This is a genomic window from Bacteroides salyersiae WAL 10018 = DSM 18765 = JCM 12988, assembly GCF_000381365.1.
In the GTDB taxonomy this organism is placed as follows: domain Bacteria; phylum Bacteroidota; class Bacteroidia; order Bacteroidales; family Bacteroidaceae; genus Bacteroides; species Bacteroides salyersiae.
Window position 1 is genome coordinate 1,529,517 of record NZ_KB905467.1, and the last position, 55,100, is coordinate 1,584,616.

The window sequence follows — 55,100 nt, forward strand, 5'->3', positions numbered from 1 at the left end:
ATTTCCCTTCACTATCGATCGTCCCCAGCACTGCTTTCCAAGATTTTAATAAAGTAGGCAGATAAGTAGCTTTGTCCAGTAATCCCTCATTAATGCCGTATGCTAATGCATATATAATAAAGTTTGTACAGCTGGTTTCTGGAGCGGCATAAGTTTCCGGATCCAATAAACTGGCATGCCAGAATCCATCCGGTTGCTGAATCTCCACCATGCGTCCACACATCTCTACGAACAGTTCCTCATAAAAATTACGGTAACTGTTTTTTTTAGGCAAGTCTTTCAACATCTCAGTTAGTCCGCCAAGTACCCATCCATTGCCTCTTCCCCAAAATACCTTTTTACCATTGGCTTCACGTTGATAAAAATAACGGCTATCACGGAAAAACATTTTTTCTTCCAAATCATACAAGAAAATAGTAGAAGCTTTATATTCTTTATCCATAAATTGTAGATATTTTTCATTACCCGTTTCCTTGTATAATCTGGTGAAAATAGGAGGAGCCATAAACAGAGCATCACACCAACTCCAACGTTCCAGTGTAGTCTGATTGGCATAATCAATTATCAAAGAACCTTTAGAAGGATGATCGATAATCCAATCAATACGTTCGATAGTCGGTTTTAACATGGATTTATCCTTATATCGATTATAGACATCTATGAACATCTGACAAACGGCTAAATCATCTGCATGATACATCCGTTTGTTGGCTTTCCACAAATAACGATTTCCTACATTTACTAACCATTTATAATACTTCTCGTCCTTATCAACTTTATCAGCCAATTCCGCCCATTTGGCCATACCAATATACAAAGTAGCATTTGTCCAGTCTAATGGATGATGCCTTACCTCTCTTTGGTGTTTAATCTGCCAATCGGCAACCTTTTTCATCAATAATTTAATCTCTACTTTAGTATAAGGTATCTTCTCATTAGTGGCAAAAACCGAAACATTTAAAAAGCCAAGAAACAACGATATGATAATAATTATATACTTCTTCATTTTATAATATCAATTTTATTAGTTCCACAATGGATTTTGTACAAGCAAATTACTTTTTTGTATTTCATCATAAGGTACAGGATACAATAGCATCTCCTTATTCCAAACGCGTTTCTCTACAACAACTCTATTGTAATAAGAGCCTTCACCTACTTCATCATAAAACTCAGTTGGAATCTTACTAGAATTAAATTTAGCCGCACGTGAGTTAAGGTCCATTCCAGTACGAACATATGGCTGATCTTCTCCATTCTCATCCAGACAACTCATCCAACGATGAATGTCAAAATAATAATTTCCTTCAGCAAATAATTCTACCATGCGTTCACGACGAATAGCTATTTTCTGTGCTTCATAGTCCCCGACTATATTTTTTATTCCATTGTCTTTCAATTCTTTATATCCTGGTATACCAGCCCTGTCTCTGATTTTATCTATGTATTCTATAATTTTAGGATCAGAAGGATTTATTTCATTACACACTTCGGCATAATAAAGATAAAAATCAGCCAAACGGAACAATATCCAAGGACGAGCCCAAGTTTTCACATTATTTCCGGTATCCAATAAAGTACGGTTCTTAAACTTGTACAATAAATATCCAGCTTTCGGATGATCTTGTGAACTGTTGTCGGAATCTCCCCCCTTACTGAAATATGAACCGTACTCCGCCTTTCCAGAGATAGGAAGATGCCAACTCCTACCCTCATAAGTGACCGTATTATAAAAGCGGGGTTCCCGATTGTGATACATATTAAAAATATGTTTATCATTATGTAAAGTTGAACTACAAACATTCGTCAAATTTCCAAAACCATCCTCATTATATTCAGGATCCTCTTCAATTGTCAGACCATTTTTAGTAAAAAATGCGTCGACTCCTTCCTGATACAAGCCTATATTACAAAAACCATTGGCCCCACGTGGACAAGTACGACGTTCCATATCGTTACCTACAATCCGGTAACTATTATTACCGTTGGCCCAAAGAATCTCATCATTATAATATTGAAACAACTCATATACAGACAAATTAGGATCAGGCAAGCCATTACTACCAGGTTTGGAATAATATAACTTATGCCCTTTAGCTTCAGCAAAAGTAAATAAAGTCTCTAAATGTGTCTTGGCTGTATTCCATTTCGTCTTATCTTCATCTGGAAATAAATGCTTACCATCTTTATTTGTTAATTGTAACGCTTCTCCATACCCTCCATTAAAAAGAGGAGAAGCTGCATAAACCCACAATTTAGCACGCAATGCCAACACTGTTACTTTGGTCGGGCGTACAATTTCTTTCAAATTATATCTATCATTGTTATGTTCGTAATCCAGACTACCGGATGCACTCTCTGTGAACAATGTTTCTGGTAATGCATTCGAATCAAGAACTTCCTGCAATAATCTATCAATATAGTTTACAATCTCATCGACAGAGGCTCTCGGATAATCAATCGTCTTATTCTCCGGGTCTTCTATTTCCGTTATTAAAGGAACTGGACCATATAATTCAAAAAGAGAAAAATAACTATATGCAATCAAAAATTTAGTTTCCGCTTTCAAACGATCCATATCTTTTTTACTGATATATGATACATCTTGTTCCGAACCCATATAGTCTTTGGCATTATCTAAGAAAATAAATCCCTGTCTTATATATTTATATAAGGTAGCCCAACGATGAAACGAAGCGTTCGACGAATTGAACCCTGTCAACATCTGAGTACCGACAGCTGTTGTATTAGCTACTACTTGCCCAGACATTAAATTCCATATACCGGTGAATCCGGTAGTAGCCTCTTTTCCCATTTCCGAATAATTAGGAATACAATTATAAATATTAGCTTGCCAACGCTTTGTATATCCCGGGTTATTGAAAACTTGTTCCAATGTAAGATTCTCCGATAATTCCTTAGATACATCTAAATAATCACATGAGATAAAACTCCCAAGCATTCCACCCGCAACAAGTGCAATATATACGAACTTCTTAACCTCTTTCATAATATTCTATTTTTAAAATGTAACTTCAAGTCCTATTGTCCATGTCCCGCATATCGGGTATTTTGATCCGGAATTAGATCCACCCAACTCGGGATCCCAGTATTCTATATTATCCCAAACAGCCAAATTAGTACCTTGAACATAAATTCTTAAATTCTGCATACTGATTTTACGTAACATCTGTTTATTGAACTGATAACCGAACTCTACATTTTTCAAACGTAAGAAACTACCATTACGATACCACCATGTGCTTCCATATGCATTATGATCGAACTTAGTAGCATGAACACGCGGGAATAAAACATTTTGATTATAAGGATCGTTATTTTGCCAACGGTCTAAGGCCTCCATACGAGCCGAAGAAGCATCTACACCATTGTGAAATGGCATAAAATTACCAGCCGAACTTAAAAGATTGACAGAAGTTTGTCCTACTCCCTGAAAAAATACTCCAGCAAAAAAGCCCTTCCATTCTAAATTTAATCCAAAGCCATATACCAACCTAGGGTCTTCCGGATATAGACCGTTTTCATAGGTTTTATCCAATGAATCAATCTTCTTGTCTCCATTTAAATCTTTATATTTGATATCACCCGGAGCAACTTGGGTACCCGGATTAGGCATTCCCTCCTTTAAAGTATAAGTCTTACTTCCATCAGCATTTTCTACAATATCGAAATCATCGGGAGTATACAAACCTTCGGCTACATATACAAACGGTTGGCCGATAGACTGACCTGTATAAGCCTGGTACTGATAAACTTGTGGTACTTCATCATATTCCTCTACCCTATTCTTTGCATAAGTAAGATTACCTCTCACTGATGCAAATACCTGTCCAATCTGTTTCTTTAATATCAAACTAGCATCAAAACCTGTATTAGTGGTTACTCCGAAATTCTGCCAAGGACTATTTCGGAATCCAGCAGCCGAAGGTATTGTTTTTCTGCGCAATAAAATATTATTACGGCGATTGTGAAACCAATCTACAATCAAATCTATACTCCCTCTGAAAAGGCCTAAATCAACTCCAACATTCACTTTACGCTCACGTTCCCATGTCAAATTCGGCGTTGCAAAATCTTGTTCGATAATTCCGGCACCTACAGCTCCAGTTACATCTCCATTTACGCCCGGTGTCAATCCCATATTATATCCGGGACCTCCCGTAGAAAGTGCTTCTCTATAAGGAAAACGAGAACTTGAACCAATTTCATCGTTACCGGTAATACCGAATGAAGCTCTCAGTTTCAATTTACTTAAAATGTTTTCTAAAGGTTCCATAAATTTTTCATGGCTGATATACCAGGCAGCACCGACAGCTGGGAAAATTCCCCATCGATGTCCGGATGCAAAATTTTCACTACCCGTTGCACCAAAACTACCTTCCAACATATAACGATTATCATAGCCATAAGCAGCTCTGGCTACTACACTTTGTTTTCTATAAGGTAATAGTTGTATACCCGTTACATTCTGGTTCTGACTTTCTTTCTGCATATATAATAAAATACCAGACACATCGTGTTTTTCCTGAAATAATCTTTTATAGTTCAAAGATGTTTCAATATAAATTTTCTTTTCACCACCAGAACTTGAATACGTTGGATTACCTAATGCAGTACCTTGCTTTACTTCTGTTTTTATTAGATTACCAGTTTCATCTCGCCCTGTAGCATAAAAAGAGTTAGGAGATTTCTCGCGTTTTATCACAGAATAGGCCGATGCATCAAAACTGACACTTCCTTTCCATGAGAGCCCTTTTGTTATTACATCTAATTTCTGCTCTAAAGAAACTTTAGACTGGGCATTCATGCTCCAACTCTTGGTATATCCATAATGATTCAACATATTATATGGATTGGAACGGGTAGTTGGATCATATGTATAATGTTCCGAAATACTTCCATCAGAATAATACATAGGAATATAATGAGTGGGAAATTGAGTAATCATATCAAAGATAGCATCTGAACTATTTCCTGGATTATTCTTAGTTTTATATTGTCCGCTAAGGTCTACTGATATTTTAGTTGTCGATGTGATATCCATATCTACATTCGTACGTAGATTATACCGATCAAGACCAATATTAGCATCATACTTTTCTATTGGATTGGATTGAAATATACCATTTTCCTTATAATAAGCTCCTGATACAAAAAACTTTGTTTTTTCTGTTCCACCTCTAAAATTCAATGTATAGCGCATATTATGCGTCTGGTCTGATAATAAGTCCATCCAATTTACGTTAGGGTATAAATCCGGATCTACTCCCGTACGATATTTCTCCAATATTTCATCCGAATAAGTTCTGTTAAATGTATTCCAATCAGGATTACCAGCTTCATTCCACTGCCCTTCGTTATACAAAGACAAATAATCATAAGCTGGCAATAATTCCGGCATTCTTGTAGGAGTTACAATACTATATTGTGCTCTAAAACTAATATTTGTTTTTTGTGCTTTTCCCCGTTTAGAAGTTATCAATACTACGCCATTAGCACCTTCTGAACCATACACTGCTGTAGCAGCAGCGTCTTTCAATACAGAAAAAGTTTCTATTTCATCCACATCAATATCATCCATCGAACGTGGAACTCCATCTACCAATACCAAAGGAGAAGTACCTCCGGCATATGAACTCTGTCCTCGAATCCAGAATTCTGCACTGTCATTACCCGGTTCTCCGCTTCGTTGAATAGCAATAATACCAGCTATTTGTCCGGCAATGTTATTTGTAAGGTTACGTTGTGGCATCGAGAGTTCAGCTGGCCCAATAGAGTTAATCGAAGCAACTACACTCTCCTTTTTCTGTTGCCCATATCCGATAACAACTACGTCATCCAGATTTACACTAGACTCTCTCATACGCAGATTACCATTTACTCCAGTTTTTACAAGTTTTTCCTCTGTTTCGAACCCAACAAAACGATACTCCAGTATCTGACCATTTTCTACTTCTATTGAATAATAACCGTTTATATCAGACAAAACACCTGTAGATGTACCTTTTAAAACGACAGAAACACCTACTATCGGATTTCCATCTACATCTGTCAACAACCCTTTTAACGTCCATTTTTTACTTTTTTGTTGGGCGGACGCCGGTTTATCATCTGTTCTTGAAATTACAATTTGCCTTCCTGTAATAGAATAAGTAATATCCGTATCTTTAAAAACTTGGCTTAAGACTTTATCTATTGTCTGATTTTTTAAAAAAACGTTTATTTTTCTATCAACATCAATATTTTGATCCAAAAAGAAAATAATAAATTCACTCTGTTTCTCAATGTCAGCAAATACATCTTTCAAAGTTTTACCTTTGGCCTCAATCGTAATAAGTGTCTGATCGGGAAAAGCATAAGCGGAGGCTGTGCTCCAAATAACTGTCAAAAAGAGTATTGAAATCTTCAATATTCGTAAAAAACGCCCCTGTTCGACCTTGAAAAGGTCAAACGATTCTATATTTTTCATACATTTGAATGATTTTAAGTTAATATCTCGGAGTATAAATTAATTTAAAATGAAGCCGGATAATTCACTATATTATCTGGCTTTTTTCTTTTATGTCACGAATCGTCTTTCATTGTATTTATTCATTCTAAGGGTTTAACACTTATGTATACTTTCTCATTTGTTTCATATATCTCAATATTTGCTGCATTTTTTAAAATTTCCAATACTTCCGAAAGTTCATTCTTCAAGTCTAACTTGCCTGTGCAGGTAAGAGTGGATACCCCTTCTCCACATACAATTTCTTTACCATAATATCTGGATAAATTTTTGAAAATATTATCGAGGCGTTCATGATAATATTGATAAAAACCATCTTTCCACAATATATATCTGCTTGCATCCACATTTTTCACTTGTATCCGATTATTCTCATATGCAAACAACTGATTAGGCTTAAGTAATACCCTTTCTTTCTCGTTTGTCCTAACCTCCACTTTGCCACTGACAAGTACTACACGCTTCAATGCATCATCGTTATAGGCAGTAACATTAAATTTTGTTCCCAATACCCTAACTTGCATATTGTCCGTCCTTACAATGAAAGGTCTATTCTTATCAGGAGCAACTTCCAGATAAACCTCTCCTTCTACATAAATCTCTCGTTGATTTTTTACAAAAGTAGTAGGATACACTAATCTTGTACCAGCATTCACCCAAACCTTAGTTCCATCTGCAAAAGTAATCGACGAATTTTTTCCAAGAGGCACAAACAATTGATTATAGCTGATCTCAACGTTTTTTGCCATTACCTCTGTCGACTTTTCTGTCTTAACACGTATCTGCCCATCTTTATCATAAAGGATGTGCGATTTCTTTGTTCCGATAACGAGCTCTTTTTCGTTAGATAATATTAATTGTACGTCAGTAACAGTTTTATCTGGTTCGGGTAAAGATATAATTGCAGACATCATTTTATCTGCATTTAATTCATACCTGATTGCCATCCACCCTCCAACAATTATAACAGCAAAGCAAGCTGCAATCGACCATCTTTGAATGATAGAAAAAATCTTTTTTTTATTGTAATGTTGATTTTCCTGTTTTATTCGATCCCAAAGTGTATCTATCTCTTCTTCTGAAAGCTTTTTGACCGATTCTTCTCTAAAAGCGGCTATCGTTTTTCGAGCTAATTCTATCTCACGACTTAACTGTGGGAAACGCTTTATTTGGTTATTCCAAAATTTGATGTTTTCTGGTGTCGGATACCGTTCCGACATCACAAAATAATCATCATCCAACAATTGATTAATTTTATATGTACTATAGTCTTTATCCATTTTCACTTATTTCTATAATAGGGACAAGTAAAAATAAATAAAATACTCACTATTTTGAGAAAAAATAAAAAAAATAATTTGTTTATCTAAATAGTACTACTCGCAGTAAAAAAATACACAAATATAACTATTTCTCTTATAAAGATGGGTGCTTGGCAAAGTAACTTAAAATGAATAAATAGAATGACACAGAGTCATAATTATCCCTTATCTTTCTTAATGCCCGTTGAATCAAATTGTGCGCAGATTGATAATTCAAATTCATAATTTCGCATATTTGATCAAAATCGAGTTCTTCTACAAAACGATAATACATAATTTCCCTTTGTCTGGGAGTTAGAATAGAAAGTATATTCTCCACTTCTTCTTTCTGTAATTTTGCTGCTTCATCAGATAAAAATCTGTCTTCAACAGTTTCACTTAAGATAAAAGGAATAGACTCTAAATCAGTATACCTACACTGCTTATCCAATGCATTCAAAATACAATTTTTCAATGAAATCAACAAATAAACCCTAACATTATCGGGTAATGAGAGTGTTTTTCGATTCTTATATATCCTCGTAAAAACTTCCTGAATACAATCTTTTATCAATTCATGATCCATTGTAAAATGAGAGCCATAATTATATAACAATTGTACATACGTTCTATAAAGCCATGAGTAAGCTTGCTCATCCCCTTGCAAAAATTCTCTCCACTTTACTTCACTACTTTTATTACTTATCTGCATGTTGTATATTATATAATTCAAACACGCGAAACTACAAAAAAATAAAAAATTAAGAAAATAATTTTTTATTTTTTTGTAGTTATACGACAAATCATATCTTGACCGACTGCAAAGCAGCCATCACCAATCGAATATCCGCATAGGAAACCTCGTCTCCCAAAGCTGCTTTTATAAACGTAATGCCACGGGCATCGGCATTCTCCTGCAAATAGCGGGTTATTTTATCCACTTTCTCCCGGGATACCAATTGATCGACTTTAACGGCTCCCGAACGTACATAATGCTCCAGATGTCCCGCAATAGTTCCGGTTACCAACTCGCGCTTCCTGGCAATCTCTTCGATATCCATCCCTTGGCGAAACATGGAATAACTTATCTCTTTTGTATCTATCCGAGGAGTTTTAGCCGCCAATTCTGCAACCACATCTGTACCCGAGCTTTTGGTCTTTTTGGCTCTTTTGACAGGTACTTCCGGCATTTCCGGCTGATGTATTTTATTTTCGGTCACATACCGATTTACCATGTCCAACAGAATATCACCATACTTCTCCGCTCCTTTTTTTCCAAAATAAGGAATACGTACCAAAGAAGCTATATCCCGAGGTAAAAAATTGACGATACCCAATATCGCTTTCTGTTGAATAACCGTATACACAGGAAGCCCGGCCTTAGCCGCTTCTGCATTTCGCCATGCTATTAGCTGTTTATAGAGATCCGGATGAAGAATATCCGTAGGTACTTCTATCTTTTCTCCCCGATCTGCTTTCGTGGCAGACGAGGATGTACGTGATTTGGAAGCGCCGGTATCTCCCTTTTCGCTTCCCTCGATTGTAAGTACCGCTTTCCGCTTCAAATAGGAAGGCACGGTAAAGCCCTCTTTTTCTGTAAGCAGAAGAGTCCCTTTCTTTATATATAATGCCGATTGAAGCGCTGCCAAAGCTTCGCTGAATTTTTTCTTCAATTCTTTATTATCCGTTTGGATTTTAGTGCCAGCCACCAACGGAGAAAGTATTTCCTCCAACTGCCCGGCAAAATAATGCGCACCGGATATCAGACGCTGTTGCAAGCGATCATCGTGCATATAATCACCGGAAGCATTTACCAACTCCGTATATTGCAATTGAAAAGTATCTCCCACTTTCACAATTTTCGTTTTATATAATTCATCCGCTTCCTTATATCGCTCCAGCAATTTGGGATAAAGCCGGTACAAATGCTCATCCAAGAGACGGAGTACAAGTGCAAAATGACGCTCCAGAGAGTGAAAATCAAATTGTTCGCAAAGTAATTCATAGAAATAACGGTGCTGCAACTTATTCAGTTTTTCCTTATCGGGTGACAGCGCTTCCACCTCACGGGTAAATTCATCAATCGTATCATCACTGATAATCGCCTCTTTCCGAAGCGGAGAACCTAAGACAAGCCCTTCAAGGCTTTTGCAACGGCTTAACGCAACATACACCTGCCCGTGCGCAAATGAAGCATTGGCATCGATAATAGCCCGTTCAAAAGTAAGTCCCTGGCTTTTATGAATCGTAATAGCCCATGCCAAACGGATGGGATACTGCCGGAAACGCCCTTCCACTTCTTCCGTAATCTCCTTCGTTTCAGGATTCAACGTATATTTACTATTGGTCCATTCTTCCGTTTCCAAGAGAAAAGATTCATCATCTCCGTTTCCACGCACCATGATACCGTCTTTGGACACACTTGTTACCAAACCGATCTTTCCATTATAAAACCGATGTTCGCCGGAAGAATCATTTTTGATAAACATAATCTGTGCTCCCTTCTTCACAGTCAATACCTCATCGGCTGGATAAGCGGATTCGGGAAACGTACCTTCGGTTTTTGCCCGAAAACTATAAGCCTGTCCCGGTAAAGCCACCAGTTGGCGGTCGTTATATTGCTGGGCTTGATAATTATGGGTGGTCAGACGGATGTATCCCTCTTCTTCCTTCGGACGAAAACCGGGAAGATAACGCTTGTTCAGTTCCGTAAGTACCGAATCGTCAGCGGTATTTTCACGTATCCTGTTCAATAAATTCACAAAGGCAGTATCACTCTGGCGATAGATATGCTTTAATTCGATGGTCACATATTCCGTTTCACGCAAAGCCCGGCTACCGAAGAAGAAAGCCGTGTCATAATACGGTTTCAACAACTGCCAGTCATCCTCTTTCACAACAGGAGCCAACTGCTGAAGATCGCCGATCATCAAAAGTTGTACACCACCAAACGGTTTATACCGGTCGCGATACTGACGTAACACGGCATCGATGGCATCCAGCAAATCAGCACGTACCATACTTATTTCATCAATCACCAAAAGGTCCAAACTACGGATGATATTGATCTTCTCTTTCCCGAATTTATGGAAAGTCTGGGCAGACATAAATTTAGTATCAGGCACATAAGGTGCAAAAGGCAGTTGAAAAAAAGAATGCATCGTTACTCCGCCTGCATTGATAGCGGCAATCCCCGTAGGTGCCACCACTACCATACGTTTCGGTGATTTGGCTTTCAGTTCTCTGAGAAAAGTAGTTTTACCTGTGCCGGCTTTTCCTGTCAGAAACAGATGCGTACCCGTATTTTCGATAAATTGCCAGGCGAGCTGTAAATCCGGATTGTTTTCCATACGATCTATAATTGCTTTGTTTTTCTGCCAAAGATACGGAAAACGATGATTATTTCGCCAAAAGGTGGTTTTAACTTTGTATCTTTTTATCAGTTTCACAACGGATCATTTAATAACCACTTAGGCATAAAGCAATATTCTGAAAGAATTTATATCGCGAGAATAAAAAAAAGAGATTAAAACGGAGTGGACACATCATTATAAAACATCACATACAGAAGAAATCTCCACATCAGTTTTAGAAGAATATCTGATAAAAGTCGATAAAATAAAAAAAGAGTCATCTGCTTTTTATAGCGGACAACCCCTTTTCAAATATTTACTTAAGGCAAGATTATTTCATCGATCCCCCGATAATATCCAGCAACTCATTCGTTATCGCCTGCTGGCGTCCCTTATTATACTGCTTGGTCAAATCCTGAATCAGTTCATTCGCATTATCCGTTGCCACTTGCATAGCCAATGTACGGGCAGCATGCTCGGATGCATTAGAATCCATAGCGGCTGTAAAAACCTCCTGGCACAATACTTTCGGAATCAAATCAGCGATAAACTGCTCGACTGACGGTTCGACAATATAATCGTTCATTACCTGATTTCCTTCCATTTCTTCAGCCTGTTCCTCTTCTATCCGGGTAAGATCGATCGGCAAATATTTTTCACGAACCAGTTCCTGTACGCCCATCGATTTGAAATGGTGATAAATCAGTTCTACACGATCGATGTCCTTGGACACGAAAAGTTCCATTAAATGTTCTGCAAGAGCAGATGCCTCCTGATAAGTGGGCTTATCAGCTAACTGCTGATAACTGCCTTTCGGGAAAAAGCCCATCTTCTTCACTGCCTCCTCCACCTTACGCCCGATAGGATAAATCAAGATATTATCCTGACCCAACTTGCGGTATTCACCGATGGTATGCAGAAACATTTTGATAACATTGGCATTGAAAGCACCACACAAAGAACTGTTGGAAGAGAACAAGACAATAGCCACACGCTTTACCTCACGCTCCTCCACATAGGGAGATTCGATCGAAAGATCACCACTGAGAAAATTATGCAGAATCTTGTTCAGTTGCCTTTGATATGGCAACATATGTTCAATGGCTCCTTGCGCCTTATGTAATTTGGCAGAAGCCACCATCTTCATTGCTGAAGTGATCTTTCGGGTACTCTGTACCGAATTTATTCTGGTTTTTACTTCTTTAAGTGAAGCCATATTGTTTTAGTAGTTAGTAGTTAGAATTTAGTAGTAAGCATGGAGATAGTGAAAATTGGTAGTTAGAAGTCAGTAGCTGGTAGTTAGAAGCTGGTAGTTAGAAGTTAGTAGCTGAAAGTTAACAGTCAGATACAATGAATAGAAAACACCGGGAATAAAACCGGATTCAACACTCTAAATCATTCCTACTTAACTACTTGACTACTTAACTACTACCTACTTAACCACATACCCACTCTACCACCTTATTAATTCATAAATTGTTTCGCCACCATTTCCGCCGTCTCACGAATACCCTTTTCAACTTCTTCATTGATCACACCGTTTTTCAGTACATCGAGAACATCTGCCTGATGGTTAATGGCAAGACTCTCCTGGAAACTGCGTTCAAAATCTTCCACCTTATCCAAAGGTACATTACGCAGCAAACCATGAACACCACAATAAAGGATAGCAATCTGTTTCTCTACCGGCATCGGGCTGTACTGCGGCTGCACAAGCAAACGGGTATTCTTCTGCCCCTTATCAATGATGTGGGCAGTCACAGGATCCATATCGCCACTAAATTTCGTAAACGCTTCCAATTCACGGTATTGTGCCTGGTCTATTTTCAATGTACCGGCTACCTTTTTCATCGCTTTGACCTGAGCATTACCTCCTACACGGGATACAGAAATACCCACATTAATAGCCGGACGGTTACCCTGATTAAAGAGATCGGTATCGAGGAATATCTGCCCGTCGGTAATCGAAATTACATTCGTAGGGATATAAGCGGATACGTCGCCGGCTTGTGTCTCGATGATAGGTAATGCAGTCAGAGAACCACCTCCCTTCACCATTCCCTTAAGGCTGTCGGGGAGGTCATTCATCTCACGCGCCACTTCTTCCTGATTGATAATCTTTGCCGCACGTTCCAACAAGCGGGAATGCAGATAGAATATATCACCCGGATAAGCCTCGCGCCCGGACGGACGACGCAGAATCAAGGACACTTCGCGGTAGGCAACGGCCTGTTTGGAAAGGTCGTCATAAACCACCAATGCATCACGGCCGGTATCACGGAAATATTCACCGATAGCGGCACCCGAGAACGGTGAGAAGTATTGCAAGGCAGCAGGATCACCGGCTGTAGCAGCTACCACAATTGTGTACTCCATCGCACCATATTCGCGCAAAGTATTCACGATAGAAGCAACCGTAGAGCCCTTCTGGCCAATGGCAACGTAGATGCAATACACAGGCTTGCCTGCCAGATAATTTTCACGTTGATTGATAATGGTATCGATGGCAATGGCCGTCTTACCGGTCTGCCGGTCACCGATGATCAACTCACGCTGTCCACGGCCGATAGGAATCATGGCATCCACCGCTTTCAATCCCGTCTGCAACGGCTGGTTCACCGGCTGGCGGAAAATTACCCCCGGTGCTTTACGCTCCAACGGCATTTCGTATAACTTCCCGCCAATCGTGCCCTTTCCATCCAGAGGTTCCCCCAACGGATCGATCACACGTCCTAACATGCCTTCACCCACACGGATAGAAGCGATACGCCGGGTACGCTTTACGGTATACCCCTCTTTGATCTTATCTGTAGGTCCCAGCAGCACGGCTCCCACATTATCTTCTTCGAGGTTCATTACAATAGCTTTAATGCCATTGTCGAATTCCAGCAATTCGTTTGCTTCGGCATTCCGCAACCCATAAATACGTGCCACGCCATCACTGACCTGCAACACCGTACCTATCTCATCGAGCTGCACACGCGTATCGATGCCTTCAAGCTGACGACGCAGGATATCGGATACTTCGCTTACTTTTATATTTTCAGACATAATTATATTTACGATTTGACTATTTACGATTAAAATTAGAAAATTAGTGACTGGATAACTCTTGATATTTACGATTAGACGATTGACGGATTACGATTGAAATTACTCTGATTCGCGATTTGATTCGGTTTGATAATGCCGAGTACCTCCAATCGTAAATCGTCTAATCGCAAATCCCTACACTATTCTTCTGTTCTTATCAATAAACTGTTGTTTCACACGCTTCAACTGGGTAGCTATGCTGGCATCCAAGCGATAATCATTGATATCGAAAACAAAACCACCTTCAATAGACGGGTCTACCACAGTTTCCAACTCCATTTGCGCATGAAGAATCGCACCGGCAGAATTACGTATCCGTTCTTCCGTTTCCTTATCGACAGGTACCGCCGTGATAAGTTTGCCTACACCGATGTGTTTCAGCTTCCTGTACAAATCCAGAAAAGACAGGCAAATAAATTGCAGGAACTGTTCGCGATTGTTCTTCAGCACCAATGTGATAAAGCGGGAAAAAGTACGGCTTACTCCTTGATCACCGGTAGCAGCCGCACAAATCAACGAATACTTCTCACGGATATTCAGCACAGGATTTGACAGGGCTTCTTTCAAGTTCGGAAAAGCAGAAAGATTTCTCGACAGCATCTTCATCTCTTTGTAAAGCGTATCCTCTGCACGATTTTCTTTTGCATATTCAATCAGTGCTTTCGCATAGCGCATTGAAACAACTCCTATATCCATACTTCATTCCAGTTAATTCTTATTCAATACTTCGTCCAGCATCCGGTCTATCATCTCCATCTGCTCACGTTTGTCATCCAGATTCTTACGGATCACTTTCTCGGCAATATCCACCGAAAGTATGGCAACTTGCCGGCGGATATCACGGATTGCCTCGTCCTTTTCTATCTGGATCTGCTTCTTCACCTCGTCCAGTTCTTTCTGGGCGGCAGCTTCTGCCTGCTTACGGGCTTCGTGAATAATCTTATCACGCTCCTGCATAGCCTCTTTCAAGATACGTCCCTGCTCCTTGTTAGCGGCAACCACGAGCGCTTCGCCCTGTTCCTTCAATTTAGACAACTGGGCATTGGCTTCCCTGGCCACCTCCAGAGACTGGTCGATGTAGGTTTTACGGCCTTCCACCATCTTAACGATGATGGGAAAACCATATTTCGCCAATACAACGAACACAATCCCAAACGAGAGGAACATCCAGAATAACAGGCCACTATCGGGTAATAACAATGACATAAGGCTATTTACAATTAAATGATTTACAATTTACGATTGAGAAATCGATACACATCATTTGTTCCGGCATCTTATAAGAAGAATACCAACAAACAAACAACGACTGCCAACAGAGCCACACCTTCAATCAAAGCGGCAGCAATAATCATATTCATACGGATATCGCCCGAAGCTTCCGGCTGGCGTGCAATAGCTTCCATAGCCGAACCACCGATTTTACCAATACCCAAACCTGCGCCGATTACGGCAAGACCGGCACCAATAGCTGCTCCCAACTTTCCGATAGCAGCACCAGCGGCTGCTTGTAATAAGACTGATAGTAACATAATTTTCAGTTTTAAAATGGTTTATATTATTAATTTAAAATTCAAGAATAACATGACTTCACCCGACCGTTATTTATTCAGCTATTTATTTAGCCACTTCTTCGGCCTTGCTCCCCTCTTGTGCCAAACCGATAAATACGGCAGACAACATGGTGAAAACATAAGCCTGTATGAATGCCACCAACAGCTCAAGTGCATTCATAAAGATATTGAACAAAACCGAAGCAACGGTCAGTGTCCCGTTCAATGCGGGCCCCATACTTGCCGAAATAAAGATCAGACAAGTGAGCACCAACATAGCCATATGCCCCGAAAGCATATTCGCAAACAGACGGATCATCAACGCGAAAGGCTTGGTAAACACTCCGAAAAATTCGATAAACGGCATCATCGGTATGGGCACTTTAAGCCACCAGGGTACATCGGGCCAGAATATATCTTTCCAATAATGCTTGGTACCGAAAATATTGACAGCCAGAAATGTACAAATGGCCAATACCATTGTGATGGCAATGTTTCCGGTCACATTCGCTCCACCGGGAAAGAAAGGTATCAGTCCCATGAGGTTATTGATGAAGATAAAGAAAAAGGCAGTCAGCAGATAAGGAGCAAACTTCTTATAATTAGGTCCCACGCAACTCTTTATCACATCGTCGTGTATCATCATAATGAACATTTCCATGAAACCGACAAAACCACCGGGTGCCAATGCTCCCTGTTCGCGCTTGCGATACCAATGCGCCACGCTCAAAACAATGACCAGCAACAATACACTGTTCATCAACAACGACAAAGTGACCTTTGTAATCGAAATGTCCCACGGACGAACCTGTTCACCGGCCTCATTGTATTCCACGATCTTCCCTTCATACTTGCTTCCGGAAGGAGCAATGGAAAAGCCCTCATACGTTCCTCCGTTCTCTTCAAGCCGTGAGGAAAGAAAAGTGTGCCAGCCGCTATTCGAACTGTACACGATTACCGGCAACGGAATTGTGATATGTGTGTTGCCCCAGGTAGTGATATGCCATTCATATGAATCTCCGATATGCCCGAAAACGATACTTTTCACATCAACCGTGTTCTCTTTTTGTTCGCCGGGTGTGATCTCCTCCTGCGCCAGTGCAGGAAGCGAAACAAGCAGCCCCAACGCGAAGAGCAATCCTGTGAATATGTTACGCAACTGTTTCATTTTTTGTTTTATTTTTCTTTTGTCGTTTCTTATTCAGCTCATAGCCTGCAAAGAAGCTTGTCTCAAATACCAGATAAATCAGATAGTTCACGATAAAGGTAAGCAGAAATGCCACCGCCTCTTCCCGGACTACCATGCAATATATCACCAGAACGATTACAGAAAGAAACATCTTAAGCACCTTCATGGCCAGATGAAGCAGCAACATCTTTTCGGGAGCAAACCGCCGGCAAGCATCGAACATATAGATATTGAATACTCCGAAAATATAGAAGAATACCGGAATCAGCGGATAACCTCCAAAATAATGTTCGGGCACCAAAGAGAAATAAGTGACTCCACCCACTCCACTCAACAAAAGAGTGATAAGAGTAAGATAGAGCAGATACTTACGCTTTGTTAGATTTATGCTCATTTTATGTTGCTGTGTTTTTCTGTTTCTAAATTCAATATTATCGTCAGGAGACACAAACGGATACCTTACCGTCACTCATCTCCACAAAACCACCCTGAATATCGAGCGTACATTCTTCATTATCATCGGTCACATAGCTCAACTTCCCTTCTTTCAAAGAAGAGACGATCGGAGCATGTTGCGGCAAAATAGTAAACGATCCCATCGCTCCGGGCAGAGTCACACTATTTACTTCTCCATCGAATATCTCTTTTTCAGGAGAGACAATACTCAAATGCAATTCTTTCATTCTCAATAATGTGCTAATGTGCCGATATGCCAATGTGCCAATTGGCTGCGCACAATTAATTATTCAATTTTATGAATGGCCGTCTTACCAATTGGCACATTGGCATATCGGCACATTCATGCATTATTTCTTCGCCTGTTCGAGCAATTGTTTCCCCTTCTCAATGGCTTCTTCAATCGTACCCACATTCAGGAAAGCCTGTTCGGGCAGATCATCCACCTCACCATCCAGAATCATACGGAAACCTTTGATCGTATCTTCTATGGAAACCATCACACCGGGTACGCCGGTAAACTGTTCGGCTACGGAGAAAGGTTGCGAAAGGAACCGTTGTACACGACGTGCACGATTCACAAGCGTTCTGTCTTCATCCGAAAGTTCTTCCATACCCAAAATCGAAATGATATCCTGCAACTCTTTGTTACGCTGAAGAATCTGTTTTACCCGCTGTGCCACTTCATAATGCTCCTGCCCCACGATATGCGGATCGAGAATACGTGAAGTGGAAGACAACGGATCTACCGCCGGATAGATGCCTAACTCCGTTATTTTACGGTCGAGTACCGTGGTGGCATCAAGGTGAGTAAAAGTAGTTGCCGGTGCCGGGTCGGTCAAGTCATCGGCAGGCACATATACAGCCTGTACAGACGTAATAGAACCGTATCGGGTTGAAGTGATCCGCTCCTGCATAGCTCCCATCTCTGTTGCTAACGTAGGCTGATAACCCACTGCCGAAGGCATACGTCCCAACAATGCCGAAACTTCAGAACCGGCCTGCGTGAAACGGAAAATATTGTCGATAAAGAACAGAATATCCCGTGGTCCGTCACCTTCCGAATGCATATCACGGAAAGATTCCGCTACCGTCAATCCGGACAAAGCCACAGAAGCACGTGCTCCCGGCGGTTCATTCATCTGACCGAACACTAATGATACCTGCGATTTCTTCACCTCCTCATAGTCAATTTTCGACAAATCCCAATGTCCTTTCTCCATGCTCTCTTTGAAAGCTTCTCCATAGCGGATAACCCCGGATTCTATCATCTCACGGAGCAAGTCATTACCCTCACGGGTACGCTCTCCCACTCCGGCAAATACAGAAAAACCATTATGTTTCTTGGCTATATTGTTAATCAGCTCTTGGATAAGCACCGTTTTGCCTACACCGGCGCCACCGAATAAACCGATTTTACCACCTTTTGAATAAGGCTCAAGAAGGTCGATTACTTTGATACCTGTATACAGCACTTCCTGTACAGTGGTCAAATCTTCAAATTTAGGGGGATCACGGTGAATGGAATAAGCTCCCTCACGGCTAAGCTCTTTCATACCGTCAATAGAATCGCCGACAACATTCATAAGTCGTCCTTTAATCTGTTCACCTACCGGCATGGTGATCGGCCCGCCCGTCGGATATACTTTCATACCACGCTGCAAACCGTCGGTACTATCCATTGCAACAGTTCTTACCGTATTTTCACCAATGTGTTGTTGCACTTCTACAATCAGAATTTTGCCGTTCGGCCTTCTTATCTCCAACGCATCGTGTATGCTGGGCAACACCAGTTCGGCCTCCGTACCTTCAAAGTACACATCGACCACAGGCCCGATTACCTGAGAGATATGTCCGATAATCTGTGACATAAGCAATCTTTTTATATATTATTTTCTAAACTTCATAGCATAGCAAGTCGCGTTTTTATCAACTTTACTATTAAAATAACGTCTGAGATTTTGTTTTGTTCACACACCCGTCAATACAAGTAGTTAAACAAACAACTGTGCAAATGTAGAAACAATTGTGATTCATTATTCTCATTTGCTTTTTTTTTGTTTTAGATAACATTCGTTAGGCCTAAAAATACTACTAACAGACCGATAATCACAACAAAAAAAGAGTATTTCTAACCAAAATATTATCTTAAGATTCATTTTATCAGAAAAACGTTTTTACCCAATCGAGTTTTCTGCATTTATCGCAAGAGTCAACTCATTAGATTGCAAAAGAGATAGTAAAGAGGACAACGAGTTTCGTGTCCGAGCACAACAAATTCGCCATAATGATCCGGAAAATGTAAGAAATCATAGCTTCCGGATGACCTGAAAAGATGATTATTAATTTTTGCAAACGATAAAATGTAATTATTATGACCATACGGCCCTGTTTTTCTTTATCGGATGTATGACTGCACGCCTTCACATACTTTTTGTGAAGTTATCAAAATCATAACTATCTCCCATCACCCCATATGAGACAACCGGACACAAGATCACCGGGAAGCATGCATATCATCATATAAAATACTGATATACTGCATTACATAAATCTAATATTTAAGATATAGAAATACGTATTTAAGGGTATGTTAATAACGTATTCTTAGATGCAAAAGATTCATTTTATAAAGGAAAGAAATACATTCTTTATCGGCAAGAATATAATAGTCCCAATGAACTGTTAAGAATGTTAATGAAAAGTGCCCCGTCACATCTATCGTAACGGGGCACTTCATCTATGGATATTATTTTCACAAAGTATTTTTATCAGAATACTTCCACTTTTTCTGCTATACGCTTTGCCTTATCACGTAATGTATCCAGATCGGAGCCCAGAGGAGCATAGCAAAGAACAACTCCCATACGACGATTCACACGGGTAAACGGTTTACCAAAAATACGCAGGTAAGTATCTTCTTCTTTAGTCACCTCTTCCATACCACGATATTGCGGACGTTCCTGACTGGCAATCGGAGACAGAATCACTGCGCTCGCTCCTATCCTCTCCTGCTTAATGCCCGGAATAGGTAAGCCCAATACGGCACGCAGATGAAGTTCGAACTCATTCAGATTTTGTGTTCCGGCCAATGTCACCATACCGGTATCGTGCGGACGCGGAGAAAGTTCGGAGAAATATACCCCGTTGTCATGGCTCAAGAAGAATTCCACTCCCCACAAGCCAGCCCCGGTCAAAGCTCTTGTCACCTTCTCTGCCATCTCCTCAGCTTCTTTCAGATGAGCAGGATCGATATGCGCCGGCTGAAAACTTTCGCGATAATCTCCCCCCTTCTGTACATGTCCGATAGGCGGGCAAAACAACGTCGGACCGTTTTTCTGGGTGACAGTAAGCAAGGTTATTTCGCTATCGAACTTGATGAACTCTTCAATAATAAGTTCACGGATATCACCACGACTGCCGCTGCAACCATACTCCCATGCATGTTCCAATTCATCGGCACTCTTCACCAACGACTGGCCTTTACCGGAAGAAGACATCAAAGGTTTAACCACGCACGGGAAACCGATCTTATCGGCAGCTTCTTTCAATTCGTCCAAAGAAGTGGCATAAAAATATTTGGCGGTTTTCAGCCCCAATTCCTTAGCAGCAAGATCGCGTATGGCTTTACGGTTCATTGTAAAGTTCACCGCACGAGCACTGGGCACTACTTGAATGCCTTCTTTCTCGAAGTCATACAAACGTTCGGTACGGATAGCTTCGATCTCCGGCACGATAATGTCCGGCTGATGTTTTCTGACCGCACGCTCCAATGCCTCACCATCGAGCATATTAAATACTTCACATTCATCGGCCACCTGCATAGCCGGAGCCCCGGCATACGAATCGCAGGCAATGATATACTGTCCTTTACGCTGAGCGGAAATAACAAACTCTTTTCCTAATTCACCGGAACCGAGTAAAAGTATTTTTTTCATGATTGAATATTTTTTAAATAATATGCAAAAGTAATGTTTTTCGATGAAACTTATTCAAATGACGAAGAGTAAAGATATAAAAAATGTCCCTGACCATCTTCAAACAGACAACCAGGGACTACATAATGAAAAATAAAGTAAAAAAAAATATTAAAGTACAATATTTATTGATGCTGCTCACGCAACAAATCATTCACGGTCTTCACCGGATTGAAAGTAGAAAGCGGCACTTCAACGAATACTGTATTCCAATCGCTCATCGCACCGTTCCACAAGCCGGGAAGCTCCAGTGCTTTAAGGTCTTTGCCGTTCTTTGATTTATAAGAGATAAATCCGGTGGCTTTGTCTACATAATTCACCAAATCGAATTTATGTCCTTTATAATCACGCACAGCACATACAAGATCGACCGGATTAAAATGTGTTCCTTTTTCAAACATCTCTTTTGCAGCAGCATTATTCATATCAATCTGCGAGCTTTCCAATATCTGGAGAGAAATAGTACCGTCACTATTGTATGCAAGGAACGGGCCGCCACCGGGTTCGCCCACATTCTTCACCATACCGCATACACGCATCGGACGATTCAGTTTCTTCTTCAAGTACATTGCCAACTCGGAATCTTCAAGATTCTTCGTTTCCGGATTCTTACAGAATAAGCTCTTTTGTACAAACTGAAGGATTTCCATTACCTGATCATGAGAGTAATCACCGCTATCGAGCAATTCCAAATATTCGAAAGCCTGTTTCTGCAAAGCAACCAGCACACCGGCTATCAGCTTCTTATACAATACCGTATCCGCCTTCAATCTGTCCGGCACCACATTATCTATATTTTTTATAAAGATGATGTCGGCATCCAAATCGTTCAGATTCTCAATCAATGCTCCATGACCACCCGGACGGAAAAGCAATTTACCATTATCGCGGAAAGGCTGATTGTCCATATCGGCAGCAATCGTATCGGTACTGGGCTTCTGCTCTGAAAAAGTAATGTTATACTCAACACCGTAACGTTTTGCAAACTCTCCGGCTTTCTCGGCCACCAATACTTTGAAAAGTTCGCGGTGTTCCGTAGAGACTGTGAAATGTACATTTACCTTACCGCTCTTTCCGGCGGCATACATAGCACCTTCTGCCAAATGCTCTTCAAGCGGAGTGCGCGAACCTTCTTCATATTTATGGAATTTGAGCAACCCTTTGGGTAAAGCCCCATAGTTCAATCCGGCTTCTTCCAACAAAGCCGCAACCACAGCTTTGTAATTTCCTTCGCCCATCAATCCGGGAATATCTTTTCCTGCCATACGCCGGCAAGCCACATTCAAATCATCATAAAATGCAAATTTATCGATACCTTCAAAAAATGCCTGTTCAAACTTCGTCGTAGGCCGTTCATAGTCAGCTCCTAAAAACTCAAACAGGTTCTTGAACATACGACTGGCAGCTCCCGAAGCAGGAACAAACTTTACAATCGTCTTATCCGTATTCTTATATGCATCCCATGCTGCAAGATATGCTTCCTGTTCATCTGTGGCAGGAGCCAGAATTCCCTTCTCTACAGACGCTGCCGCATCCAACTTTAAATATGGGAAACCTTTTTCGAAGCAAGCCAGTTGCTCGGCTATCTGTGCTTCTGAAATACCTTTTTTGGCAAGCAACTCTTTGTCTTGTGGTGTTATCATACGTATCTAATTTTATTAATTGATGCCCAAAAATACAAAATGTTATTTAGTTATGCTCTTTTACTAAACAAAAAAAACTACTTTTACAGCAAAATAATAATTAGCCAATGTGCCAATATGCCAATGTGCCAATTGGCTGCGCTATGAAAAAATGTACCGCATGGCAATTGGCACATTGGCATATTGGCATATTGGCACATTGGCTAATTATTCAATTGGTACATTTAAATGATTATTTATCATGGAGAATATTTCATTTTTCACCCCAGAAGAGAAAGCTGAGCTATTCGCTTTATACAAACAACTGATACGGACAGCAGGAGAAAGTATCACAAAGGATGACACCCGGAAATTGAAAAAATACCTTATTCATGCAGCACAGTGTAATCATCTTTGCCGCAATAACTTTGGTATGAATCCTGTAATCAGAGATTTACAAACGGCTGTTATAGTAGCCGATGAAATAGGAATGAAAGGTTCGTGCCTGGTGGGAATCATGTTGCACGAAATCGTAAAAAATAACGTATTACCGCTCACAACCGTACGCAGTGAATTCGGAGAAGATGTAGCAAGTATCATTACCGGGTTGGTAAAGACAAACGAACTTTACGCCAAAAGTCCGGCCATCGAATCGGAAAATTTCCGCAACCTGCTCCTCTCCTTTGCCGAAGATATGCGGGTGATTCTGATCATGATTGCCGACCGCGTCAATATCATGAGGCAAATCAAAGACTCCGACAACGAAGAAGACCGTGTTAAAGTAGCCAATGAAGCAGCCTATCTGTATGCTCCACTGGCTCACAAGTTAGGGTTGTACAAGCTAAAATCCGAATTGGAAGACCTGTCACTAAAATACACCAAACGGGATACATATTACTTCATCAAAGACAAACTGAATGAAACAAAAGCGTCCCGCGATAAGTACATCGCATCCTTTATCGAACCGATCAAACGAAAAGTGACAGAAGCCGGCTTGAAGTTCGACATCAAAGGACGCACCAAATCCATTCATTCCATCTGGAATAAAATTCAGAAACAAAAAACATCTTTCGAGGGCATCTACGATCTCTTTGCAATCCGTATCATCATCGATGCGGAACCGGATAAAGAAAAGCAGGAATGCTGGCAGGTATACTCCATTGTGACAGACATGTACCAGCCCAACCCGAAACGCCTGCGCGACTGGCTTTCCATCCCGAAAAGCAACGGTTACGAATCACTCCATATCACAGTAATGGGGCCGGAAGGGAAATGGGTGGAAGTACAGATCCGTACCCGCCGAATGGACGAAATAGCCGAACGGGGACTGGCTGCCCATTGGCGCTATAAAGGAATAAAAGGAGAAACCGGACTCGATGAATGGCTGACTTCCGTACGCGAAGCACTTGAAAACCCGGACAATGATTCACTGAAAGTGATGGATCAGTTCAAAATGGACTTATACGAAGATGAAGTATTCGTATTTACCCCCAAAGGAGACCTTTTCAAACTGGCCAAAGGAGCGACCGTACTCGATTTTGCCTTTCACATTCACAGTAAACTGGGATGTAAATGTATCGGTGCAAAAGTAAACGGAAAAAATGTACAGCTCAAACAAAAGCTGAACAGCGGTGACCAAGTGGAGATTATGACATCGAACACCCAGACGCCCAAACAAGACTGGTTGAACATTGTAACAACTTCCAAAGCACGCACCAAAATACGCCAAGCCCTGAAAGAGATGGTGGCGCGCCAGCACGATTTTGCCAAAGAGACACTGGAACGCAAATTCAAAAACAGGAAAATGGAGTATGATGAGGGTACGATGATGCGCCTCATCAAACGATTGGGTTATAAAGTAGTAACCGAATTCTACCAGGCCATTGCCGACGGTACGCTGGATGTAAACGACTTACTGGATAAGTATACCGAATTGCAAAAACGTGAAAGTGATACGCACGATGAAATCACCTATCGCAGTGCTGAAGGGTATAACCTGCAAAATCAGATAGAAGAAGGTAATACGAAAGAGGACGTACTTGTTATCGACCAGAATCTGAAAGGATTGGAATTTAAACTGGCCAAATGCTGTAATCCCATCTATGGAGATGATGTTTTCGGTTTCGTTACCGTTTCTGGAGGTATTAAAATCCACCGCGCAGACTGCCCGAATGCCGATCAAATGAGAGAACGTTTCGGATATCGTATCGTAAAAGCGCGTTGGGCAGGAAAGTCGCAAGGCACGCAATACCCGATCACGCTCCGTGTAGTAGGGCACGATGATATCGGAATCGTAACCAATATAACTTCGATTATCTCAAAAGAAAACGACATCACTTTGCGCTCAATCGGTATCGATTCGCACGACGGTTTGTTCTCGGGCACAATGACCATCATGGTGGGTGATACCGGACGACTGGAAACTTTGATAAAAAAATTACGGACGGTAAAAGGAGTAAAACAGGTAAGTAGAAATTAAATAATGTATCAATGTGCCAATATGCCAATGTGCCAATGTGCCAATTGGCTGCGCTATAAAAAAAACATACCGCATGGTAATTGGCATATTGGCATATTGGCACATTAAAAAATTATTTTCATGGAACCATTTAGTATAAAAAAGCGTTTGAAAAGTTTCACGTATGCCGGGAAAGGGATTAAGAGTTTTGTCTGCCGGGAACATAACGTATGGATTCATTTGAGCATTGCCTTACTGACAATTATGGCAGGTTTCTTTTTTGAGATACACCGGATTGAATGGATAGCCATCATTATCTGTATCGGCGTTGTCATTGCAGCAGAAGCCTTCAATACGGCTATTGAAAGACTGGTCAACCTTACATCACCGGAATGGAATCCGATAGCAGGCGAAGTAAAAGACATTGCAGCAGGTGCAGTACTGATATGTGCCGTTGCTGCGGCAATTGTAGGATTGGTTATCTTTATACCTTATATATAGCCTCTCCCCAGGAGAGGAAGTAACAGATGCCATTGTCATAAAGTTTAAAGATACAAAGTCCGTGGTTTGCAAATCAGTAACGAAACTAACTTAGCCCCCTCTCCCACGGAGAGGGTTGGGGAGAGGCCTCACCCTCTTTCTTTTAAAATAGGGATAAGCCAATAGCACAAAAAATAAAAGTGCTATAGGAGACACAATACGTCCCAAGTGATAAATGGACTCCACTGACGATTCTACACTCATATAACAGGCAACAGCAACTCCCAAAGACATTCCGGTTTCCCATGCCAAAAGATAAGTCGTATTAGCCGTACCGCGCTGACAGTGATGTGATAACTTCACAAATATCAATAGAAATTCCGGAGTAACCAAGCCCAAGCCTAAACCTAATAACATAGCAACAACAGAGGTGGGCAACTCTTCCAAAAGAGTGAAAGAAACCATCATCAAGCTGATTCCCAATATGATTATTCTCAATGATTTTTCCTCCCGGTAGACTAATTTAGCCAATAATACGGAAAAAAGAAACCCCACTCCCACAATTGCAAAAAACGGAATTGTTATCTTACCTATCGAGACATCACTCAATGAGTGATGAAACACCGGCAACAACAGTCCCGGAATAAAAGCAATCAAAGCAAAATTAAGAGCGGGCAACCATCCACGAGGCAAAAGGAAACGATCGGACGAACATAGTCTTGTTACGATCGGCGCCCTAAAAGGTACGTATACCCGAGATACAAAGAAAACTCCCACTAACCCGCATATAACCGAAACATACAACAGGATATGAAAATCATACCATTGATAAATCACCACTCCTAATGCAATACCGACCAGCATCCCTATCCGTGCAGCCCACGCAAAAGCGACATTGCCCGAACTGCGCAAATGGGTACCGGTAATATCGATAGCCAATGTAATGCCCGCCGTAGTAGCCATACCGAATGCAATTCCCTGCACCAAACAAAGCAACAACAACTGAGTGATATCGTTTACAAAACCATATCCCGCTGTTGCTGCAATCATAACGGCAAACGAAAAGGCACAAACATATTTACGCTTATAGGCATCTACCAGATAGGCATGAAAAGGCCCGATAGCAAACATTCCCAACGTAAGCAAAAGAAACATTGCTCCGGTTTGAGACACCGGAGCACCTAAACGATCTGCCATCTCTGCCGGAACAACCGGGAAAAGCATATATAAGGATATGAACAATAAAAAATTGGCAATACATATCCGTATAAAATGGATTGTCCACAATCGGTTTCCCATACAGATTTAGTATTGTTCCTTCTCGTTCGGGAAGTCGCAATTCTTCACATCCGAAACGTAACGGCTGATAGCATCTGTCATTACGGTGAACAAGTCGGCATAGCGACGCAGGAAACGGGGGCGGAAACCATTGTTCATACCCAACATGTCTTGAATAACCAATACCTGGCCATCTACATCACCACCGGCACCAATGCCGATAACAGGAATCGTCAATTCACTTGCTACACGCTTGGCCAATGCAGCCGGTATTTTTTCAAGAACCAATGCAAAACAACCGGCTTCCTCAAGCAGATGTGCATCACGAATCAATTTCTCCGCCTCTGCTTCATCTTTGGCACGAACCGTATAAGTGCCATACTTATTAATGGATTGCGGCATCAATCCGAGGTGTCCCATAATAGGAATACCGGCACAAAGAATGCGCTTAACCGTTTCGATAATCTCTTCACCACCTTCCAACTTCAATGCGTCGGCATGGCTCTCTTTCATTATACGGATGGCGGAAGCAAGTCCTTCTTTAGAATTTCCCTGATAAGAACCGAACGGCATATCAACCACTACCATAGCACGCTTTACAGCACGTACAACCGACTTTCCATGATAAATCATCTGATCGAGTGTAATAGGAAGCGTAGTTACATTACCCGCCATCACATTGGAAGCAGAGTCACCGACGAGAATCACATCCATCCCGGCACCATCTACAATCTGTGCCATAGTGTAATCGTAGGCAGTCAACATAGATATCTTCTCGCCTCTTTCTTTCATTTCTATCAGGCGGTGTGTAGTCACTTTTCTTGTATCATCTGATATATATCCAGCCATGTTTCTATATATTTATGGATTAATAAATTGGCCGCAAAGGTATAACTTTTAATTCATAACGAACAAAAAAAAGGAAAGAATTCATAACCGGACAAGTCAAACAAACTGACTACTAAATGGTCAACAACTTGTCATAAGTCATTCCGGTAAAGTCGTCGATGATGTAATCGGCTTTGCCGGCAATGGCTTCACGAGAATTAGTAGTGGCCAAACCGATCACCTTGGCACCGGAAGAGCGTCCGGCCTGCAAACCGTGGAAGGAATCTTCAAAAACAAAACTATTTTCCGGAACCGTTCCAAAAATCTCCATTCCAAACAGGAAACAATCGGGAGCCGGTTTGGAACGCTTAAACATGTCTCCGGTAAGAATACGGTCGAATTGTTCTTTAAATTCGGGATGGGTCCGATAGACGTTTTCCATTTTTTCATCATTGGAACTGGTAACAAGTGCTATCTTGACATTATGGCGACGCAGCTCTACAAGGAAATCCTGTACACCCGGAAGATATTCGTATGCCATATCTTTTTCAAACAGATTGAGATCAGAAGTGATCTGCTCCCGTACACTGACAAGTTCTCCTGCAAAATGCTTATCATAAATCTGTGTCAGAGTCTGTCCTTTAATACCCGGGCCGAAATTCTTCACATGCAGATATTTCTCTCCCTGCTCATTCCAAAAGATGGTATATTGCAGTTCTGTGTCCATGATAACGCCGTCAAAATCAAATAATGCGGCAATTGTTTTCGTAGTGTCCATATAAACTTTCTTTTACCTTTAAACGTTAAACGTTGTATTAACTCGGATGCAAAGTTCAGAATAATCGACGGATAAGACAAATAATTCGTACCTTTGCACCACTTAAAAAACTGTAACGAACCGACATATGGCACAGCAAACCGATCCACGTATCTTAGGAACCGAAAAGATTGGGAAACTCCTATTGCAATATTCCATTCCCGCTATTATCGGAATGACCATCACCTCGCTTTATAATATAATAGACAGCATCTTCATCGGACATGGTGTAGGTGCCATGGCTATTTCCGGACTGGCTATCACTTTCCCGTTAATGAACCTTGTAGTGGCTTTCTGTGTACTTATATCCGCCGGTGGTGCCACTATTTCATCCATCCGGCTGGGTCAGAAAGATATAGACGGAGCTACGGAGGTATTAGGAAACACATTGATGTTGTGCCTTATCAACTCGGTAGTATTCGGAGGAATCGCTTTCCTTTTTCTGGATCCGATATTAAACTTCTTCGGCGCCAGTCCGGCAACTCTCCCGTATGCACGCGACTTCATGCAAGTTATTCTGTTGGGAACTCCCGTCACTTATACCATGATAGGCCTGAACAATGTGATGCGTGCCACCGGATATCCTAAAAAGGCAATGCTGACATCCTTGGTCACTGTTTTGGCAAATGTCATTATAGCTCCTATTTTCATCTTCCATTTTCACTGGGGAATCCGTGGTGCTGCTATGGCAACCGTTGTTTCTCAATTTATAGGAATGGTATGGGTAGTGCAACACTTCCGCAGTAAAAACAGCTTCGTACACTTCCATCACGGATTCTGGCGATTGAAGAAGCGCATCGTAGGAAGCATTTTTTCTATTGGCATGTCGCCCTTCGCCATGAATGTCACCGCTTGTGTAATCGTTATCATCATTAATAACGGTTTACAAAAATACGGCGGTGACATGGCAATCGGTGCCTATGGCATCATGAACCGGCTATTAATGCTTTATGTAATGATTGTAATGGGACTGACAATGGGAATGCAGCCGATTATCGGCTACAACTACGGAGCGCAAAAACAAAATCGCGTGAAGCATACGTTACGATTGGGAATTATCGTCGGGGTACTGATCACCAGTAGCGGATTTATCATCTGTGAACTGTTCCCGCATGCGGTTTCGGCCATTTTCACCGATAGTGAAGAACTGATAAATATGGCGGCAACAGGTTTGCGTATTTGTATTCTGATGTTCCCTCTGGTAGGTGCTCAGATTGTGATTTCCAACTTTTTCCAAAGTATCGGAAAAGCTAAAATCAGTATCTTCCTCTCGCTGTCGCGACAATTGGTATATCTCTTACCGGGACTTTTGATATTCCCCGGTTGGTATGGTCTGAACGGTATCTGGATAAGCATGCCCGTAGCAGACGGACTGGCATTCATTACCGCAATCATCATCCTGACGGTCTATACCAGGAAAATGAAAAATACGGTTTCATAACCGTTATCTTTTCCGGTAAGGTCTCGCGCTCTCTTATCGACATAAAAACCTCATTCAGCGTCGAAATTTTCCCCAACGTCTATCATTTTTGCAGCAGTTATTATAGGTACGTACCTTCGCATACGTCAAAAAGAATAATAAACTGTAAGAAATATGATAAATGTAAGAAGATTGACAGTGATAACACTCTGCGTAACCGGCAGTAGCATAAGCGGTAATATTCTCCGGGCACAAGACAATCCGGCTATGGATATTTCTGTAACTCCTGCCACAGAACAAACAGTAGAGAACGGTTCTCAGCAGCTCCCTGACGAATGGACGCTACAGAATTGTATCGATTATGCCTTAGAACAAAACATTACCTTGCGCAAAAGCCGTATCACGGCAGAAAGTACCGCAGTCGATGTGAAAACAGCTAAAGCGGCACTCTTTCCTAGCCTCTCGTTCTCAACGAGCCAAAACATGGTAAACCGTCCGTATCAGGAATCGAGCAGTACTGTAAGCGGATCGGAAATTATCCGTAACAACAGTAAAACCAGTTACAACGGAACGTATGGACTAAATGCCCAATGGACTGTTTACAACGGCAGCAAGCGTCTCAAGACCATCGAACAGGAAAAGTTAAACAATCGTGCAGCTGAACTGGACGTAGCAACCTCGGAGAATGATATTGAAGAGACAATCACCCAAACCTACGTACAGATACTTTATGCTGCTGAATCGGTAAAGGTGAACGAATCTACCCTTGCTCTGAGCCAGGCGCAATACGAACGCGGCAAAGAACTCTTTGCTGCCGGAAGCATCTCCAAAGCAGATCTGGCACAACTGGAAGCACAGGTCAGTACCGACCGCTATCAGCTTGTTACTGCACAGTCCAGTCTGCAAGATTACAAACTGCAGCTTAAACAACTCCTTGAGTTGGACGGTGAGGAAGAAATGAACCTCTATCTGCCTACATTAGAGGACAGTAATGTACTATCTCCGCTACCCACCAAAACAGATGTATACCAAGCTGCTCTTGCCCTGCGTCCGGAAATAGAATCAAGCAGACTCAATGTACAAGCGTCGGAACTCAACATCGATATAGCCCGTGCAGGATATATGCCCAGTATCAGTCTGAGTGCAGGTATCGGCACAACCAATACAAGCGGTTCGGACTATACTTTCGCCCAGCAAGTGAAAAACGGATGGAACAACTCTATCGGAGTATCCGTGAGCGTCCCTATCTTTAATAACCGCCAAACGAAAAGTGCCGTACAAAAAGCCAAACTTCAACGTGAAACCAGCATGCTCAACTTGTTGGATGAACAAAAAAATCTGTATAAGGCAATCGAGGGTCTCTGGCTGGATGCCAACACCGCCCAACAGCGTTACGTAGCTGCCCAAGAGAAACTGCGCAGTACACAAACCAGTTATGAACTGGTAAGCGAGCAGTTTAACATGGGCATGAAAAATACAGTAGAATTACTGACCGAAAAAAACAATCTCCTCAGCGCACAGCAAGAAACACTTCAAGCCAAATACATGGCAATATTGAATGCACAACTGTTGAAGTTCTATCAAGGAGAAGAAATTCAGTTATAAAGCAACAATAATGCAAAGTTTAATCAGGCATTATCGGTAGAGAAAAAACAGTAAATAATAAATTATAATATAAACCATATGAACAAGAAGAAAATTATCCTCATCGCTATCGTTATAATAGTGGTGGCAGGTGGTGCAATATGGATATTCAGTGGTTCGAAAGCCAAACACAAGATTTCGTATACCACTGTTACCGTAAGCAAAAGCGACATCTCCAATTCCGTAACTGCTACGGGAACTATCGAACCGGTAACAGAAGTAGAAGTCGGTACACAAGTCTCAGGTATCATAGACAAGCTATATGCCGACTATAACTCAGTAGTAAGCAAAGGGCAACTCATTGCGGAAATGGATAAAGTCACCCTTCAAAGCGAACTAGCATCCGCACAAGCTACTTACGACGGAAACAAAGCAGAATACGAGTATCAGAAAAAGAATTATGAACGCAGCAAGGGGTTGCATGAGAAACAACTTATCAGCGATACTGACTATGAACAGGCACTTTATAATTATGAAAAGGCCAAAAGTCAGTTTGATAGCAGTAAAGCAGCTCTGGCAAAGGCCGAACGTAATCTGTCATATGCCACCATCACCTCCCCTATCGACGGTGTAGTCATCGACCGGGCGGTAGAAGAAGGACAAACGGTAGCTGCCGGCTTCGAGACACCGACCCTCTTTACTATCGCCGCCGATTTAACCCAAATGCAGGTAGTAGCCGATGTAGACGAAGCTGACATAGGCGGTGTAGAAGAAGGACAGCGCGTAAGCTTTACGGTAGATGCTTACCCCAATGATGTATTCGAGGGGCGTGTAACACAAATCCGCTTGGGCAGCAGTAGCAGTACAAGCAGCAGTACAACCAGTACGACCACAAGCGTGATCACTTATGAAGTAGTCATCTCTGCACAGAACCCCGATCTGAAACTTAAACCCCGCCTGACTGCCAACATTACTATTTATACTCTCGACAAACAAGGAGTGCTCAGTGTGCCTTCCAGAGCATTACGTTTTACGCCGGAAGTTCCTTTAATCAGCCCGCAAGATATTGTAAAAGATTGTGAAGGCGAACATAAACTATGGACAAAAGAAGGAAATACGTTCACGGCCCATCCGGTACAAATAGGTATCAGTAATGGTATCAAAACGGAAATCACCAGTGGCATAAGTGAAGGCACTCAAGTTATAAACGAAGCCAATCTCGGTACAGATAACGAGTCACAACCGATGGTAGAGAATAATGGAGAGAACAAGGAGCAAAGTCCTTTCATGCCGGGACGTCCGGGAGGAAAAAAGAAATAATGTGCTAATATGCCGGTTGATTACCCAATTTCATTCACACATGTAATGACAACCGGCATATCGACATATTAAACAATGACCAATTATGGAAAAAAAAGTAATCGAATTACATAACATCAAACGAAACTTCCAAGTAGGAGAAGAAACCGTCCATGCTTTACGCGGCATCTCTTTTACCATCAACGAAGGAGAGTTTGTGACCATTATGGGTACATCGGGATCGGGAAAATCGACCCTGCTCAATACATTGGGTTGTCTCGACACTCCGAGTAGCGGTGAATACCTGCTCGATGGCATTTCCGTACGCACGATGAGCAAACCTCAACGTGCCATCTTGAGAAACCGTAAAATCGGATTTGTCTTTCAAAGCTATAATCTGCTGCCGAAAACGACTGCCGTAGAAAATGTAGAACTTCCTTTGATGTATAATGCAAGCGTCAGCGCTTCAGAACGTCGGCGTCGTGCCATCGAAGCATTGCAAGCCGTAGGATTAGGGGATCGTTTGGAACATAAGTCCAACCAGATGTCCGGCGGACAGATGCAACGTGTAGCCATTGCCCGCGCTTTGGTCAATAATCCTGCTGTAATATTAGCGGACGAAGCTACGGGTAACCTTGATACACGCACCTCATTCGAAATCCTTGTACTCTTTCAGAAATTACATGCAGAGGGGCGCACGATCATCTTTGTAACCCACAATCCGGAAATAGCTCAATACAGCAGTCGGAATATCGTCCTTCGTGACGGACAAATCAAAGAAGATACTGCCAATCAGAACATCCAATCGGCCGCAGAAGCACTGGCAGCTTTGCCACTGCCGGAGGAGGAGTAAGAAGATGATCGATCCGAAGATGTACGATTAGACGATTTACTATTTACGATTGGAAATACTTTTATTTACGGCTTGTTGATGAAAAGTACACCATTTATCCAATTAGCCATTTTCTAAAGTAACCTCAATCGTAAATCGTAAATTGTCTAACCGTAAATCTCCCGGTCTTTAGATCGTTTAATCGTTAATTGCCTAATTATAAACAAAATGAATGGAACCAATTTATTCAAAATAGCCCTCCGGGCATTAGCCAACAATAAACTAAGGGCTTTCCTGACAATGCTTGGAATAATCATTGGCGTTGCCTCGGTTATCACCATGCTGGCCATCGGACAAGGTTCGAAACGAAGTATCCAGACGCAAATTGCTGAAATGGGATCGAATATGATTATGATACATCCTGGTGGCGACATGCGTGGAGGGGTACGTCGGGATGCTTCAGAAATGCAAACGTTGAAGTTGGAAAATTACGAAAAGTTACGCGATGAGTCCAACTATCTGGCCGGCATAAGCCCTAATGTCTCTTCTTCAGGGCAACTTGTCTATGGTAACAACAACTACCCGTCATCTGTCAATGGAGTAGGACTGGATTATCTAAGTATCCGGCAACTGACAATTGAAAACGGAGAGATGTTTACGGAAGCAGACATACAAAGTTCCGCAAAAGTATGCATAATCGGGAAAACCATTGTAGATAACCTATTCCCCGACGGAAGTGATCCCGTAGGACGTGTCATCCGTTTTGGAAAAATCCCTTTCCGTGTTGTCGGAGTTTTAAAATCCAAAGGATACAATTCTATGGGTATGGATCAGGATGACATCGTACTGGCACCTTACACAACGGTCATGAAGCGTCTACTTGCCGTAACCTATTTGCAAGGTATCTATGCATCCGCCCTTTCGGAAGCCATGACCGACTATGCAACGGAAGAGATAACCAGAATTTTGCGTCGTGAACATAAACTGAAGGATTCGGATGAAGACGATTTCACCATCCGTAGCCAGCAAGAGCTCAGTACCATGCTGAATTCTACCACCGATTTAATGACAACCCTATTAGCCTGCATTGCCGGCATTTCTCTGGTAGTAGGCGGTATCGGCATTATGAATATCATGTATGTATCTGTTACAGAACGCACACGGGAGATCGGTCTTCGCATGTCAGTCGGTGCACGTGGAATCGATATCCTCAGCCAATTCCTTATAGAAGCCATTCTGATCAGTATCACAGGAGGTATCATCGGAGTCATTATCGGCTGCGGTGCCAGTTGGATTGTAAAAAGTGTAGCCCACTGGCCTATCTTTATACAGCCTTGGAGTGTTTTCCTATCGTTTGCCGTATGTACCATTACAGGTGTATTTTTCGGATGGTATCCGGCTAAGAAAGCTGCCGACCTCGATCCGATAGAAGCGATCCGATACGAATAACAGGTGATTTTTATTATCTTTGCACATTATGAAACAATATACCAACAACCACATTCGGTTTGCCGAAGTCCTGACCCATGTCATCGGTTGGGGGATTGTATTCGGATTTCCGTTTTTTATCATCAATCGCGGAGGAGAAGCAATTGACTGGATGGGATACTTGCGCCATAGCGGAGTCTCCCTCTCCTTTTTTATAGTATTCTATCTCAATTACTTCTTGCTTATACCCCGATATTTATTCAGTGGACGCATCCGCGAATATATGTTGCTCAACCTCGCGTTGATCATACTTATGAGTGGCGGTCTTCATCTATGGCAAAGCGTCCTTTTTGGCAATACTCCACCGAAAGCTCCCCGTAAAGATCTGCCTCCTGGTTGGATTTTCTTTGTTCGGGATATGTTCTCAATGGTACTTACCATCGGACTGTCCGCAGCAATCAAAATGAGTATTCGCTGGGGACAAGTAGAAGATGCCCGTCGTGAAGCCGAAAAGAGCCGTACTGAAGCTGAATTGAAGAACTTAAGAAATCAATTGAATCCACATTTTCTACTCAACACCCTGAATAATATTTATGCACTTATTGCTTTCAATACAGACAAAGCGCAATTAGCCGTACAAGAACTGAGTAAACTTCTCCGTCACGTATTATATGATAACCAACAGACCTACGTCTCATTAGGAAAAGAAATGGACTTTATACGCAATTATATAGAATTAATGCGCATTCGTCTTTCTTCTAATGTGACCGTAGAAACACATATCGATATCGCTCCGGATAACCGGACAGAAATAGCCCCCCTAATTTTTATTTCACTTATAGAAAATGCATTCAAACATGGCATCTCTCCCACAGAGCCCAGTTTTATACGCATTTCTTTTTCTGAAGGCAACGGCGAAGTGAAATGTGAAATTACCAATAGCTATCATCCCAAAGCCGAAACAGATAAAAGTGGTTCGGGCATCGGATTGGAGCAAGTAAGTAAAAGACTGGAATTAATCTATCCGGGGCGTTATCAATGGCAACGCGGAACAAGTGAAGATAAAAAAGAGTATTCATCGAAATTAGTGATTAAAGTAGTGATGAGTGAATATCACTAATCCACTCATCACTAATCTCTCTAACCACTAAAATTATGACTCTAAATTGTGCTATCGTAGACGACGAGCCTCTGGCTCTTGATTTATTGGAGAGTTATGTCAATAAAACTCCATTTCTCGCGCTGGCTGGTAAATATTCCAGTGCAGTACAAGCGATGAAAGAATTACCGGGCAATCCTGTCGATCTTCTTTTTCTCGATATCCAAATGCCCGAACTGAACGGTCTGGAATTCTCTAAAATGGTAGACAGCCATACCCGCATCATATTTACCACTGCTTTCAATCAATATGCTATTGACAGTTATCGTGTAAATGCCCTTGACTATCTGTTAAAACCAATCTCTTATGTAGATTTCCTACAAGCTGCCAATAAAGCATTACAATGGTTCGAGCTTGTACAGAAGCCTGAAGAGATTGAAAGTATTTTCGTAAAAAGCGATTATAAACTCATCCAGGTGGAACTGAAAAAGATTCTCTATATTGAAGGATTAAAAGATTACATTAAAATATATACAGAAGACCAACCGAAGCCCATCCTTTCATTAATGAGTATGAAAGCAATGGAAGAATTACTCCCTCCCAACCGTTTCATGAGGGTACACCGTTCGTTCATCGTACAAAAAGACAAAATACGCATTATAGATCGTGGTCGAATTGTTTTTGACAAGACCTATATTCCTGTCAGTGACAGTTACAAACAGCCTTTTCAAGCCTTTCTTGATGAAAGAAGTTGAAAAAAGAGTCGTTTATCGGTAAAAAACGCCGATTTGTCTATTCCTGTTTGTTTAATAAATAATAAATACATATCTTTGTACCGAACAGAAAAGGAGTTGTGAAACTCTGAGAATAGAATAGTTTAGTTAAGTCTAGTTTAGTTTTTGTGTTAAATGGCTTCCTCGTCGGCGGACGAACAAGGAAGCCATTTTTATAATTGATATACAGCAATTTACAAATTCTCATCAAACCTTTTCTTTCTTAATTAGTATTGATCATTAAGAGTTAAAATGTCACTTTTGGCGCTATTTACATTGCCGTAACCGTGCCGCGGCAATATATACTAATTAAATAGAATTTAAATATGACTAATCTATTTATCACAATCGTACCGACTAAAGTTTTGGCAAACGGCCAACATAAAATAAGAATTGCTGTGTCTCACAACTGGGACACACGTTACATCCCGACCAATATAGTCATAGACTCACTCAATGAGTTCAAAAATGGCAAAATTGTAAAGCGTTCAGATAAAGAACTACTAAATGCAAGACTTAAAAGAATCTATGATACCTATTACGAACGCTGTGAAAGTATAGAATACGCAGATTCACTTACCTGTACACAGTTAGTCAAAATAATAACCAGTCCAATTAATGGTGAAAAACATCGCAAATTTGAGGATATAGTTGAAGAATTCCTCTCACAGATAGATGAGGATGATAGAGAAAAAACGCATAAGCTATATAAGTTGGCCGCTAAACATTTTATTCGGTTTACCGGCCCAGGCGCGCTAATGGAACACATAACACCCATCCGGATTAATAACTATCTAACGCATTTAAGAAAGAGCAAGCTCTCTCCTACCACAATCAAGATCTATGTCACACTATTAAAAGTGATAATAAACTACGCTATAAAAATGAGATATGTAGAATATAAGGTAGACCCATTCATCACGGCATCCATACCGTCCGCGAAGAAAAGGGATACACATATTACGGTCGAACAACTGAAAATCATCAGAGACATGGTACCTGATAAATACAACGTATCAGTAGTACGCGACATCTTCATGCTTACTTACTACTTGGCCGGAATGAACTTAGTCGATATGTTAGCCTATGACTTCCGGACAAATATGGTGGACTACATCAGAATCAAGACAAGAAATACCAAAGATGGTGACCGGTTGACTTCGTTTGCGATTCCCGATGAAGCAAAACCTCTCATAAAGAAATATATGAATAAGAATACCGGAAAGCTCGTATTTGGAAAATATAAAACCTATGTATCCTGTTATAATACACTCACACGGAAAATGAAAGTACTGAAAGCGGCAGCAGGCATCACCCATAACCTAACGCTATATTCCGCTCGTAAATCATTCGTCCAACATGGCTATGACCTTGGGATACCACTTAGTACGCTTGAGTACTACATAGGGCATTCAATGAAAGAAGATCGTCCAATCTTCAATTATGTATCAATCATGAAAAAGCATGCAGACAAAGCGATACGAGAAATACTTGATAATCTGAAAAAATAAGCAGCATCCTATAAAATAAATCATAAAACGCTTGTATAATATACAAATGTATATTATATTTGCATTGTCAAATTAAACGTATAAATAAAAATGAGTAATGAAAAAGATTATCTAATTAGCTTGCTAATGAAAAACAAAGCACAACTAAAAATGCTTGATTTCATCTTCGAAAACAACAGCAATGCAGATGAAGAAAAAATAAACGCAATCCTTGATGAGAAACTAAGAGTTGAAAAAAACATCGGGAACATTAAGAAAGCGTTAAAAGAGTTAGAAAAACAAAAGTAAAAAATGCCTCCCAGAAATGGGAGGTTCTAAAAACATAAAATTATGAAAACGTTAAAAGATGAATTAAAAGAGCTTCAAATACTTCTCAATAATCCGACTCCGGAAAATGAGATATTATATCAAAAAAAGTTTATTGAAATAAAAAACAAATTTTCTTCTAAAGAAGATGCTAATATTATAGCAGACTTCATTTTAAATGGATACAAACAAATAGGTGAAGGATTAAAAGAAATAGAAAAAGAAATAAGTATACGCCAGCAATTGGAAGAAGTAAAGGAAGTTATTTCTTTATCGTACATCGCAAAGAAATATTTCGGTAAATCTCGCCAGTGGTTAAATAATCGGATTAACGGCTGTATAGTGAACGGCAAACCATGTAAATTCAGCGAAGAAGAAAAAGAAAAATTAAATTATGCTCTTTCAGACGTAAGTAAGTTATTAGGCTCAATTCGCATTCTCTAATGCGTTTAATTTGACACCGCCCCGCAATTGAGCCGTTGCGGGGCTTTTTATTGTACAATCTAAAATAAGAATTAGAGTTGCACACAACTCCGATACAAGATTCATCACAACAGAGATCGCCGTTCGTGAAAACGAATTCAAGAACGGGAAGCGTTAATAAACGACATACTCGACAGAATGAACGAGATTCAAGAAAAATTAAAAGAGTGATTAACCTCCCTCCCTCCGGGGAGGGATTAAACTTGAAAATATGATAGATCGGAATGCTTGCCTGCCAACGGAAGAAATGCAGGCTGATTTTGAAAGATTCAAAAACCTGACAGAAGAAGAAAGAAAAGCTTTCAAGAAAGAAATGCAGGATAAATATAGCAAACTGCTGGAAGCCCAAAAGAAAGCCTATGAAAAGGCATCGGAAGCCGGATTAAAAGCAACGGTGAAAGCCTGTAATGATTTCATAGAAAGAGCGGAAGAAGCCATACTCCGCGATAAATTAGGAGAATTACCCGAAGCGATATCATTCAGCTATATCGCAAGAAAATATTTCGGGAAAAGCCGAAACTGGCTATATCAACGTATTAACGGAAATATAGTCAATGGAAAAAAGGCTCGCTTTACTGACAATGAACTCAAGACATTTTTAAATGCCTTGAATGATGTTAGCGAAATGATTCATCAGACATCGCTTAAGCTCAGTTAAGATTCTTGTTTGACACCGCCCCGCAATTGAGCCGTTGCGGGGCTTTTATTTGTTGTACAATCTAAATAATTTATATATTTGAAACATCGAAGTAAAACGACCATAATTCGGATTTCTTTGGTTTGACTTGGTGAGGAGGTGGTTCCCCTCACTTGTTTACAAAAACCACTCTTCCCCCTCCCTCAAAACAAACAGGTTTCTCGTTCTGCATTCGGCATCGGAGACAAGAAATATGCTGCAAAATGAATAAAAATCTCATAAAAAAAGTACAATATTATTATTATAACATTACCTTTGCACACACTAAATGCATACGAAATGGATGAAGAAGAACTAATTCTGAATGATACTCTGATTAAGAAATGTGAAGAAGAGGGAATTGTTATAGCTTTAGTTGCTATCAATAGAGAGACAAAAGAAATTGAATTACCTCAAAATTTGAATGACAAAGTAAAAGATCCCAATTACTATGTTTGCTACTGTCATAAAGACAAGAAAGGAAAATATATAATTCAAAAGATAGAAGAAACTGATCTGTAAAGATTAAAAAGCCGGAAGCAAACAGGGAGCTCGTAGAGAGCACCCTTTAGCCGGCTTTATTAATCTGATATTTCCTCCTCATCTATTTTCGATGCGGCATAATCATCCAAAAACAACTCTACGTTTTCGGCATGATGAGCTATATACGCAGCAGGTCCGGTATCACCGGAGGTACACATCTCCTCTACAACATCGGCTTTACTTTTGCCGATAATCAGGAAAATGACACGCTGCGCGTTTATTATCGGACATCCCGTCATTGCTATACGTTTCTGCCCGTTATTCGGGTTATAGCTCACTTCATATATTTTATCAGAAGACAACAGACTCTCCTGTCCCGGAAAGATAGACGAAGTATGTCCATCCCCTCCTGCTCCCAATAATATCACATCAAACACAGGCCAACCGTCTTTCATCGGTATGTTATTCTCTACCATACGAGAATAACGGACCGCTTCTTTTTCCGGTCTTTCTTCTCCCTTAATACGAAATACGTTTTCATAAGGAATAGGTACCACACCCACCAATAATGAACGCATCATTCCATAATTACTGTCCGAATTCTCAGGAGGAACACATCGTTCATCTACAAAATAAACTCTCATTCTCGTCCACGGAGTAATATCGCTATATTCGTTTGCCCACAAGTCAAACATCAGTGCAGGAGTACTTCCACCACTAAAGGCAAAATTAAAAGTCTTGCCGGGTTCATCTATCATTATCTTTATCAGATGAAGAATCAATGCGCGTGCCGTCTCCATGGACGAAGGATATATAAAAGGTTTCATAATTCACAATATTGGTCTGTGTTTGTCAAATTTTTACAAGGGTTAGTCCATTCCGCACCATGCTCATGCATCATGGCTTCACTTTCAAGAGGCCCCCATGTGCCAGCAGGATAACCATAGAGCGGTGCATCGGGATGTTCTTTCCAATATTTGAGAATCGGATCGAAAAAACGCCAGGAAGCTTCAACGGCATCACTTCGGGTAAAGAGAGTGGGATCTCCCTGAATACAGTCATCAATCAGCCGTGCATAAGCATCTCCACTGGGAACACCGCCGAGCTGGTCATAGCTGAAATCCATTGTTACCTGCTTCACTTCAAATCCGGCACCGGGCACTTTCATTCCAATCTTCAATACGATACCTTCATTCGGTTGCAAACGCAAAATAAGTTTATTGGCACGGGGACAGTTACCTCCCGCACAATGAAACATCTGATGCGGTGTTTCACGGAAGTGTACCACTATCTCCGTCACTTTTGTCGGCATCTGCTTACCGGTGCGAATATAAAAAGGAACACCGCTCCAACGCCAGTTACTGATACCCAGTTTCATGGCAATATAAGTTTCGGTACGTGATTTCGGACTCACATTCTTCTCCTCCCTATATCCCTTCTTACTGCCGGAAGCCGTATATTGCCCACGGACAATATGCTCTTCAAAATCCTCTTCGGTCAGCGGTGTTAAAGATTCGTACACCTTTACCACTTCATTCCGAAAAGTATCGGCATTGAACACGGCAGGAGGTTCCATTGCCGTCAAAGCCACAAGTTGTATAAGATGGTTCTGTACCATATCGCGCAAGGCACCGGCCGTATCATAGAAACCGCCACGCTGTTCGATACCTAAATTTTCGACAGCCGTCACCTCTATATAATCAATGTAGTTACGATTCCACAAAGGTTCGAATATGCCATTGGCAAAACGGAAAGCCAAAAGATTCTGTGCCGTTTCCTTTCCCAGAAAATGATCAATACGATAAATCTGATGTTCCTCAAAAACAGAAGCATAAATCCGGTTCAGTTCTTCCGCCGAATGAAGATCGTATCCAAACGGCTTTTCTACAATAATCCGGGCGCGTCCGCGATTAAGATGCGCTTTCTTCAAATGCAAAGGAATCACCCCGTAGAGAGAAGGGGGCGTAGCCAGATAAAACAACAGATTATCCGGTTCTTTCTCATCGGTAATCTCTTGCAAACGTTCCCGAAGCCGCACATACCCCGCTTCTATAGCAGGATCAATCGGCAAATAATAGAGATGCTGTGTAAAACCATCCATCAGTTCTTTATCCTGTTCGTCGGGTTTCACAAACTGTTCCAACTCTGTATAAATATAAGCCCGGTAATCAGCATCCGAGTAAACGGTACGCCCCACTCCCATTACAGAAAAATCTCCTTTAAGACGATTGTCCCTGTATAAGGAATATAGAGCAGGCATCAATTTACGTTTGGTAAGATCGCCCGAAGCTCCAAATATTATCATTACGAATTTATCCATCATTTCTATTTTTATCACTAATCACTAAACCACTTATCACTAATTGTTGTAAGTACCCGACTTCGTATCACCACCGTGTCCCGTCCAATTTTCATGGAAGAATTGGCCCCGGAGTTCATCTTTTCGTTCAAAGGTATGAGCGCCAAAATAATCGCGCTGCGCCTGAATCATATTCGCAGGCAAATTGGCAGACACCAATGAGTAGAAATAGTTCAATGCCGAAGAGAATGCCGGAACCGGAAGTTCCTCACGCATTGCTTGTGCCACCAGATTTTTCCATCCGGGTAGCAACTCCTTAATTTCATCACGGAAATATGGTGCCAGCAACAGATGTTTCGGCTTATCTTTCGCTTCAAAAGCGGCGGCAATATCGTTCAGGAAAACACTACGGATGATGCATCCGCCACGCCACATACGAGCAATAGACGCCAGATCGAGTTTCCACCCGAAAGCATCGGAAGCGCGCTGTAACACCGCAAATCCTTGTGCATACGATACCAGTTTAGATGCATACAATGCAGCAAAAATGTCCTTTATCATTTCCGGTTTATTATAAACTGCCAGCGAATGTTTACACTGGAACTGACGTGAAGCAGCCTCACGCAAATCTTTTTGTGCCGACAAACTACGCTCAAATACCGCCGTAGCAATCAGTCCCAACGGCATCCCTAACTCCATAGCATTAATAACAGACCATTTTCCCGTACCTTTCTGCCCGGCAGCATCCAGAATTTTATCCAGCAAATAGCCTCCTGCCTTATCTTTGTGGCGCAAGATGTTCGCTGTAATTTCTATCAGATAACTGCGAAGCTTCCCTTCATTCCAACGGGAGAAAACATCCGCCATATCTTCATTGGTCAGATCAAGCAAGTTCTTCATCACCCAATATGCTTCGGCAATAAGCTGCATATCTCCATATTCAATGCCATTATGTATCATTTTCACAAAATGCCCCGAACCTGCCGGGCCGATCCACTCACAACAAGGCGTTCCGTCGGAAGCCTTTGCTGCTATACTCTGTAAAATAGGCTTAACCTCCGGCCAGGCAGCCACCGAACCGCCGGGCATAATGGAAGCACCATTCAAGGCTCCTTCTTCACCACCCGACACACCGCTACCTACGAAAAGAAAACCTTTCGATTCAGCCAACGTTACACGACGGTTTGTATCTTCAAAATTAGAATTACCGCCATCAATCAAGATATCACCCGGAGAAAGTAAAGGGAAAAGTTGTTCCATAAGTTCATCTACAGCACTTCCTGCACGAACCATCATCATTATTTTACGAGGTAAGGCGATAGAGTTGACAAAATCGGCAATATCCGTAAATCCTTCAATATTCAAGCCCTTGGCCCGTCCATTGATAAAACGTTCCACTACCCCTTCTTCTACTCCCGGCACCGTACGGTTGTACACCGAAACTTTCCATCCCTTACTTGCCATGTTTAAGGCTAAATTTTCACCCATTACAGCCAATCCTATTAGCCCAACATCCGTTTTATTCTGTATTGACATAATTGTAATATTTATCTATTTACTTGTTTATTCATATAACACGCACAAGAAGAATTTGTTCGTCTATTTACAGAAAAAATGCTACTTTTGTAGCAAATAAATTAAGTTTCGATTATGAAGAAAATCCATATCGGCCTGTTGCCCCGTATAATTATTGCCATTTTGTTAGGAATCGCAGTCGGACATTTCTTTCCAGCTTCGCTGGTTCGTATATTTGTAACGTTCAACGGCATCTTCAGTGAATTCCTTAATTTCTCTATTCCACTTATCATTCTGGGGCTCGTCACCGTTGCCATTGCCGACATTGGCAAAGGAGCCGGTAAAATGCTGCTTGTCACTGCACTGATAGCCTATGGTGCAACCTTATTCTCCGGTTTCCTCTCTTATTTCACCGGTGCCACCTTATTTCCGTCTTTAATAGAACCGGGCAGGCCGCTCGAAGAAATCAGTGAAGCACAAGGCATCCTGCCTTTCTTTTCCATCTCCATCCCACCGTTAATGAACGTAATGACCTCACTTATACTTGCTTTTACGTTAGGACTCGGATTAGCCACCCTGCATAGCGACTCCTTAAAAAATGCCGCACGCGATTTTCAAGAGATCATTGTCCGCATGATCAGTGCCGTTATCCTCCCCTTGTTACCTCTCTATATTTTTGGCATTTTTCTTAACATGACACACTCCGGGCAAGTCTTCTCCATTCTGATGGTGTTCATCAAGATCATAGGAGTCATTTTCGTCTTGCATGTCTTTTTACTGATTTTCCAATATTGCATCGCTGCTTTGTTCGTTCAACGCAATCCCTTCAAGTTATTAACCCGAATGTTACCCGCCTATTTTACGGCATTAGGTACCCAGTCATCAGCTGCCACTATCCCTGTCACATTGGAACAAACTAAAAAAAACGGAGTATCAGCCGATATTGCCGGTTTCGTCATCCCCCTTTGTGCCACCATTCATCTTTCCGGCAGTACACTGAAAATTGTAGCCTGTGCACTTGCCTTGATGATAATGCAAGGTATGCCCTTCGATTTTTCCCTCTTCTCCGGATTCATCTTTATGTTGGGCATCACCATGATAGCTGCTCCGGGTGTTCCGGGCGGTGCCATTATGGCCTCTTTAGGCATCCTACAGTCGATGTTAGGTTTTGATGAATCTGCGCAAGCATTGATGATTGCATTATACATCGCAATGGACAGTTTCGGTACAGCCTGCAACGTAACGGGTGATGGTGCCATCGCGCTGATCATAGACAAAATTATGGGAAAAGAGAAGAAATAAAGAATTCGATCCTATCAAAGATACCCTGACTCTTCAGTTCCTGTAAAATTTTCTCCTCATTGCTACTGCAAGCTTTAGAGCCGTGTGCCAAGTCATATACCTGCTACGGCACGTATTAAACCGGTATGCAATCCGAGCATAAATAAAAGACGCGCACCTCTTTGTACACGTCTTAAAAATAAATCGGGTAACCGCATATACCACTTAGTCCAAAGGTTGTGTCAAATTGTCCATTTTTGTTTGTATCCTCTTTATTTTCAACAGATTTACATCCATCTAAGATTTAATTCATAACTATGCAAAAAATACGCTCAGATAAACAGCTTTTTTCTGTAACACATGTTTCAAAGCGATGTCAACCGGAATAGAACAACCCATATCCTCTATCACCTATAACAAAAATCTCCCGATTCGTCATGCAACGATCGGGAGACTCCAGAGTTATTCTACTTTAAAATATTTATTAAACCATTAAAGCTTGTCCGCCAAATACACCAGCCAAAGCACTGGCCACGGCTATCACTACTTTCAGAATTGTATCCCAAATCGTTTTCTTCATATTATTTATTCGTTAGTTGTTTATTACTTGTAAAAAAAAATCGGATACTGCGCAGTCAATCCTTAAACGTACATTTTCAATCTTTAATCATGTCATTTCCGACTCTCAATCATCAGCCGGTCATTTCATCAAGCTGCCGGATCTTCTCCTTCTCCGCTACCGCCTCCCGACGGTCCTTCTTCCGAAGTGTCATTTTTCAATAAATCGGCATGCAGAAACTGTACTCCCTGCGTCAAAGCCCTTGTCGTGCCAATGGCAGCCGGGCGTGTATATTCGGGAGTAAACCGACATTTAAGAGAAGTGATCTGATTCGGACTTACCTTATCGGCACTTTCCACCCCCTTCCCTCTTGTGCAGGCTTTCATCGTAAACGTACCCAGACCGTCCAGACGTACCGAACGGCTGTTCAAAAGATATTCACGCATCACAGACATAAGGTTGCGCACCACGTTCTGCACATCACCTGCTGTAAGGGATGACTTCTCTGCTATTACCTCAGCCAATTGCTGGGTAGCTACTGTACCTCCGGCCTTCACCAGATTCAGATGCCACAATTTGGCTCCTGTTTTGTTTGCTATCGGTGATTGCACCGCTTTGTAAAATAAAGGCATAATTAATTCCTCCGTTTAATGTTACTAATCGTTTTTTTCATTCACATATTTTGCTGATCAACAGTGCAAAGATGGAGGTTTATTAATAAATGGCAAAAGAAAAGAAGAGCTGTAAGGCAGTTTTTCCCAGAAAAGTTATAATGTATTATTAATTAATGATTTATAAATGCGCATACATTAATAGGAATCATAAAAAGAGCCAGACTTCTCCTCATTAACAATGGGGAAATCTGGCTACAACTACACTTGAGATGAAAAATGTAGTACTATATTCAAAAGAATTACTAAATTTTCAAGAAAAGGTCCTCCTTAAAATTGAGCCACACCTGACTTCATATAAGGAGGACCGCACAAACAAACAATAATATTAAGCAGAATTACTATGATTCACATCAGAGTAATCCGGCATTCCTTACGTCATCTAAATCTTTTTAGTAAGGAAGAAAGCATTGAACGAATTCAATGTTTACTTTATACGGTCGTTTTCTTCTGCTTCCAAATAAAATAGGGAACACAGAAAAATAAAAAAAGTCCTTTCAGTAAATTCAAAAAAGTACTCATCAAGAACTTATTTCTTCATACAGTTTTTAATCTCTGTAACTATATAAGCTACATCCTCATCCGTTACACAAGGACCTGCAGGGATACAAAGTCCCTTATTAAACAGTTTTTCGGAAGTACCGTCTATGTAACAGGGATTATTCTTGAATACCGGTTGCAAATGCATAGGTTTCCACAACGGCCGTGTCTCGATACCCTTAGTATCAAGAGCTACCCGCAGTTCTTCATAATCAAACCCCGTAAGTTCCTTATCGATCAGAATTGTGCACAACCAATAATTCGCATTAAAACGGCTGTCCGGATTAGACATTAAAGTAATACCTTCCATATCGGCAAAAGCCTTCTCGTACAATTCATGTACATGCCGGTGATGGGCGATATGGTCATCCAGAACCGTCATCTGCCCACGCCCGATACCGGCACAGATATTACTCATACGATAATTATATCCGATATGTTCGTGTTGGTAGTACGGAAACGGTTCACGAGCCTGAGTAGCATAATACATCGTCTGTTTCTTGGCAGCTTCATCCGCTACGACCAAAGCGCCTCCACCGGAAGTCGTGATCATTTTATTACCATTAAAACTCAAAGCGCCGAATGTACCGAACGTACCACATTTGCGCCCATTAAATTCCGAGCCTAAAGCCTCCGCAGCATCCTCTAATACAGGTATTTCATATTTCTCAGCTATCGCACAAATCTCATCGATCTTTGCCGGCATGCCATAAAGATGAACGGGAATGATCGCTTTGGGCTTCTTACCTGTCTTCGCTATCCGGTCTTTAATCGCTTTTTCCAAAAGAACCGGACTCATATTCCAGGTATCCTCTTCACTATCCACAAATACAGGTGTAGCGCCTAAGTAAGTAACCGGATTGGCGGAAGCACAAAAGGTAAAAGACTGACAGACCACCTCATCACCGGACTGTATCCCCAATTGGATCAATGCCAAATGGATAGCAGCCGTACCAGCAGACAAGGCCACTACTTTTTTATTATCACCTACAAAACTTTCAAGTTCTTCCTCAAAAGCATTCACATTAGGACCAAGAGGAACTACCCAGTTGGTATCAAAGGCTTCCTTTATAAAACCCTGTTCTTTACCGCTCATATGAGCGAGACAAAGATAAATTCGTTTGTCCATGATTTAAATAATTATTATTCTTTATATTTTAGCACTTTCGCAGGTACCCCTGCAACAACTGCTTTAGCTGGAACATCTTTAATAACAACAGCACCCGCACCTATCAAACAACCTTCTCCCAAAACTTTAATTCCAGTCATCACTGTCGCACTAATCCCTATATAACTATATTTATGAGCAATGATAGAAGCACCAAAATTAACACCAGTGGATATAAAAGTACCTTCTTCCAATACCGAATGATGGGCAACATTGGCATTCATGCTAATCATCACATAATTATCTATCGTGACATAAGGCATTATTGAGGTATTCAGCAAAATATAAACTCCTTCCCCTATTGAAACATTAGGAGAAATAATTGCTGTTGGATGTATATAATTAGGAGTTTGATAACCCAAATCTTTCGCTTTTAACAAAAACTGTACTCGCAATTGATTGTTTCCTATCGGACAATACACACATTCTACCTGATGAGTCCTTTTGAGAGATTTTAACAACTCTGTTCCTCCCAATACAGGTACTCCTTTTATCAAACAATTATGTAATTCCCTATTATCATCCAAAAAACCGACAATTTCAACACCGGATTCCTGCAAATAAGCAAGATAGACCTCACCATATGTTCCGGCACCAATAATAACCCCTTTCATACATCAATTATGTCCATTAAATTTTTCAATACCAACTGTAACAGTATCACTATTAATATCAGTCCTTTTTAAAACTTTCATCACAGTCAAATAAATTATTTTTAGATCAAGAAAAAATGAAATATGATCTACATACCAAACATCCAATTCAAATTTTTTAGTCCATGATATAGCATTTCGTCCATTTACTTGAGCCCACCCTGTTATTCCAGGACGTACATCATGCCTACGTTTCTGCAGATTGTTATAAATAGGTAAATAATCAACCCTCAAAGGTCTCGGACCGATCAAAGACATATCCCCTTTCAAAACATTCAATAATTGAGGTAATTCATCAATAGAGGTCTTTCGTATAAATACTCCTACCTTTGTAATACGTTGCTCATTCGGTAATAGATTTCCCAGTTCATCCCTCTCATCAGTCATTGATTTGAACTTAATCACCTTAAATATTTTTTCATTTTTCCCTGGACGTTCCTGAAAAAAGAAAATTCCAGCTCCTTTGTTAGCAAAATGGAGCCAAATACTTATAATAAGTAAAAAAGGCCAAATAAGTAAAAGAACTACAAAAACAATAGTAAAGTCAATTACACGCTTAAAACAATTTTTATACATATATCGTTTTTTTACTTTATATGAGAAATTATTTTCTGATAAGTACTATCAACCTGATAATTATCCAATAAAAATTGATAACCGCATTCTCCCATTTTTCGAATAGTATCAGGAGTCGTAATATACTTATTTACACAAGCCGTAAAACTTTCTACATATTTACTCTCACAACAATATCCATATCCATTCTTTTCCGCAATTGTACCAATGTCCGTGTTTATATCCGTTGCGGCTATAATAGGCATTTTATATTCCAAATAAGATAGTAAACGAGAAGGATAATTGGGAATTTGAAAACGATGATCCAAAAATATCAAACCTATGTCACAAGATTGTACCAGAGCATCATAATCTTCTTTAGGAAGTCTGGGAAATAAAGATACATTATCGGTCTTGGTATTGATAAACCAATTTTCCAACTTGTGGTATTCCGTACCATTACCTACAATTAAAAAATGGCAATCATTTCTTTGGCAATTTGCATTTAAACACTGAATTAAAAAATCAATTCCCTGTGGTTTACCTAAATTCCCTCCATAAATGAATATCGGTCTGTCAATAGGAAGATCGTATTTTTTACGGATACTCTCTCTGTCAATATTAATAGGATCCTTTTTTAATTCAATACTATTAGGTGCTATCTCAACACGTTCGTGGACAAGAAAGCTGTTATGCCTCAATACAAATTCCACATTTGCAGGAGACATACAACCAATGTAATCAGCATGCTTATACAAACCAATCTCTTTCTGCCGAAAATACCAATAAATAAGGCTATTCTTCGAAAACATTCCCAAGTCCACGGCATTCTGAGGAAAAATATCTTTTAATAGAAGATAAGAGATAGCAGAAGGAGTTCCTTTTTTTAAGTTTCTGACCACATCAGTAAATGTAATCGGAGGTGTAGAATAAAGAATCAGGTCAAAATTAACATGACTAAGATACTTCTTGATAGCTCTATTAAATTGAGCCTCCAATAGAATAGTTCCTATTCCTTTTTCTATAATATTCGTCTTCTGAATATTCAGAGTTCGTACCCCCAATAAATGGATACCATCCACTTCAGATAAAGATGTAGGCAAGGCAAACTGCCGCTCATAAGGAGTCACAATATAAACATTGTGACCCTCATCACGAAACTTACGCATCAAGTCAGTATAAATACCTCTCGATTTTATTTCCTTAATCCGGCTGACAGTCAAAAAAATGATATTCATTGACTAATATTTTCTCCAAACCATTTTATTGACCACTCCCGTATAGCTCTGAATAAGTTTTACTACTTTCGTAGATACATTCTCATCCGTGTAATCGGGAACCGGTAACCCATGATCACCATTGTTATTCATATCCACAGCAGTTTCCACAGCCTGAAGCAGCGACTGCCCGTCAATACCCGCCAAGACAAACACACCTTTGTCCAATGCCTCCGGACGCTCTGTGGAAGTACGGATACAAACTGCCGGAAAAGCATGGCCTACAGAAGTAAAGAAAGAGCTTTCCTCAGGTAAAGTACCCGAATCTGATACAACCGCATAAGCATTCATCTGAAGACAGTTATAATCATGAAAACCCAGAGGTTCGTGTTGAATCACACGGCTATCTAATACGAAGCCACTCATTTCCAAACGTTTCCGACTACGTGGATGGCAGGAATAAAGAATAGGCATATCATATTTCTCTGCCAATTTATTTATAGCTGTAAACAAAGAAAGGAAATTCTTTTCTGTATCAATATTTTCTTCACGGTGAGCAGAGAGCAAAATATATTTACCTTTCTCAAGCCCCAAACGACTGTGAATATCCGAAGCCTCAATATCCTTCAAATTCTCATGAAGTACTTCAGCCATAGGAGAACCGGTCACATAAGTGCGTTCCTTAGCGATTCCGGACGCATTCAAATACCGTCGGGCGTGTTCCGAATAACACATATTCACATCAGAAATGATATCCACGATACGCCGATTCGTCTCCTCTGGAAGACATTCGTCAAAACAACGATTACCGGCCTCCATATGGAAGATAGGAATATGAAGACGCTTGGCACCGATTACCGAAAGACAACTATTCGTATCTCCTAATACCAAAAGTGCATCCGGGCAAGTCTGAACCATCAACTTATAACTGCAATTGATTATATTGCCCACAGTCGCACCAAGGTCATCTCCTACAGCATCCATATAGACCTCCGGAGCTTGCAACTTCAAGTCGTGGAAAAAGACACCGTTCAGGTTATAATCGTAATTCTGCCCCGTATGGGCGAGGATACAATCGAAATACACACGGCATTTGTTGATCACCGCAGCAAGACGAATAATCTCAGGACGGGTACCTACAATAATCAGCAGTTTCAGTTTACCGTTCTCCTGAAACTTAATATCGGAATAATCTAATCGTATATTCATATCGGTCATTCTATTAAACTTCTTCAAAGAAAGTATCGGGACGGGCAGGATCGAAACATTCATTGCACCACATGAATGTCACAAGGTCTTCCGTATCCGAAAGGTTAATTATGTTATGGGTATAGCCGGGAATCATTTCCACAACTTCAATCTTGTCACCGTTCACCTCATAGTTCAGCACCTCATCCGTACCAATTTTACGAAGTTGGATCAGGCCGTGTCCGCTGACAACAACGAATTTTTCATTCTTCGTATGGTGCCAATGCTGACCTTTGGTAATTCCCGGTTTAGAGATATTCACAGAGAACTGCCCACGATCCGGAGTACGAATAATTTCCGTAAAACTCCCCCGAGAATCAACATTCATTTTAAGAGGATAGCTAAACTTATCCTTTGGGAAATATGACAAATAAGTGGAATAAAGCTTCTTAGTGAACGGATCACCCAGATCGGGGACTTGCAAATTACCGGACATTTCCCTAAAAGAATAAAGCAAGTCGACAATTTTCCCTAAAGTAACTGTGTGTACAATAGGGACAATGCAATAGTCTCTCTCACGATGCTCATTCCCACTCAAAGCGGCAATCAATTCATCCACCACATCATCCACATAAACCAAATGCAACATGACAGAAGGATCATTGACCTGAATCGGAAGATCATGGGCTATGTTGTTACAAAAAGTGGCAACAGCACTGTTATAATTTGGACGGCACCATTTACCAAACACATTCGGAAAACGGTAAACAAGAACACGTGCACCTGTCTCCCGTGCATAATCAAACAAAAGATTCTCACCCGCACGTTTGGATTCGCCATAAGGATTGTCCAAAGCGGCCTGAGTGGAAGAGGAGATCATTACAGGACAGGAATTATTATACTTTTTCAAGGTATCAAGTAGAGCGGAAGCAAAACCGAAATTGCCTTGCATGAATTCAGCTTGATCCTTGGGACGGTTAACACCTGCCAGATTAAAGACAAAATCCGCTCTTTTACAATAGACATCCAGTTCGCAAGGGTCGCTGTCTACATCGTACTCAAAAACCTGCATATCCGAAAATACGCCATAGTTCTTCGCCTTGCCCGATTGGATATTGTGTAATTGAGACACCAGATTACGACCGACAAAACCTTTGGCGCCGGTTACTAAAATATTCATAAAGTAATTAGTTTGAATGATATTCCGCCGTTCGTAAGTAAAACGCTCAGAAAAAATGAATCAAGAGATTAAAAAGAAAAGCGTCTGGACGGTCAGGAAAGGATTTGTTTATTCACTTTTTATTTCAGAAGATTTGGCTTTCTCTGTCAGACCCAGATCCTCACGGATAAAACGAAGTTTAAGTAACAACTGCTTCATTCCCTCCACATCAAGACGAGCAGTATTATGGGAATGATAATCTTCAATCCGAGCGACATCCTCATTGCCCTCTGTGAAGAACTTATCATAGTTTAAATCACGCGTGTCACAAGGAATACGGTAATACTCACCCATGTCAATGGCCTTTGCCATCTCTTCACGGGTTACTAAAGTCTCATACAGTTTCTCACCGTGGCGGGTACCGATAGTTCTGACTTCCGTATCAGCATTATACAATCCTTTCAAAGCTTGTGCCAAAACATCCAATGTCGCGGCGGGAGCTTTCTGAACGAATAAGTCACCATTATGACCGTGTTCAAAAGCGTACATGACCAAATCAACGGCATCGTCAAGTGTCATCATAAAACGGGTCATATTAGGATCGGTTATGGTAATGGGATTACCAGACTTTATCTGATCTACCCACAAGGGAATAACTGAGCCACGACTAGCCATTACGTTACCATAACGGGTACAACAGATAGTTGTCGATGCACCCTCTCCCAAAGCACGTCCCTTAGCAATAGCTACTTTTTCCATCATAGCTTTGGAGATTCCCATAGCATTAATCGGATAAGCAGCCTTGTCGGTAGAAAGGACAACCACATTCTTTACACCATGTGCTATAGCAGACTCCAATACATTGTCTGTACCAATCACGTTGGTCTGTACTGCCTGCAACGGAAAAAATTCACAAGAAGGAACTTGCTTCAAGGCAGCAGCAGCAAAAACATAGTCAACACCTCTCATGGCACCGTCCACAGACTGCCGATCGCGGACGTTACCAATATAGAACTTAACCTTGGGGTTTTGTAACTGATGACGCATGTCATCCTGCTTCTTCTCGTCACGACTAAAAATACGAATCTCTTTAATATCGGAACCTAAGAAACGTCTGAGTACGGCATTACCAAAAGAACCCGTACCACCTGTAATTAACAGGACTTTGTCTTTGAATATAGACATAATATTTATTTTAATATTCCCACATATACTGTTACACCATTTATTTTTATCTAAATACGGCCGGGTACTCAATTCAGGGTATCCCCTTTGTATAGACATTTTTACGAGTGCCTATATATTGAGTTGTTAAAGATTTGACCTATTTGTTAACCATTGGCATATTGCCAATCCGATTTTATCTAAATACAGGCTGAAAAAAATCTCCGCAACTATTAAATATTTTAGTAAAAAACTTACCTAAATACTCCCAGACAGACCGTCCTTGCATCTTCACCGTACTGA

47 protein-coding genes (1 of these 47 only partly in view) are annotated in these 55,100 nt (G+C 40.9%); 15 read left to right on the forward strand and 32 right to left on the reverse strand.

Features of this window, described 5'->3' with window-relative positions; translation table 11 throughout:
- The 17 genes from HMPREF1532_RS17720 to HMPREF1532_RS17800 all read right to left on the reverse strand — a co-directional run.
- Window positions 1-1,006 carry the 5' portion of a glycoside hydrolase family 88/105 protein gene (locus HMPREF1532_RS17720; RefSeq protein WP_005932572.1) on the reverse strand. It extends 119 nt beyond the left edge of the window, so only the first 1,006 of its 1,125 coding nucleotides appear in the window; the start codon lies at window positions 1,004-1,006; the stop codon falls past the left edge of the window.
- Between the two features lie 18 nt (window positions 1,007-1,024).
- Window positions 1,025-3,010, reverse strand: coding sequence for a RagB/SusD family nutrient uptake outer membrane protein (locus tag HMPREF1532_RS17725; protein WP_005932573.1), 1,986 nt, complete (start codon window positions 3,008-3,010; stop codon window positions 1,025-1,027).
- 12 nt (window positions 3,011-3,022) lie between these two features.
- Window positions 3,023-6,490 carry a TonB-dependent receptor gene (locus tag HMPREF1532_RS17730; RefSeq protein ID WP_005932575.1) on the reverse strand — a complete coding sequence of 1,156 codons (3,468 nt, stop codon included), beginning with the start codon at window positions 6,488-6,490 and terminating at the stop codon, window positions 3,023-3,025.
- A gap of 122 nt (window positions 6,491-6,612) precedes the next feature.
- Window positions 6,613-7,809, reverse strand: a complete 1,197-nt coding sequence (locus tag HMPREF1532_RS17735) for a FecR family protein (protein WP_005932578.1) — start codon at window positions 7,807-7,809, stop codon at window positions 6,613-6,615.
- Between the two features lie 136 nt (window positions 7,810-7,945).
- Window positions 7,946-8,542, reverse strand: a complete 597-nt coding sequence (locus tag HMPREF1532_RS17740) for an RNA polymerase sigma factor (RefSeq protein ID WP_005932582.1) — start codon at window positions 8,540-8,542, stop codon at window positions 7,946-7,948.
- 91 nt (window positions 8,543-8,633) lie between these two features.
- Entirely contained in the window at window positions 8,634-11,180 is a 2,547-nt protein-coding gene (locus tag HMPREF1532_RS17745; RefSeq protein WP_005932584.1) for a helix-turn-helix domain-containing protein, read from the reverse strand.
- Between the two features lie 334 nt (window positions 11,181-11,514).
- Window positions 11,515-12,399, reverse strand: a complete 885-nt coding sequence (locus HMPREF1532_RS17750; protein WP_005932587.1) for a F0F1 ATP synthase subunit gamma — start codon at window positions 12,397-12,399, stop codon at window positions 11,515-11,517.
- Between the two features lie 248 nt (window positions 12,400-12,647).
- Window positions 12,648-14,234, reverse strand: a complete 1,587-nt coding sequence (gene atpA, locus HMPREF1532_RS17755) for a F0F1 ATP synthase subunit alpha (RefSeq protein WP_005932590.1) — start codon at window positions 14,232-14,234, stop codon at window positions 12,648-12,650.
- Between the two features lie 177 nt (window positions 14,235-14,411).
- Entirely contained in the window at window positions 14,412-14,972 is a 561-nt protein-coding gene (locus HMPREF1532_RS17760) for a F0F1 ATP synthase subunit delta (protein ID WP_005932592.1), read from the reverse strand.
- A 12-nt stretch (window positions 14,973-14,984) separates the two neighbouring features.
- Window positions 14,985-15,482, reverse strand: coding sequence for a F0F1 ATP synthase subunit B (gene atpF, locus HMPREF1532_RS17765; RefSeq protein ID WP_005932595.1), 498 nt, complete (start codon window positions 15,480-15,482; stop codon window positions 14,985-14,987).
- Between the two features lie 71 nt (window positions 15,483-15,553).
- Complete coding sequence (atpE, locus tag HMPREF1532_RS17770) at window positions 15,554-15,808, reverse strand: ATP synthase F0 subunit C (protein WP_002560656.1); 255 nt, start codon at window positions 15,806-15,808, stop codon at window positions 15,554-15,556.
- An 85-nt stretch (window positions 15,809-15,893) separates the two neighbouring features.
- Window positions 15,894-16,997, reverse strand: coding sequence for a F0F1 ATP synthase subunit A (gene atpB / locus HMPREF1532_RS17775; RefSeq protein ID WP_005932599.1), 1,104 nt, complete (start codon window positions 16,995-16,997; stop codon window positions 15,894-15,896).
- Window positions 16,981-17,412, reverse strand: coding sequence for a hypothetical protein (locus tag HMPREF1532_RS17780; RefSeq protein WP_005932602.1), 432 nt, complete (start codon window positions 17,410-17,412; stop codon window positions 16,981-16,983). The genes atpB and HMPREF1532_RS17780 overlap by 17 nt, the downstream gene beginning before the upstream one ends.
- 43 nt (window positions 17,413-17,455) lie before the next feature.
- On the reverse strand, window positions 17,456-17,701 hold the full coding sequence (atpC, locus tag HMPREF1532_RS17785) for an ATP synthase F1 subunit epsilon (RefSeq protein ID WP_005932605.1): 246 nt from the start codon (window positions 17,699-17,701) through the stop codon (window positions 17,456-17,458).
- A 123-nt stretch (window positions 17,702-17,824) separates the two neighbouring features.
- Window positions 17,825-19,345 (reverse strand): F0F1 ATP synthase subunit beta, encoded by a 1,521-nt coding sequence (gene atpD / locus HMPREF1532_RS17790; protein WP_005932607.1) that lies wholly within the window; start codon window positions 19,343-19,345, stop codon window positions 17,825-17,827.
- A 900-nt stretch (window positions 19,346-20,245) separates the two neighbouring features.
- Window positions 20,246-21,412, reverse strand: a complete 1,167-nt coding sequence (gene purT / locus HMPREF1532_RS17795) for a formate-dependent phosphoribosylglycinamide formyltransferase (protein ID WP_005932612.1) — start codon at window positions 21,410-21,412, stop codon at window positions 20,246-20,248.
- 164 nt (window positions 21,413-21,576) lie between these two features.
- A complete protein-coding gene (locus HMPREF1532_RS17800) occupies window positions 21,577-23,094 on the reverse strand; it encodes a DUF4301 family protein (RefSeq protein WP_005932614.1) in 1,518 nt (505 codons plus the stop codon).
- A gap of 241 nt (window positions 23,095-23,335) precedes the next feature.
- On the opposite strand from HMPREF1532_RS17800, the gene HMPREF1532_RS17805 reads away from it, so the two are divergent.
- The gene (locus HMPREF1532_RS17805; protein WP_005932617.1) at window positions 23,336-25,552 is read left to right on the forward strand and encodes a RelA/SpoT family protein; all 2,217 of its coding nucleotides are present in this window, start codon (window positions 23,336-23,338) and stop codon (window positions 25,550-25,552) included.
- Between the two features lie 120 nt (window positions 25,553-25,672).
- A complete protein-coding gene (locus HMPREF1532_RS17810) occupies window positions 25,673-26,032 on the forward strand; it encodes a diacylglycerol kinase family protein (RefSeq protein WP_005932620.1) in 360 nt (119 codons plus the stop codon).
- Window positions 26,033-26,122: 90 nt separating this feature from the next.
- On the opposite strand, the gene HMPREF1532_RS17815 is transcribed toward HMPREF1532_RS17810, so the two are convergent.
- The 3 genes from HMPREF1532_RS17815 to HMPREF1532_RS17825 form a co-directional block, all read right to left on the reverse strand.
- Window positions 26,123-27,310 carry an MFS transporter gene (locus HMPREF1532_RS17815; RefSeq protein WP_005932623.1) on the reverse strand — a complete coding sequence of 396 codons (1,188 nt, stop codon included), beginning with the start codon at window positions 27,308-27,310 and terminating at the stop codon, window positions 26,123-26,125.
- A 6-nt stretch (window positions 27,311-27,316) separates the two neighbouring features.
- Window positions 27,317-28,138, reverse strand: coding sequence for a 3-methyl-2-oxobutanoate hydroxymethyltransferase (panB, locus tag HMPREF1532_RS17820; protein ID WP_005932625.1), 822 nt, complete (start codon window positions 28,136-28,138; stop codon window positions 27,317-27,319).
- 112 nt (window positions 28,139-28,250) lie between these two features.
- The gene (locus HMPREF1532_RS17825; protein ID WP_005932627.1) at window positions 28,251-28,895 is read right to left on the reverse strand and encodes an HAD family hydrolase; all 645 of its coding nucleotides are present in this window, start codon (window positions 28,893-28,895) and stop codon (window positions 28,251-28,253) included.
- Between the two features lie 127 nt (window positions 28,896-29,022).
- On the opposite strand from HMPREF1532_RS17825, the gene HMPREF1532_RS17830 reads away from it, so the two are divergent.
- From HMPREF1532_RS17830 to HMPREF1532_RS17885, 12 genes are all read left to right on the forward strand, one after another.
- A complete protein-coding gene (locus HMPREF1532_RS17830; protein WP_005932629.1) occupies window positions 29,023-30,375 on the forward strand; it encodes an MATE family efflux transporter in 1,353 nt (450 codons plus the stop codon).
- Window positions 30,376-30,528: 153 nt separating this feature from the next.
- Window positions 30,529-31,959, forward strand: coding sequence for a TolC family protein (locus HMPREF1532_RS17835; RefSeq protein WP_005932631.1), 1,431 nt, complete (start codon window positions 30,529-30,531; stop codon window positions 31,957-31,959).
- 78 nt (window positions 31,960-32,037) lie between these two features.
- On the forward strand, window positions 32,038-33,258 hold the full coding sequence (locus tag HMPREF1532_RS17840) for an efflux RND transporter periplasmic adaptor subunit (protein ID WP_005932633.1): 1,221 nt from the start codon (window positions 32,038-32,040) through the stop codon (window positions 33,256-33,258).
- An 85-nt stretch (window positions 33,259-33,343) separates the two neighbouring features.
- Window positions 33,344-34,090: an ABC transporter ATP-binding protein gene (locus tag HMPREF1532_RS17845; RefSeq protein WP_005932635.1), complete on the forward strand. Its 747-nt coding sequence runs from the start codon at window positions 33,344-33,346 to the stop codon at window positions 34,088-34,090.
- Between the two features lie 207 nt (window positions 34,091-34,297).
- Window positions 34,298-35,518 carry an ABC transporter permease gene (locus tag HMPREF1532_RS17850; RefSeq protein ID WP_005932638.1) on the forward strand — a complete coding sequence of 407 codons (1,221 nt, stop codon included), beginning with the start codon at window positions 34,298-34,300 and terminating at the stop codon, window positions 35,516-35,518.
- Between the two features lie 28 nt (window positions 35,519-35,546).
- Window positions 35,547-36,617, forward strand: coding sequence for a sensor histidine kinase (locus HMPREF1532_RS17855; protein ID WP_005932641.1), 1,071 nt, complete (start codon window positions 35,547-35,549; stop codon window positions 36,615-36,617).
- A gap of 35 nt (window positions 36,618-36,652) precedes the next feature.
- A complete protein-coding gene (locus HMPREF1532_RS17860; protein WP_005932643.1) occupies window positions 36,653-37,351 on the forward strand; it encodes a LytR/AlgR family response regulator transcription factor in 699 nt (232 codons plus the stop codon).
- 344 nt (window positions 37,352-37,695) lie between these two features.
- On the forward strand, window positions 37,696-38,880 hold the full coding sequence (locus HMPREF1532_RS21940) for a tyrosine-type recombinase/integrase (protein WP_005932648.1): 1,185 nt from the start codon (window positions 37,696-37,698) through the stop codon (window positions 38,878-38,880).
- Between the two features lie 90 nt (window positions 38,881-38,970).
- Window positions 38,971-39,168 (forward strand): hypothetical protein, encoded by a 198-nt coding sequence (locus HMPREF1532_RS17870; RefSeq protein WP_005932650.1) that lies wholly within the window; start codon window positions 38,971-38,973, stop codon window positions 39,166-39,168.
- A 42-nt stretch (window positions 39,169-39,210) separates the two neighbouring features.
- Window positions 39,211-39,630 (forward strand): DUF5053 domain-containing protein, encoded by a 420-nt coding sequence (locus tag HMPREF1532_RS17875; protein ID WP_005932653.1) that lies wholly within the window; start codon window positions 39,211-39,213, stop codon window positions 39,628-39,630.
- Between the two features lie 250 nt (window positions 39,631-39,880).
- Entirely contained in the window at window positions 39,881-40,327 is a 447-nt protein-coding gene (locus HMPREF1532_RS17880; RefSeq protein ID WP_005932655.1) for a DUF5053 domain-containing protein, read from the forward strand.
- Between the two features lie 318 nt (window positions 40,328-40,645).
- Window positions 40,646-40,867, forward strand: a complete 222-nt coding sequence (locus HMPREF1532_RS17885) for a hypothetical protein (RefSeq protein ID WP_005932658.1) — start codon at window positions 40,646-40,648, stop codon at window positions 40,865-40,867.
- 59 nt (window positions 40,868-40,926) lie between these two features.
- Here HMPREF1532_RS17885 and pgl read toward each other — a convergent pair whose 3' ends face one another.
- From pgl to gnd, 3 genes are read right to left on the reverse strand one after another with little or no spacing between them, the layout of a single operon-like run.
- Window positions 40,927-41,655: a 6-phosphogluconolactonase gene (gene pgl / locus HMPREF1532_RS17890; RefSeq protein WP_005932661.1), complete on the reverse strand. Its 729-nt coding sequence runs from the start codon at window positions 41,653-41,655 to the stop codon at window positions 40,927-40,929.
- Complete coding sequence (gene zwf / locus HMPREF1532_RS17895; RefSeq protein WP_025819061.1) at window positions 41,652-43,148, reverse strand: glucose-6-phosphate dehydrogenase; 1,497 nt, start codon at window positions 43,146-43,148, stop codon at window positions 41,652-41,654. The genes pgl and zwf overlap by 4 nt, the downstream gene beginning before the upstream one ends.
- A 39-nt stretch (window positions 43,149-43,187) precedes the next feature.
- Entirely contained in the window at window positions 43,188-44,663 is a 1,476-nt protein-coding gene (gnd, locus tag HMPREF1532_RS17900) for a decarboxylating NADP(+)-dependent phosphogluconate dehydrogenase (protein WP_005932666.1), read from the reverse strand.
- A gap of 114 nt (window positions 44,664-44,777) precedes the next feature.
- Between gnd and HMPREF1532_RS17905 the strand changes: the two genes are divergently transcribed.
- Window positions 44,778-45,944 (forward strand): dicarboxylate/amino acid:cation symporter, encoded by a 1,167-nt coding sequence (locus tag HMPREF1532_RS17905; RefSeq protein WP_005932668.1) that lies wholly within the window; start codon window positions 44,778-44,780, stop codon window positions 45,942-45,944.
- Between the two features lie 463 nt (window positions 45,945-46,407).
- Here the strand turns inward: HMPREF1532_RS17905 and HMPREF1532_RS21385 are convergent, their stop codons facing one another.
- From HMPREF1532_RS21385 to HMPREF1532_RS17945, 9 genes are all read right to left on the reverse strand, one after another.
- Window positions 46,408-46,503 carry a smalltalk protein gene (locus HMPREF1532_RS21385; protein ID WP_005932670.1) on the reverse strand — a complete coding sequence of 32 codons (96 nt, stop codon included), beginning with the start codon at window positions 46,501-46,503 and terminating at the stop codon, window positions 46,408-46,410.
- A 128-nt stretch (window positions 46,504-46,631) separates the two neighbouring features.
- Window positions 46,632-47,114, reverse strand: coding sequence for an HU family DNA-binding protein (locus tag HMPREF1532_RS17910; protein WP_005932673.1), 483 nt, complete (start codon window positions 47,112-47,114; stop codon window positions 46,632-46,634).
- A gap of 568 nt (window positions 47,115-47,682) precedes the next feature.
- Window positions 47,683-48,822: a DegT/DnrJ/EryC1/StrS family aminotransferase gene (locus HMPREF1532_RS17915; protein ID WP_005932675.1), complete on the reverse strand. Its 1,140-nt coding sequence runs from the start codon at window positions 48,820-48,822 to the stop codon at window positions 47,683-47,685.
- A gap of 14 nt (window positions 48,823-48,836) precedes the next feature.
- Window positions 48,837-49,475: an acetyltransferase gene (locus tag HMPREF1532_RS17920; RefSeq protein WP_005932678.1), complete on the reverse strand. Its 639-nt coding sequence runs from the start codon at window positions 49,473-49,475 to the stop codon at window positions 48,837-48,839.
- A 3-nt stretch (window positions 49,476-49,478) separates the two neighbouring features.
- Entirely contained in the window at window positions 49,479-50,090 is a 612-nt protein-coding gene (locus tag HMPREF1532_RS17925; RefSeq protein ID WP_005932681.1) for a sugar transferase, read from the reverse strand.
- An 11-nt stretch (window positions 50,091-50,101) separates the two neighbouring features.
- Window positions 50,102-51,307: a glycosyltransferase family 4 protein gene (locus HMPREF1532_RS17930; protein WP_005932683.1), complete on the reverse strand. Its 1,206-nt coding sequence runs from the start codon at window positions 51,305-51,307 to the stop codon at window positions 50,102-50,104.
- A 3-nt stretch (window positions 51,308-51,310) separates the two neighbouring features.
- A complete protein-coding gene (gene wecB / locus HMPREF1532_RS17935) occupies window positions 51,311-52,495 on the reverse strand; it encodes a non-hydrolyzing UDP-N-acetylglucosamine 2-epimerase (RefSeq protein WP_005932686.1) in 1,185 nt (394 codons plus the stop codon).
- A 13-nt stretch (window positions 52,496-52,508) separates the two neighbouring features.
- On the reverse strand, window positions 52,509-53,654 hold the full coding sequence (locus tag HMPREF1532_RS17940; RefSeq protein WP_005932688.1) for a capsular polysaccharide biosynthesis protein CapF: 1,146 nt from the start codon (window positions 53,652-53,654) through the stop codon (window positions 52,509-52,511).
- 108 nt (window positions 53,655-53,762) lie between these two features.
- Window positions 53,763-54,818: a polysaccharide biosynthesis protein gene (locus HMPREF1532_RS17945; RefSeq protein ID WP_005932691.1), complete on the reverse strand. Its 1,056-nt coding sequence runs from the start codon at window positions 54,816-54,818 to the stop codon at window positions 53,763-53,765.
- Window positions 54,819-55,100: the final 282 nt, after the last annotated feature.

Bases quoted from the DNA above. Each gene is read 5' to 3' on its own strand.
- HMPREF1532_RS17725 (WP_005932573.1), bottom strand. From the start codon at position 3,010: ATGAAAGAGGTTAAGAAGTTCGTATATATTGCACTTGTTGCGGGTGGA.
- HMPREF1532_RS17730 (WP_005932575.1), bottom strand. From the start codon at position 6,490: ATGAAAAATATAGAATCGTTTGACCTTTTCAAGGTCGAACAGGGGCGT.
- HMPREF1532_RS17735 (WP_005932578.1), bottom strand. From the start codon at position 7,809: ATGGATAAAGACTATAGTACATATAAAATTAATCAATTGTTGGATGAT.
- HMPREF1532_RS17740 (WP_005932582.1), bottom strand. From the start codon at position 8,542: ATGCAGATAAGTAATAAAAGTAGTGAAGTAAAGTGGAGAGAATTTTTG.
- HMPREF1532_RS17745 (WP_005932584.1), bottom strand. From the start codon at position 11,180: ATGGAAAACAATCCGGATTTACAGCTCGCCTGGCAATTTATCGAAAAT.
- HMPREF1532_RS17750 (WP_005932587.1), bottom strand. From the start codon at position 12,399: ATGGCTTCACTTAAAGAAGTAAAAACCAGAATAAATTCGGTACAGAGT.
- atpA (WP_005932590.1), bottom strand. From the start codon at position 14,234: ATGTCTGAAAATATAAAAGTAAGCGAAGTATCCGATATCCTGCGTCGT.
- HMPREF1532_RS17760 (WP_005932592.1), bottom strand. From the start codon at position 14,972: ATGGATATAGGAGTTGTTTCAATGCGCTATGCGAAAGCACTGATTGAA.
- atpF (WP_005932595.1), bottom strand. From the start codon at position 15,482: ATGTCATTGTTATTACCCGATAGTGGCCTGTTATTCTGGATGTTCCTC.
- atpE (WP_002560656.1), bottom strand. From the start codon at position 15,808: ATGTTACTATCAGTCTTATTACAAGCAGCCGCTGGTGCTGCTATCGGA.
- atpB (WP_005932599.1), bottom strand. From the start codon at position 16,997: ATGAAACAGTTGCGTAACATATTCACAGGATTGCTCTTCGCGTTGGGG.
- HMPREF1532_RS17780 (WP_005932602.1), bottom strand. From the start codon at position 17,412: ATGAGCATAAATCTAACAAAGCGTAAGTATCTGCTCTATCTTACTCTT.
- atpC (WP_005932605.1), bottom strand. From the start codon at position 17,701: ATGAAAGAATTGCATTTGAGTATTGTCTCTCCTGAAAAAGAGATATTC.
- atpD (WP_005932607.1), bottom strand. From the start codon at position 19,345: ATGTCACAGATTATCGGACATATCTCTCAGGTAATCGGGCCTGTGGTC.
- purT (WP_005932612.1), bottom strand. From the start codon at position 21,412: ATGAAAAAAATACTTTTACTCGGTTCCGGTGAATTAGGAAAAGAGTTT.
- HMPREF1532_RS17800 (WP_005932614.1), bottom strand. From the start codon at position 23,094: ATGATAACACCACAAGACAAAGAGTTGCTTGCCAAAAAAGGTATTTCA.
- HMPREF1532_RS17805 (WP_005932617.1), top strand. From the start codon at position 23,336: ATGGAGAATATTTCATTTTTCACCCCAGAAGAGAAAGCTGAGCTATTC.
- HMPREF1532_RS17810 (WP_005932620.1), top strand. From the start codon at position 25,673: ATGGAACCATTTAGTATAAAAAAGCGTTTGAAAAGTTTCACGTATGCC.
- HMPREF1532_RS17815 (WP_005932623.1), bottom strand. From the start codon at position 27,310: ATGGGAAACCGATTGTGGACAATCCATTTTATACGGATATGTATTGCC.
- panB (WP_005932625.1), bottom strand. From the start codon at position 28,138: ATGGCTGGATATATATCAGATGATACAAGAAAAGTGACTACACACCGC.
- HMPREF1532_RS17825 (WP_005932627.1), bottom strand. From the start codon at position 28,895: ATGGACACTACGAAAACAATTGCCGCATTATTTGATTTTGACGGCGTT.
- HMPREF1532_RS17830 (WP_005932629.1), top strand. From the start codon at position 29,023: ATGGCACAGCAAACCGATCCACGTATCTTAGGAACCGAAAAGATTGGG.
- HMPREF1532_RS17835 (WP_005932631.1), top strand. From the start codon at position 30,529: ATGATAAATGTAAGAAGATTGACAGTGATAACACTCTGCGTAACCGGC.
- HMPREF1532_RS17840 (WP_005932633.1), top strand. From the start codon at position 32,038: ATGAACAAGAAGAAAATTATCCTCATCGCTATCGTTATAATAGTGGTG.
- HMPREF1532_RS17845 (WP_005932635.1), top strand. From the start codon at position 33,344: ATGGAAAAAAAAGTAATCGAATTACATAACATCAAACGAAACTTCCAA.
- HMPREF1532_RS17850 (WP_005932638.1), top strand. From the start codon at position 34,298: ATGAATGGAACCAATTTATTCAAAATAGCCCTCCGGGCATTAGCCAAC.
- HMPREF1532_RS17855 (WP_005932641.1), top strand. From the start codon at position 35,547: ATGAAACAATATACCAACAACCACATTCGGTTTGCCGAAGTCCTGACC.
- HMPREF1532_RS17860 (WP_005932643.1), top strand. From the start codon at position 36,653: ATGACTCTAAATTGTGCTATCGTAGACGACGAGCCTCTGGCTCTTGAT.
- HMPREF1532_RS21940 (WP_005932648.1), top strand. From the start codon at position 37,696: ATGACTAATCTATTTATCACAATCGTACCGACTAAAGTTTTGGCAAAC.
- HMPREF1532_RS17870 (WP_005932650.1), top strand. From the start codon at position 38,971: ATGAGTAATGAAAAAGATTATCTAATTAGCTTGCTAATGAAAAACAAA.
- HMPREF1532_RS17875 (WP_005932653.1), top strand. From the start codon at position 39,211: ATGAAAACGTTAAAAGATGAATTAAAAGAGCTTCAAATACTTCTCAAT.
- HMPREF1532_RS17880 (WP_005932655.1), top strand. From the start codon at position 39,881: ATGATAGATCGGAATGCTTGCCTGCCAACGGAAGAAATGCAGGCTGAT.
- HMPREF1532_RS17885 (WP_005932658.1), top strand. From the start codon at position 40,646: ATGGATGAAGAAGAACTAATTCTGAATGATACTCTGATTAAGAAATGT.
- pgl (WP_005932661.1), bottom strand. From the start codon at position 41,655: ATGAAACCTTTTATATATCCTTCGTCCATGGAGACGGCACGCGCATTG.
- zwf (WP_025819061.1), bottom strand. From the start codon at position 43,148: ATGGATAAATTCGTAATGATAATATTTGGAGCTTCGGGCGATCTTACC.
- gnd (WP_005932666.1), bottom strand. From the start codon at position 44,663: ATGTCAATACAGAATAAAACGGATGTTGGGCTAATAGGATTGGCTGTA.
- HMPREF1532_RS17905 (WP_005932668.1), top strand. From the start codon at position 44,778: ATGAAGAAAATCCATATCGGCCTGTTGCCCCGTATAATTATTGCCATT.
- HMPREF1532_RS21385 (WP_005932670.1), bottom strand. From the start codon at position 46,503: ATGAAGAAAACGATTTGGGATACAATTCTGAAAGTAGTGATAGCCGTG.
- HMPREF1532_RS17910 (WP_005932673.1), bottom strand. From the start codon at position 47,114: ATGCCTTTATTTTACAAAGCGGTGCAATCACCGATAGCAAACAAAACA.
- HMPREF1532_RS17915 (WP_005932675.1), bottom strand. From the start codon at position 48,822: ATGGACAAACGAATTTATCTTTGTCTCGCTCATATGAGCGGTAAAGAA.
- HMPREF1532_RS17920 (WP_005932678.1), bottom strand. From the start codon at position 49,475: ATGAAAGGGGTTATTATTGGTGCCGGAACATATGGTGAGGTCTATCTT.
- HMPREF1532_RS17925 (WP_005932681.1), bottom strand. From the start codon at position 50,090: ATGTATAAAAATTGTTTTAAGCGTGTAATTGACTTTACTATTGTTTTT.
- HMPREF1532_RS17930 (WP_005932683.1), bottom strand. From the start codon at position 51,307: ATGAATATCATTTTTTTGACTGTCAGCCGGATTAAGGAAATAAAATCG.
- wecB (WP_005932686.1), bottom strand. From the start codon at position 52,495: ATGAATATACGATTAGATTATTCCGATATTAAGTTTCAGGAGAACGGT.
- HMPREF1532_RS17940 (WP_005932688.1), bottom strand. From the start codon at position 53,654: ATGAATATTTTAGTAACCGGCGCCAAAGGTTTTGTCGGTCGTAATCTG.
- HMPREF1532_RS17945 (WP_005932691.1), bottom strand. From the start codon at position 54,818: ATGTCTATATTCAAAGACAAAGTCCTGTTAATTACAGGTGGTACGGGT.